Annotated in this window: 46 protein-coding genes and 1 tRNA gene (1 of these 47 only partly in view); 10 read left to right on the forward strand and 37 right to left on the reverse strand. The window is 60.3% G+C overall.

Annotated features, from left to right (window positions below; translation table 11 throughout):
* Both FA94_RS01985 and FA94_RS01990 read right to left on the reverse strand, forming a co-directional pair.
* Positions 1-620, reverse strand: partial view of a DegT/DnrJ/EryC1/StrS family aminotransferase gene (locus tag FA94_RS01985; protein WP_035546280.1) — the 5' portion only. 499 nt of this gene lie to the left of the window's left edge; 620 of the gene's 1,119 nt are visible here — the first part of the coding sequence; it begins with the start codon at positions 618-620; its stop codon lies off the left edge, out of view.
* Positions 617-1,138: a cupin domain-containing protein gene (locus FA94_RS01990; protein WP_035546282.1), complete on the reverse strand. Its 522-nt coding sequence runs from the start codon at positions 1,136-1,138 to the stop codon at positions 617-619. Before FA94_RS01990 ends, FA94_RS01985 begins: the two co-directional genes overlap by 4 nt.
* A gap of 405 nt (positions 1,139-1,543) precedes the next feature.
* Between FA94_RS01990 and FA94_RS01995 the strand changes: the two genes are divergently transcribed.
* Entirely contained in the window at positions 1,544-2,494 is a 951-nt protein-coding gene (locus tag FA94_RS01995; RefSeq protein WP_035546284.1) for a GDP-L-fucose synthase family protein, read from the forward strand.
* Between the two features lie 35 nt (positions 2,495-2,529).
* Here the strand turns inward: FA94_RS01995 and FA94_RS02000 are convergent, their stop codons facing one another.
* The 16 genes from FA94_RS02000 to cysS form a co-directional block, all read right to left on the reverse strand.
* Positions 2,530-4,074 carry a GH39 family glycosyl hydrolase gene (locus tag FA94_RS02000; protein WP_156126491.1) on the reverse strand — a complete coding sequence of 515 codons (1,545 nt, stop codon included), beginning with the start codon at positions 4,072-4,074 and terminating at the stop codon, positions 2,530-2,532.
* Positions 4,075-4,124: 50 nt separating this feature from the next.
* Positions 4,125-5,276, reverse strand: coding sequence for a glycosyltransferase (locus FA94_RS02005; protein WP_081935638.1), 1,152 nt, complete (start codon positions 5,274-5,276; stop codon positions 4,125-4,127).
* Positions 5,239-6,435 carry a glycosyltransferase gene (locus FA94_RS02010; RefSeq protein WP_035546287.1) on the reverse strand — a complete coding sequence of 399 codons (1,197 nt, stop codon included), beginning with the start codon at positions 6,433-6,435 and terminating at the stop codon, positions 5,239-5,241. Before FA94_RS02010 ends, FA94_RS02005 begins: the two co-directional genes overlap by 38 nt.
* A 155-nt stretch (positions 6,436-6,590) precedes the next feature.
* Positions 6,591-7,355: a glycosyltransferase family 2 protein gene (locus FA94_RS02015; protein WP_035546289.1), complete on the reverse strand. Its 765-nt coding sequence runs from the start codon at positions 7,353-7,355 to the stop codon at positions 6,591-6,593.
* Entirely contained in the window at positions 7,355-8,782 is a 1,428-nt protein-coding gene (locus FA94_RS39025; RefSeq protein WP_051980290.1) for a hypothetical protein, read from the reverse strand. The genes FA94_RS02015 and FA94_RS39025 overlap by 1 nt, the downstream gene beginning before the upstream one ends.
* Before the next feature lie 29 nt (positions 8,783-8,811).
* Positions 8,812-9,933: a GDP-mannose 4,6-dehydratase gene (gmd, locus tag FA94_RS02030; RefSeq protein WP_035546294.1), complete on the reverse strand. Its 1,122-nt coding sequence runs from the start codon at positions 9,931-9,933 to the stop codon at positions 8,812-8,814.
* A 68-nt stretch (positions 9,934-10,001) separates the two neighbouring features.
* A complete protein-coding gene (locus tag FA94_RS02035; protein WP_197070168.1) occupies positions 10,002-12,209 on the reverse strand; it encodes a GNVR domain-containing protein in 2,208 nt (735 codons plus the stop codon).
* A gap of 673 nt (positions 12,210-12,882) precedes the next feature.
* Positions 12,883-13,878, reverse strand: coding sequence for a GlxA family transcriptional regulator (locus tag FA94_RS02045; RefSeq protein WP_035546297.1), 996 nt, complete (start codon positions 13,876-13,878; stop codon positions 12,883-12,885).
* Between the two features lie 261 nt (positions 13,879-14,139).
* On the reverse strand, positions 14,140-15,309 hold the full coding sequence (locus tag FA94_RS02050) for a glycosyl hydrolase (protein ID WP_081935641.1): 1,170 nt from the start codon (positions 15,307-15,309) through the stop codon (positions 14,140-14,142).
* A gap of 401 nt (positions 15,310-15,710) precedes the next feature.
* Positions 15,711-16,295, reverse strand: coding sequence for a glycosyltransferase (locus FA94_RS37690; RefSeq protein WP_081935642.1), 585 nt, complete (start codon positions 16,293-16,295; stop codon positions 15,711-15,713).
* A gap of 712 nt (positions 16,296-17,007) precedes the next feature.
* Positions 17,008-17,101 (reverse strand) — tRNA-Ser (locus tag FA94_RS02055).
* Positions 17,102-17,280: 179 nt separating this feature from the next.
* On the reverse strand, positions 17,281-18,531 hold the full coding sequence (locus FA94_RS02060; protein ID WP_035546301.1) for an aspartate kinase: 1,251 nt from the start codon (positions 18,529-18,531) through the stop codon (positions 17,281-17,283).
* Between the two features lie 374 nt (positions 18,532-18,905).
* Positions 18,906-20,480, reverse strand: coding sequence for a tRNA lysidine(34) synthetase TilS (tilS, locus tag FA94_RS02065; protein WP_035546303.1), 1,575 nt, complete (start codon positions 20,478-20,480; stop codon positions 18,906-18,908).
* 48 nt (positions 20,481-20,528) lie between these two features.
* Complete coding sequence (locus FA94_RS02070) at positions 20,529-21,500, reverse strand: acetyl-CoA carboxylase carboxyltransferase subunit alpha (RefSeq protein WP_035546304.1); 972 nt, start codon at positions 21,498-21,500, stop codon at positions 20,529-20,531.
* Positions 21,501-21,621: 121 nt separating this feature from the next.
* A complete protein-coding gene (locus tag FA94_RS02075; RefSeq protein WP_035546306.1) occupies positions 21,622-22,704 on the reverse strand; it encodes a DNA-3-methyladenine glycosylase family protein in 1,083 nt (360 codons plus the stop codon).
* 47 nt (positions 22,705-22,751) lie between these two features.
* Positions 22,752-24,149 carry a cysteine--tRNA ligase gene (gene cysS, locus FA94_RS02080; RefSeq protein WP_035546308.1) on the reverse strand — a complete coding sequence of 466 codons (1,398 nt, stop codon included), beginning with the start codon at positions 24,147-24,149 and terminating at the stop codon, positions 22,752-22,754.
* A gap of 231 nt (positions 24,150-24,380) precedes the next feature.
* On the opposite strand from cysS, the gene FA94_RS02085 reads away from it, so the two are divergent.
* From FA94_RS02085 to FA94_RS02100, 4 genes are all read left to right on the forward strand, one after another.
* A complete protein-coding gene (locus tag FA94_RS02085) occupies positions 24,381-25,184 on the forward strand; it encodes a tetratricopeptide repeat protein (protein WP_035546310.1) in 804 nt (267 codons plus the stop codon).
* A 48-nt stretch (positions 25,185-25,232) separates the two neighbouring features.
* Positions 25,233-25,814, forward strand: a complete 582-nt coding sequence (locus FA94_RS02090; RefSeq protein WP_035546312.1) for a peptidylprolyl isomerase — start codon at positions 25,233-25,235, stop codon at positions 25,812-25,814.
* A gap of 156 nt (positions 25,815-25,970) precedes the next feature.
* Positions 25,971-26,465: a peptidylprolyl isomerase gene (locus FA94_RS02095; protein WP_035546314.1), complete on the forward strand. Its 495-nt coding sequence runs from the start codon at positions 25,971-25,973 to the stop codon at positions 26,463-26,465.
* A 69-nt stretch (positions 26,466-26,534) separates the two neighbouring features.
* Complete coding sequence (locus FA94_RS02100; RefSeq protein ID WP_035546316.1) at positions 26,535-27,332, forward strand: UDP-2,3-diacylglucosamine diphosphatase; 798 nt, start codon at positions 26,535-26,537, stop codon at positions 27,330-27,332.
* Between the two features lie 10 nt (positions 27,333-27,342).
* Here the strand turns inward: FA94_RS02100 and cysE are convergent, their stop codons facing one another.
* Positions 27,343-28,173, reverse strand: a complete 831-nt coding sequence (gene cysE / locus FA94_RS02105; protein WP_035546318.1) for a serine O-acetyltransferase — start codon at positions 28,171-28,173, stop codon at positions 27,343-27,345.
* A gap of 201 nt (positions 28,174-28,374) precedes the next feature.
* Positions 28,375-29,214 carry an RNA methyltransferase gene (locus tag FA94_RS02110; RefSeq protein WP_035549090.1) on the reverse strand — a complete coding sequence of 280 codons (840 nt, stop codon included), beginning with the start codon at positions 29,212-29,214 and terminating at the stop codon, positions 28,375-28,377.
* A 343-nt stretch (positions 29,215-29,557) separates the two neighbouring features.
* On the opposite strand from FA94_RS02110, the gene FA94_RS02115 reads away from it, so the two are divergent.
* Together FA94_RS02115 and lplT are read left to right on the forward strand one after the other, a co-directional pair.
* Positions 29,558-30,361, forward strand: coding sequence for an inositol monophosphatase family protein (locus FA94_RS02115; RefSeq protein ID WP_035546319.1), 804 nt, complete (start codon positions 29,558-29,560; stop codon positions 30,359-30,361).
* A gap of 307 nt (positions 30,362-30,668) precedes the next feature.
* Positions 30,669-31,967 (forward strand): lysophospholipid transporter LplT, encoded by a 1,299-nt coding sequence (lplT, locus tag FA94_RS02120; RefSeq protein ID WP_035546321.1) that lies wholly within the window; start codon positions 30,669-30,671, stop codon positions 31,965-31,967.
* A 20-nt stretch (positions 31,968-31,987) separates the two neighbouring features.
* Here lplT and FA94_RS02125 read toward each other — a convergent pair whose 3' ends face one another.
* From FA94_RS02125 to FA94_RS02150, 5 genes are all read right to left on the reverse strand, one after another.
* Entirely contained in the window at positions 31,988-32,812 is an 825-nt protein-coding gene (locus FA94_RS02125) for an SIR2 family NAD-dependent protein deacylase (RefSeq protein ID WP_035546323.1), read from the reverse strand.
* A gap of 1,223 nt (positions 32,813-34,035) precedes the next feature.
* Entirely contained in the window at positions 34,036-34,491 is a 456-nt protein-coding gene (locus FA94_RS37145; RefSeq protein ID WP_051980298.1) for a DUF2934 domain-containing protein, read from the reverse strand.
* Positions 34,492-34,629: 138 nt separating this feature from the next.
* Positions 34,630-34,866 (reverse strand): hypothetical protein, encoded by a 237-nt coding sequence (locus FA94_RS39335; RefSeq protein WP_035546327.1) that lies wholly within the window; start codon positions 34,864-34,866, stop codon positions 34,630-34,632.
* 851 nt (positions 34,867-35,717) lie between these two features.
* Positions 35,718-36,107, reverse strand: a complete 390-nt coding sequence (locus FA94_RS02145; RefSeq protein WP_035546329.1) for a response regulator — start codon at positions 36,105-36,107, stop codon at positions 35,718-35,720.
* A 108-nt stretch (positions 36,108-36,215) separates the two neighbouring features.
* The gene (locus FA94_RS02150) at positions 36,216-37,349 is read right to left on the reverse strand and encodes a sensor histidine kinase (RefSeq protein ID WP_197070169.1); all 1,134 of its coding nucleotides are present in this window, start codon (positions 37,347-37,349) and stop codon (positions 36,216-36,218) included.
* Positions 37,350-37,852: 503 nt separating this feature from the next.
* Between FA94_RS02150 and FA94_RS02155 the strand changes: the two genes are divergently transcribed.
* Complete coding sequence (locus tag FA94_RS02155) at positions 37,853-38,728, forward strand: tyrosine-type recombinase/integrase (RefSeq protein ID WP_035546331.1); 876 nt, start codon at positions 37,853-37,855, stop codon at positions 38,726-38,728.
* 9 nt (positions 38,729-38,737) lie between these two features.
* A complete protein-coding gene (locus tag FA94_RS02160) occupies positions 38,738-39,925 on the forward strand; it encodes an IS91 family transposase (RefSeq protein WP_051980300.1) in 1,188 nt (395 codons plus the stop codon).
* A gap of 1,606 nt (positions 39,926-41,531) precedes the next feature.
* Here FA94_RS02160 and FA94_RS02165 read toward each other — a convergent pair.
* Positions 41,532-45,569, reverse strand: coding sequence for a CheR family methyltransferase (locus FA94_RS02165; RefSeq protein ID WP_035546333.1), 4,038 nt, complete (start codon positions 45,567-45,569; stop codon positions 41,532-41,534).
* Between the two features lie 269 nt (positions 45,570-45,838).
* Here FA94_RS02165 and FA94_RS02170 point away from each other — a divergent pair, with 269 nt between their 5' ends.
* Positions 45,839-46,558 carry a Crp/Fnr family transcriptional regulator gene (locus FA94_RS02170; RefSeq protein ID WP_035546335.1) on the forward strand — a complete coding sequence of 240 codons (720 nt, stop codon included), beginning with the start codon at positions 45,839-45,841 and terminating at the stop codon, positions 46,556-46,558.
* Positions 46,559-46,664: 106 nt separating this feature from the next.
* Here the strand turns inward: FA94_RS02170 and FA94_RS02175 are convergent, their stop codons facing one another.
* From FA94_RS02175 to FA94_RS02230, 11 genes are all read right to left on the reverse strand, one after another.
* The gene (locus FA94_RS02175) at positions 46,665-47,861 is read right to left on the reverse strand and encodes a DesA family fatty acid desaturase (RefSeq protein ID WP_035546338.1); all 1,197 of its coding nucleotides are present in this window, start codon (positions 47,859-47,861) and stop codon (positions 46,665-46,667) included.
* Between the two features lie 1,171 nt (positions 47,862-49,032).
* Positions 49,033-49,824: a DNA adenine methylase gene (locus FA94_RS02185; protein WP_035546341.1), complete on the reverse strand. Its 792-nt coding sequence runs from the start codon at positions 49,822-49,824 to the stop codon at positions 49,033-49,035.
* 177 nt (positions 49,825-50,001) lie between these two features.
* On the reverse strand, positions 50,002-50,670 hold the full coding sequence (locus tag FA94_RS02190) for a hypothetical protein (protein WP_051980302.1): 669 nt from the start codon (positions 50,668-50,670) through the stop codon (positions 50,002-50,004).
* Complete coding sequence (locus FA94_RS02195; RefSeq protein ID WP_035546342.1) at positions 50,667-51,251, reverse strand: glycoside hydrolase family 108 protein; 585 nt, start codon at positions 51,249-51,251, stop codon at positions 50,667-50,669. Before FA94_RS02195 ends, FA94_RS02190 begins: the two co-directional genes overlap by 4 nt.
* Positions 51,248-51,715 (reverse strand): hypothetical protein, encoded by a 468-nt coding sequence (locus FA94_RS02200; RefSeq protein ID WP_035546344.1) that lies wholly within the window; start codon positions 51,713-51,715, stop codon positions 51,248-51,250. Before FA94_RS02200 ends, FA94_RS02195 begins: the two co-directional genes overlap by 4 nt.
* 144 nt (positions 51,716-51,859) lie before the next feature.
* Positions 51,860-52,912: a phage late control D family protein gene (locus FA94_RS02205; protein WP_035546346.1), complete on the reverse strand. Its 1,053-nt coding sequence runs from the start codon at positions 52,910-52,912 to the stop codon at positions 51,860-51,862.
* A gap of 22 nt (positions 52,913-52,934) precedes the next feature.
* Positions 52,935-53,141 (reverse strand): tail protein X, encoded by a 207-nt coding sequence (locus FA94_RS02210; protein ID WP_035546348.1) that lies wholly within the window; start codon positions 53,139-53,141, stop codon positions 52,935-52,937.
* Positions 53,116-54,021 carry a phage tail protein gene (locus tag FA94_RS02215; protein WP_035546349.1) on the reverse strand — a complete coding sequence of 302 codons (906 nt, stop codon included), beginning with the start codon at positions 54,019-54,021 and terminating at the stop codon, positions 53,116-53,118. Before FA94_RS02215 ends, FA94_RS02210 begins: the two co-directional genes overlap by 26 nt.
* 30 nt (positions 54,022-54,051) lie before the next feature.
* Positions 54,052-56,547, reverse strand: coding sequence for a phage tail tape measure protein (locus tag FA94_RS02220; RefSeq protein WP_035546350.1), 2,496 nt, complete (start codon positions 56,545-56,547; stop codon positions 54,052-54,054).
* Positions 56,548-56,678: 131 nt separating this feature from the next.
* Positions 56,679-57,047 carry a phage tail assembly protein gene (locus FA94_RS02225; protein ID WP_231584833.1) on the reverse strand — a complete coding sequence of 123 codons (369 nt, stop codon included), beginning with the start codon at positions 57,045-57,047 and terminating at the stop codon, positions 56,679-56,681.
* A gap of 93 nt (positions 57,048-57,140) precedes the next feature.
* Entirely contained in the window at positions 57,141-57,644 is a 504-nt protein-coding gene (locus FA94_RS02230) for a phage major tail tube protein (protein ID WP_035546352.1), read from the reverse strand.
* Positions 57,645-57,671 lie beyond the last annotated feature (27 nt).

The following is a 57,671-nucleotide window of genomic DNA, read 5'->3' on the forward strand; positions in this document are numbered from 1 at the left end:
TTTCGCAAACCTCTCATGCGTGCGGCCAGCGCGTCGTCATCGCAGACGATCATGCCCCCTTCGCCCGTCGTGATGTGTTTGTTGGCGTAGAAGCTGAAGCACGAGACGTCGCCGAAACTGCCGCATCTCGCGCCGTTGTATGTCTGGCCGATCGCCTGAGCGGCATCTTCGATAACAGTGAGGCCGTACTTCTTCGCGATATCTAACAGGGGCGCCATGTCCACTGGCAGACCGAATGTGTGCACCGCCATGATCGCGCGCGTCCGGCTCGTGACGGCGTCCTCGATTTTCGTCACGTCCATATTCCATGTATCCGGACTGGAGTCGACCAGCCTCAATCGGGCACCGGTGCGAACGATGGCCGATGCACAGGAAATGATCGTGTGCGTGGGAATGATGACTTCGTCGTCGGGGCCGAGCTTCAGACCCGCGGCCGCCACGTCCAACGCCGCGCTGCCGTTGGCGACGGCAATCGCGTGTTTGCGGCCGACGTAATCCGCCATGGCCTGTTCGAAACGTTCGACGAATGCGCCGTCCGACGAGATCCACCCGCTCTCGATGCACTCGTTCAGGTAGATTTTTTCATTCCCGTCGAGCAGCGGTTCATTCACGGGAATCATAGCGCGCCCTTCTTGATTTCAAGCTCGGCGCCTCGGCCATTGGTCGCTTCGCTGCACCGGCTCAATCCAGCGGGCGTGAAGCGCACCTTATCGTGCTCACCGAAATAGGGGCCCTGTTTGACTTCGATAAACGAAGCGTCCTCCAGCATCTCGAACCCGTGGCCGCCCGATGCCAGCAGGATGACATCGCCCGCGTATAGCACATGGCTCGACAGGTAGTCCCGATCAGCCGTGTAGAGCTTCACCAGGATGCTTCCACGTTTGACGAAAAGCACCTCTTGCGTGCACTCGACGCGCCGCGCCAACTTATTGTGAAGATGCGCCTCGATCAATTTTCCGGCGGGATGTTCGATGTACGCGACCTGCTGAGGGAACTCCTTCGGTGTAAGAAAATTCACGCCGCTTCTCGAGAACGAATCCCGGATGATCAGGGCCAGCATCTCGCCTGCAAACGAGATCACCTCCAATTCCGATTCCTGGACGACTTCTGCGTTACCCGCTAACGATAGAGCTTCCATTTTTATCCCCGAAGAGAGCCAATCGCATGCGCCCGGCACACCGGACATTCCGGGAGAGAGGCGGCGTACGGCAGAAGATGGCCCGCGGACCTCTTTCACGCGTCCACAAAGAATAGGATCGATTCGACGGTCACACGACGGGATGGCCGAATATGGCATGAGGTTGGCTGATGCGGCTTTCAACTGGCCACGTCACGACCGGACCACCTTCACATCCTGCAGGACGGCCGCACGGAGGCGCCCGTGCGTCGCGCCAATATCTTGGCAGCGTCCGCCATGAACGTCGAATGAGTCGTAGGCATGACTAAGCTGGAAAACCGCACGCGTCTTCGCTCCTTTTCTGTTTAGCCCTGGTGGCAGCCCACCTTCCGACCGACGCTTCTCTATCGACTATTGAGCACTGTCATGAAAGAAAGCTCCCGAATCTTTGTTGCCGGGCATCGAGGCATGGTCGGCTCGGCCCTGTTACGGCGCCTTTCCAGTTGCGGATATCACCACGTAATCACCGCATCGAGACAGTCTCTGGACCTGCTGGACCAGCGCGCCGTGATGGCGTTCTTTGCCCGTGAGAATATCGACGTCGTCCTGCTGGCCGCCGCCAAGGTGGGGGGAATTCACGCCAACTCGACGCTGCCGGCCTCGTTTCTCTACGAGAACCTCGTCATCGAAACTAATGTAATTCATGCCGCATTCAAGAGCGGCGTGCAGAAGTTGGTCTTCTTCGGTTCATCGTGCATCTACCCCAAGTTTTGCCCTCAACCGATCAAAGAGGAATACCTGCTCACGAGCGGTTTCGAACAAACCAACGAAGCCTATGCCATCTCAAAGATCGCAGGCCTCAAGCTTTGTGAAACGTATAACCAGCAGTACGGAACCCGCTTCATATCCGTCATGCCCACAAATCTCTATGGCCCGAACGACAACTATGATCTGCAAGGCGGCCATGTGCTCGCCGCCCTCATCCGCAAGGCCCACGAGGCAAAGCTGAACGGACTCGAATCGATGTCCGTATGGGGTTCTGGATCGCCGAGACGGGAATTCCTTCATGTCGACGATCTGGCATCCGCGGTACTCGCCCTGTTGAATATCGACCCGTCGGAAGACGTGTTTAATGTCGGATATGGAAAGGACATAGCGATTGCTGACCTTGCCCGATTGGTTTGCGATGTCGTCGGCTTTTCCCGACCACTGAAATTCGACTTGTCGAAACCCGATGGGACGCCGAGAAAGTTGCTCGACGTATCGAAGCTGGCCGATCTGGGCTGGTCGCCCACGATTTCCTTGAGAGACGGTATCGCCGCAACTTACGCCGACTTCGAGAAAAACCTGCAGCATACGGGGTTTGCCAGTGCCTGACAGATTCACACAGTGCCCGGAATGCCGACTCGAGGCTAGCGGCGCTGGTAGTCCGTAATCTCCCAATAAGTGATCGAGGACGGCTCCGCGATCACACTGGGAAGATGCAACGCGCCGTTGACCACCTTCGCTATTCCCTGTTCCGCGGATTGCAGTTCCGCCTTGACGCCCCGAGCACCGGGCTGCCGACTGCGGTACACGTTGCTATGATTACGGTCGATCACATACCGGACGAAATTGACCCGATCACTTCGCGAATGCCAGGGGCGCACAGTCACGCTGAGCCGGGTAGGGGTAGCTTCGTCGACGGATCGACTGAAATCCCACTGCTGGTTGACCACCATGACGGTGACGCGCGACCCTGAACTGCTTGCAAGAACAGTCGTGGCATCATCCCCCCCTGACGCGGCCCATCGCCGGTCCCCCATTCGCCTGAAGAGCCGAGCCACGTTGTACAACGCTTTCGGGGTTTGGCCGTCCGCCAGCAGAAAGGCGGGCCACGAAAGATTGTCTCGCGTGCCGTCTTCCGTAAGGTGATCGCGCAGTACGAGCGCTATCCCCTCATCGACTCCATCACCCGCCATTTCAATGACGAATCTGGCGGCCCAGGCCGCGCCGGCTTCGTCTGCGTTGGTCGCCCCGCAAGGGCTGTCACCGGTATCGGAGCATGCACCCCATTCGGTCACATAGAGCGGAACACGCGCAAGACCACTTTCCTTCAGCAGACGTCTGTAATGGGCCAATCCGTCCGCCAGGCTCGGATAGGGGCTGTTCGGCGGCGCGCCCCGCAACGCCTGCTGATCGCCATAAAGATGCACGGAGAAAAAATCCAGCCGAAGTCGTCGTCGCGCGACGTCCGCGATGAACTGGCGAGCCCATTCGAGTTCGCCGTAGTGAAGCGTGAACGGTGTCAACGCCGGGCCGCCCAGCCTGATATGTGCGTCTGGAAACGCTCGGGTGAGCCGATCGGCGGCCTTCGCCCATGTCTCGTAGAGCGCCAGATACGCGTCGTACATTTCCGGCGCCCCGCTCGCATGCGCGCCTTCCAGGAGCCACGCTGCGCCATTCGTGTCGGGTTCGTTCGCCACTTCAAAATCTGCGTTCGACAAGCCCTGGTCCTCGACAACGAACTTCATCAACGCGAACGCATAGTCCTCGTACGCCCGCCGGTCGGCAATGCCGTAATCGGCGAGCTTCCCTCGTATCGCAAGGCGGTCCTGCATTCTCTGGCCGACCACGATGTGTGGGATCAACCTGTATCGTCTGCAGTCAGCCAGCGCCGGTAACAGCACGCTGAAGTCGAACGAAAGCGTGCCGTCGGCCCTCACCGAGCGCACGGCTCTATTGCTCTCCACGTTGATCAACCGGACACCGCGAAGCCCAATGAGTTTTAGTTTCTCCGATGTTATTCGCGGGATGGGGTACTCCCACGATGCGGATTGAAAGTAACTGCGCATGCGCCCCATTTCGTCCTGCCGCAAGGCGTCGAATGGTCTGGATACGTCGACATCGATTGATTTCTGCGCGAGATTCGGATTGTCGGTTGCAACGCCGGGCGTTGCAAACACGACACCGATCACGATGATCCAGGCTTCTATTGCGTATCGAACGCGATTCGACCCGCTTCCAATCACAACAAGGTTCCGGCCGTGGCAGCGTCATCTCTTTGAACGACCCGGTCATAAAGCCGCAGATTCGCCTGTGCGAACGTCTTCCAGTCATATTTCTGAAGCACGGGATGGCGCGTACAGAACTCGCGGTAGGCGTCGTCGACAGACTCGATTGCGTCGACAAGTTCGACGGGCGAGTTGCTATCGAAATATCTGAAGCCGGCCCCGTACACCTCGGTCAGAACACTTGAGCGCGCCAGCAGGACAGGTTTGTCGAACCTTAGGGCCTCGAGTGGCGTCAGCGCAAAGCCTTCGAACAAGGACGGACACACATAAACCTTGCACTTCTGATAGAGATACGCGAGCGTTGCATCATTGATTGTGCCGACGATGTGCACCGGCGCATCCAGACGCTTGATCAATTCTGCGCACTCGTCAAAGTAGTCTGACTGCGCCGGTGAACCTGCGAGAACGACTTGCATTCCTTTCAACCGGGCGGCGGTCTCGATAAGGAGCTTCTGATTCTTAAGTCTGTAGAAACTCGACACATAAAGAATGAACGGCGTTCGCCCGATTTCCGCCACAGCGGGCGATACTTCCGACTCCTGGTCGGACAGGGTCGACACGCCGCAACCCACGACGGTCAAGGGCAATGTGGAACCGACGTATTGTTCCAGTTCGCTTCCCGTTGTTCTCGTCGTCACGGCGACCTGCCTCGATGACACAGCGGAGCGCCGGATAATCCAGTTCGTTAGCTTTGTCGCAACGGCCCCTCGTCCATGCATGCGCCTCGGCAGCATGAATGTCGTCGACGTATGAAAGAACAACAGTTGGGGTTTCAACGGGAAAACGGTCCCCAGCGTCGCGGGACAATGGATCAGGTCGCAGCGATGCTTCAGCGCGAAGAAGTTCGTGGCCACTTGTTCCAGTAACACCCTGATAGGCGTACTAAGCTTCGGAAAAGTGATGAAATGTATAAGGCCATTTTTTTCGAGTTCGTGGTCGGGATCGACGTTTTGCAGCGCGGGACGCTGTATCAGCACATATAGTTTGACATCTCGCCCTCCACCGCCGTCGCCCTCGTTCAAGGCCCGAAGGTATTCCCGGATGACCGTCGTATAGCCGGCAGGCCGCTTACCCAATACGAGTGCATTGAAGAGAATTTTCATCATTGCTTCCTAAGAAGATTGAGTCAATCACGTCATGCCAGTCGTGAGAGAACATTCGCCTTCTGTTCCTCGCGTTGTCGGCAAGTCCTTGTTTCACGTCCGGTGTCCCCAGTCGATCTATCGCGTGCACGGCACCCACGACATCGTTCTGCGTGAAATAGAGCGCGGCATCCCCGCAAACCTCCCTCGAGAAGTCGAAGTCCGTCGTGATGATCGGAACGAGTGCGTTGATCGCTTCAACATAGGGAAAACCGAAGCTCTCCGAATACGTCGGGAAGAAAAGTCCATCGAACATCGAATACAGCGAACCGATCACCCGATGATCGATATATCCAAGATTGCAGATCGACGTGTCGAGACCGGCCGCCTCGACCTGTTTGAGAAAGTCGCAGTCGTGTTCGAGCGTGACGAAAAATCGGACGGACAGGCCGCGATCCTTGAGCGCCTTCGCAAGCGGCACCAGAAGCTGGTGGTTCTTGTTCCAGTGAAATTTCGCCGGAAAGAAAAGATTGAGCGACGGCGGCTCACTGCGCGCCAGTTCGCGCGCGACTTTCTCCCGCGCCTGCTGCACGTCCGCCGCCGAAGCCTCCGAGCGGACAGGCACCATGGTGATGATGGAGATGTTCTCGGGAACGACCGGGTATCGACTTGCCAGTCGCTCCTTGATGCAGCCTAATTGAACGACATAGCGCGCGCGTAAAAGCGTGGTGGCACGAAACAGGGCACGCTCGAGCAGGAACCGGAGAGACGCTCCTTCGAAACGTTCCGTCGGACCGTCCTCGAGATAGTGCGGGTTATGTTGCAATACGATCTGTTTGCGACCGAGGACAAAAAGCGAGGCGAAGTTCGCCGTCATGAATAAGGTGTCGACTTTCCGCCTGCTGCAAACGTAGGGAACGTACAGATGATCGAAGAACAGCTTGGTGACGAATCTCAAACGCTTCGTGGGATAATTGACGAACGCGTACTCTACATTTTCCGCTTGCAGGCTCGACGCCCGCACCCGTTCCTCGAACCCTACTCCGGACGGCAGCAACAGAATCCAGTGATAGTGCCTGCACTGTGGACTCGAAATTCCGTCCAGTAGGCCAAGCCCCACCATCTTGGGTCCGCCTTGAAACAGGCTCGTCATATTGACGAGAATGATCCGCTCGGTATTCATGCGTGATCAGCTCCGTGCGACAGGAATGCGACACTCATGGATCATGGACCGGCAGCGCTCCTGCTGACCAAGCGGTATGCCGCCACACCACGCTCGCATTCAGTCTGACCGCCATCGTTCGCAACAGGATTGCCGATTTATCCGGCGCCTCTATTTCATGACACCCCTTCCCGAACCCTTCTCACGCGCCATTTCAAATGCGCGAGGAAACGTTCCACACGCGCGGCGACTTTTAGCCGGCCGCCCGATTCAACCTTTGCGCGATACGTTTCGAGGAATACGCCGACGTCACGTCGGCTGACACCACCCGCCGCCAATCGAACGGTGACCTGAGGAATAAAGGCCGCCGGCAGGGCATTGCGCGCACGCAACAGCAAGTCGTAGTCGCCGCATATCCGGTATCGGGTATCGAATACCCCGTACTGGGTGAACAGGTCACGATGATGCAAGGCACCCACATGGACGATATCCATTTTTCTCGAGAAGGCGGGCCACGACCACGCGTTGCCTACGACGCGTGTCTTGCCCGACTCGGGAACCAGTTCGGCTAGCGACGAAATGAACAACAGAGGTGGATCACGATGATCCCGGATGAACCTGATGTAGTTCTCGAACGCGTCCTCAAGGAGTAAATCGTCCGCGCCTAGAAAGCAGATCCAGTCTCCATGAGCTAGTCGCAGTCCTTTGTTCCACGCGTCGTAAATGCCCTCATCGGGTTCGCTTATGGCCGTCGACACGATGTCGCTCATGTCGCGTATCACGTCCAGCGTGCCGTCGACGGAGCCGCCATCGACAACGAGAAGTTCCACGTTGCGGTACGACTGGGCGGCAACGCTCTCGATCGAACGGCGCAGAACGTCCGCGCTATTCAAGGTCGCAATGACGATTGTGATGAGCGGGTTATCGCGTGTCTGATTCATCAGCGACGCACCTCTGAAGGCAACATGTGCGGAAACTGACGCTGCGTGACGCGAGCGACATGCTTCACGGAGGCTGACGCCACGATGCCGAGCAATACATAAAGCAGCGGATCGAAGTACTGGCCAGCCCGTAAGAAATACATGAGGAATACGGTTAGCAGGGACACGCCAAAGCAGAGTTGAAGCAGCGGAACAGGGTCTGACATACCGCCTTCCAGCCGTTCCAGGCGTGCGAGAGCCGCGGTCCTTGCTGCCAGCACCACGCTGAGAAAGAGCCCGGTGAGACTCACTAGTCCAATCCATCCGGTCTCCGATAGCAGCCTTGCCCCGAGACCCGCGGCGTCGACGGAATTAAGGCCGTACAGGTTCGGATGGCGATAGACGACTTCGGGCACGTAGATTTCGTACGCAAACGCGTGAGATCCAAGTCCACCACCCAGCAAAGGGCTCGCGTGCATGTTGTCGATGGCGACCTTGAGGTTCCAGCTAACGGCCAGCATGCTGATTTCCTCGGTGTCGATCGTTTTTTCGACTGAATCCGGGTTCCACAGCAAACTAATAGAAGCGATCTTTGCAGTAAACGGCGGCCCTGCGAATACGACGAACAGGAACATCGTCATCCCTGCGATCGCTACCATGGAGACGCCGATCAGGAGCGCTTTTGCACGAACCCGTCGCGTAAATGGAACCAGCAGAACGAGTGTCATACAGACCTGTATCAGTCCGAGGAGCGAAATCGCCACGGCGTATGCCGCAACGATCGATAAAGCAGCCCACAGGGGGATGATGTTCTTGAGTACGTTTTTGAAACGGATGCCCAGACACCCGCTTCGCACGAGCGCGAGGCTCAACGCGAAGCCGAGATAACGCGTAAAGTGCGCAGGCTCCGTCGCCCAGGCGCTCGCTCGAAAGAGCGGCCCTATCATTCCCCCACCTCTCCATATCTCGCCGCCCGCGATATCGTCGAGAAAACCGAATGTCAGGAAAGTTTGGAACGGCGTGGTGTTCCAGACGATGAACTGCGCGATCGCGACAACCGCGAATAGTCCAAACGAAATCGCGGCGCATCTCGCCAGGGATACCAACACCTCGGGACGGCGCGACAATTCCATCGATACGAAAGCTGCCAGCATCAGCGCCGTCAGAATCCCGGCGAATTGAACCAGTCCCTTTGAAAGAGATTGAGCGCCGAACGGGCTTGCGATCATGCCTTCGACAACGCTTATAACGAAAACAAACAGGAACACATTGGTCGACAGGTCGAACGCCGGAATCCAGTGGCCGGTATGGAGTACTTTAATCGTCCCTGCTACGACGACCAGAACCATCAGCAACTGCGTCACATTCACATAGGCGCCACCGTCCGTGAATCTTCCGATGGTGTACATCGGAATACTCATGACGAGGAGTCTGATCAGTGTGAGCATGTCGGATTCCGATCCCAGGGATAGTCTGGCTATTCGTTGTGAGCGAAAGCGCGGAACCCGGCGAGCGTAATGAGCGCATCACGCTTCGCAACCTGAAAATCTGCCATGACCATTTCTTTGACCAACGAATGAAATGAGGTTGTCGGCGCCCAGCCGAGCTTCTCGTGAGCCTTTGAAGGGTCGCCGAGCAGTGTCTCCACTTCGGTCGGCCGGTAATAACCGGGATCCACGCGAACCACGATGTCGCCAGGCGCCAGTCTGAGCTCCTTGTTACTCACCCGCTCCACCACCGCCACTTCGTCTACCCCTGTTCCCTGAAATCCTAGCGTGATTCCCAACTGATCCGCCGCGCACTGCACGAAATCACGCACACTGTACTGAACCCCGGTCGCGATCACGAAGTCTTCAGGCTGCTCCTGCTGAAGCATCAGCCATTGCATCTCGACATAGTCGCGCGCGTGCCCCCAGTCCCGGCACGCTCCCATATTTCCCAGATAAAGACAGTCCTGCAAGCCGAGCGCGATACGGGAAATGGCTCGCGTGATCTTCCGCGTGACGAAGGTTTCGCCCCGGACAGGCGATTCGTGGTTGAACAGAATGCCGTTGCAGGCGTACATGCCGTACGCTTCGCGATAATTGACCGTTATCCAGTAGGCGTACAGCTTCGCCACGGCATACGGACTTCTCGGGTAGAAAGGCGTTTTCTCGTTCTGGGGCACGGTCTGGACCAGACCATACAATTCCGACGTCGAAGCCTGATAAAAACGTGTCGTCTCTGCCAGGCCCAGAATCCGCATCGCTTCCAGGATTCGCAAAGCGCCTAGCGCGTCGGCGTTGGCGGTGTACTCGGGTTCTTCGAAAGACACAGCCACGTGACTTTGCGCCGCGAGGTTATAGATCTCGTCCGGCTTCACGCGCTGAATGATCCGCAAAATGCTGGACGAATCGGTCATATCCCCGTGATGAAGATGCAGCCGCCGCGCCGCGGCATCATGTTCGTCCTGATAGAGGTGATCGATGCGATCGGTGTTGAACAACGAGGTGCGTCGCTTGATTCCGTGAACGTCGTATCCCTTGTCGAGCAGGAACCCGGCAAGATAGGAGCCGTCCTGTCCGGTAACGCCGGTTATCAACGCAACTCTTTTCGACATACCCATCTCCACGATTTAGGGAAAGCGTTGCCGGGGCCGATCCGGCGCCGGAAAGGACTCGACGTCGCTCAGGTCCCGTTGGCCTGCAATTTGCCGTCTTTCGGCCCATATCCCAGCGTCCCGGACGGAACGTCCGTGAAAAGAATGCCTGTCACTTCTACGCCGCCCGTCGCCAGGCGACTCAGCGCTTCCGACACCTCGGCCGCGGGATGCTTGCCGTGGCGAACGGCGACCATTGTCGTGTCGCAATGTTTGCCAATAATCGTCGAATCCGTAACGGCCAGAATCGGCGGGGAGTCAATGACGACAAGATCGTATCTATCGCCTGCAGCGGAAAGGATCTCTCCCAGACGTGGCCCCATCAGCAGGTCGGCTGCATAGAGGGTCTGCGTGCCACGAGGAATGAGATCGAGTCCCGTCACCACGTCACGCCGCAATGCGTCGCCGAGTGAGCCGCCTTGCAAAAGGTCAGAGAAGCCCGGGCCTTCCGGCACGTTGAAGCAGGCGTGAATTCTTCCATTGCGCATGTCACCGTCGATGAGAAGCACACGCTTGCCGCCGACGGCGAGGACGGTCGCGAGGTTGACAGCGAGGAAGGATTTCCCTGCACGTCCACTGGAACTCGTAACCATCGAGATATTGTTGAGGCCAACGACCTTGCTTGCTTCCATCGCGGTACGCACGCCTCGAATTCCCTCGATGGCGGCGTCGGTCGGTGAGTCAAGCGCCAGCACCCGTTTTTCATTGGTCCTGCTTCTCGACTCGCCCTCCAGATGCGCCTGCTTATTGCTATGAGGGATAACCGCGACAACACCGATGCCAAATGCCTGTTGTATCTGGGTCGATCTCTCGAGCCCCGGAGACAGACCGCGTCGAAGCAGAGCGAGTCCTGCTCCGAGTACGGGACCCAGAATTGCGCACATCGCGACGATGACCGCCGGACGCGGCTTTACCGGACTGTCCGGAACCATTGCGCGGTCCACGATTCTCGCGTTGCCCACGCTTCCGGCTTTGACCACACTAAGTTGCTGGGCGTTATTGAGCAGGTTCGTGTACAGCTCGGTATTGACGCGGACATCGCGCGCCAGGCCCAACGCGACACGTTCGCTGTCGGGTAAGGACTGCACCCGCCGGACAAGCGCGTCGTGCTCCTTCTTCGCCGAGGCAATTTTCGCGTCGATAGAGGTGAGTAGCGGAAATCCGTCCTTATAGCGCACGACAAGATCATCGCGTTGCTGCTGAAGTACCCTCATCGTGCTTTCGATCTCGACAATCTGCGTCAGCAGCGTGCGACTTTCCAGGTCGAGATCTACCGATCCGATTTTGTTTCGGAACGCGTTGTATTGCAACTCGGCCTGCTCCATCTTTGCTCGAAGCGTAGGCAACTGTGCATCGAGGAACGACAGCGATTGCTCCGCCTGCGACGAACGATAAGCAACATGCTGCTGCACGTATTGCTGAGCGATCGTGTTCAACACTTCCGCGACGTGCTTCGGATCGTGGCCCTCGAGCGATACACCGATCATTCCCGATTGGTTCTTCCTCTCCGAGATGGCGAGCGCCTTCTGAAGCGCTTCGATGGTTCTCCACATGGATTGCGCCCGAACGACAAAGCGGTCGCCATTCGCGCCGACCAGCCCGGAGACGAGCAGATGGACGTCGCCCGATGCAAGACGAACTGTCGTTTCTTCGCCTGCCCTGCCGTTGCCCACCAGATTGCCACCAGGGTCAAACAACGAAAACGTCGAATCGGGGCCGGCCTCGATCGAAAACTCCTTGTTCAGAAGGTCTTCCGGAACATCGAAACGCGTCACCGTGATCGAACGTGGATGTGGCCGAAATCCCAGACGCCCCAGGAGCGAATTCTGCCCTTCGCTTTGTCTCTCGAGGCTTGCCAGCATCGGGCCGATCACCGGAACATAGTAGGGATGCGCGGTGATATCCAGATGCAACTTCTTCACCGCCTCACTCACAACCAGACGTGAGCGAATCAATTCCATCTCGGCATCGGCGTCACCCTTTACCTTGCTATCGAAGATCGCCGAGAGCCGCCCCAGTGATTCGGTGTCAGTCGGGTTCGTGTCGCCGGTCTCGATCTGAATCAGCGAATCGGCGCGATACACGGGCGACTGAAGCACCGCATACAGGACCCCGATGCCGACGACGATCAGCGTGACCATGACGATAAGGCGCCAGCTCCTTTGCAAGGTCCGGGCATAGTCCGCCAGATAAACCGTGTCGGCGTCCAGGGAATCGTTGTACGAAGTCTTCGTCATAGCCACCATCGACGGTTCATTGATGGGTTAGCAGAGCGTGCTCACGCGATCGCGCGTGGCGAATCTGATTCTCGCCAACGTGAAAGGAATATAAGCGCAGCACCCTGATGAATTCGGTCGAGACGGAAATCGGCAAGAAGTTGTCGGCCTTCGCCCATCGCGAGTGAGAAGAGCCCGGCTTCAGGTCTCCCGCGCACCCGCACACCTGAAGACATGTGATCAGACAGGCCGGCTCGCCGACCTTATCCAGGCGCGGCTCGACAAGCATTTGTCCGATCGGGCAAGCAGATCTGCGATCCTGGAATCGACAACCGAACGCGCGACCCAAATACGACGCGCTGACGAGTGTGGCTGCAACGAGGCCACGGAGTGAACGCCACTGCCGGAATCAGACGGTATGGGTCGTCTATTCCCGCGTCCAACGCAGACTCGATCTTCCTGGTACTACCGCGGGGATAGCGCCATGAAAATGGCTAATTTGGCAACGAGGCATTGGCCGCCCTCTACCCGGGCAATCTCGGACTCAAACAGAGCCGGCAAATCATTGCGGACGCGGCAAAGCTTCTCACGTGGCGTGCGGAAATGCATGACCAGCCACGGCTTGCGGGTGCCGCGGATCTCGTCATGCCGTCGAAGCCCGGTCCAATGCAGTCGAGCAGCCGACCTTCACGTGTCAACTTTTTCGTCGACTTCGTGCCCGAAACTCGGTAGGAGACATTGAGAGCTCTTTACGGAAAAGCTTCGAAAGCCTCTCTCCGTTACTAAGGCCGGTTCTACGAGCAATCTTGTCCACCGGAAGATCGCTATTCGCGAGCATTTTGCACGTCAGGTCGATCCGCGCGCGAAGGAGGTACTTTGAAGGTGTGACGCCAATCTCCCGTTTGAACAGGCGCAGAAAATTACGCTCGCTCATCGACGATCTCCGCGCCGCGTCACCCACCGAGAGGGAATTTGTGCAGTTCTCGGCGAGCCAGCGCGCCGACGCATGCGCCTTTTCGGTGAGCGTCTTTGCATCTGTCTCTTCGAACGCGGGGGCCAGCGAGTGGTGACCGCCCGAACCGAGACGATCCGCCACGCGCACGGCGAACTCCAGGCCCAGATCCGTCTTGAGCAGTGCGAGCGAGGTCATCAAGGCCTGATCGCGATCGTGCTCCGGCGCACTTGCGGATGAAGACTTGAGGTGAATATCCTGCTTCAGGGAAGGCCAGTCGCGCCGCGTCACGCCGGCAGCCGATAAAACCATATGGCCGTTTCCGATCGCAGCCACGCGAACGCTTCTCGCACAAACCAGTCGCAGCAGGTCGATGAGGTTATCGTCGGCTGAAGCGCGCGCGACACCGCTTCCGCCGGGAATAAAGAGGATGTCGAGAGAATCGACGTGACGCGCGGCCAAATGCTCTGTCCAGACCGACATTGACGACGAGCACAAAACCGCCCCGCCACGAGGCGAGACGAGGTTCACGCGATACGTAAGTGATTGATCAGAACTTTTTGATTGCAGGTCATTAGCGGCTTGCAGAGCTTCGGCAAGCGTACCCGCGGAGAGCAACGAAAATCCTTCGTACAAAATGATACCAACTTGCTTCACCACGTTCGAACGCTGCACGCAGAGCGCGCTTTCTCGGGGACAAGCCGTCGGTGCGAGCGCCTCGGATGAGGTTGGCGTCATGGAGCCTCCAGGTCGATACGTTTTAGTTCGTCACATGGAAAGAAGGCAGGACTATACGTTTTGGCGGGACTTCGCTTTTTGCGTCTTCAGCGATATTATTGCTTTGAGTAATAAGGCTACACGTACAAAAAAGAACGCGTTGTGACGGTAATAAAATTAGGTTTCCATATAAGTCACGATTTTCTCTTGGATGACGAATGACGTCACACTTCAGATGGAAAATCCTCAGTCAAACGACTGAGGATTGACCCACGCGAAAATCTACGCGTTTTGACTCGCGATGTAAGTCTTCATTGTGTTGTACCGGGGTTTGGCACTCGACGGGTTGCTCAGCAGGCCATATCCGGGATCGCTCGGCGAATCATACAGTTCGAACCACGAGACGCCGATAATGTTGTACTCCGCGAGGTTTTTGGAGAACATCGGCATCCCGACAGTATCGTTCGTAATGAACGCCTGAACGTTGGCTTCCGTATCTGGCCTCGATCCGAACTCGGTGATCCAGATGGGTTTGCCGAACGTGTCGCGTAACGTCGCCAGAACGTTGGTGGTCCCGTTGGCGTTGGTGATGTCGCCCATGTCCGAGTACCAGTGATACATCGTGACGTCCCAGCGGACGGTTGGATGACCACTCGTTCCGTCGGGTTGCTGCCCGAACCATAGCGCGATAGAAAATGCAGTGTGCAACCAGCCTGCGGTTGCAGCGCACATGATCGGCGTTTTCGCGTCGACCGTTTTGATGCCATCGATCAACCCGCGCAGCGCGCCCCGGCACAGAATGAACGCCGTCTGGTCATACTGGTCGATCGTGCTGCCGTCGTAGGTTACGTTGCAGAGCGCGTCGAATTCGCCGCCCAGTTCATAGTAAGGAACTTTGCCTGCCAGGAGCTTTGCCACGCCCGCGCCAAGGGTGAAGTTGTCGTTGTATGCCGCAGTTTCGTCGGCGTACTGAAGCGGCGAATTTCCAACGATAGTAGGCAACACAGCGATCCCGGACATGTTCGGGATGTTGTTTGCAATGGTCTGGGCGTGCGCCAGTTCGAAGATTCCCTGCCGATAGTGAGTGAAGCCGAGGTCCTTGAGCGTCGCAACCTGCGTCGAGAGGGCGGTGTTATAACTCCCGCCTTCGCTCCAGTGTCCATTCACGCCCCAGGTCATCGACCCGTTGGATGCAGCTGGGGTGGCAGCGGGGGTGGCACTCGATTTCGGCTTGCGGGCTCTGTTCTGAACCGCAGCGGTATTGGCCGGCGAGGAAGAAGAACCGCCTCCACAACCCGCCATCAGCATGCTTCCGGCGCCCGCTGCCAATGCTTGCAAGAATCCGCGACGGCCTAACCAATTCTCACGCGGAAGTTGCGTTTCTGTTTTGTGCTGCGACTGCTCTACATCGTTCCGCGAACCCGATTGCTTAGTAATACGTATTGATTTCATCTTAAACGTAGAAAATCCACATGCTCGCTGCGAAGCGCATGCGGTGATCGAACTATGCTGCTATCGATTGAGTTAAAAGACAGTGCAAAACGACATCGGCCCGCACTGGTAAAGCGTGCGATCCGTGCAGATATCCCAATGAATTGCCGCGAGTTGAATTGCCCGGATTAGGGCCAATACGGCTAAAGGGACGGGACAGACAGAGCCTATTTTTCCCGCAGGATCTGGATCTTTTATCGGAGTATCAGTCAGAAGTCCTTGACAGATATTCTTGCAAAAAATGGGACCAGAGTCGCTTTGCGTTTAAGTGACCATCTTACCATATGAGGAAGAGCGCTTCCTCGGCGGCGGCGCCCCAGGAAGGCTTCTCATGAGCGTCATTTCGGCCTGCGCGTGGCCCGTCAATGGCCAGGCGGTTCAATGGCACGTTCCTCGCGATCGAACCACGTACTCGGGGAAAACCAGTGCTTTGCCCGGTTGCTGGAGTGATGAGGATCGAGGTATTCCGTTAGGTATGCGATGCGTCCATTTACATGGGTCGCCGGTTGGAGGAGATGTTCATAGTGGACGTATTGCGGCTTGAACAAGCGTACTGGATTACGGCAATGTGGCATACGTCTGGACCAGCTTTTTCGCACGTACGCACGTCGTCCGATTTGAAACGCAACGACATCTCCCGCCGAACGAACGGCGCGGAGAATTTCCGCAGCAAGCGCCGACGAGACCCGCTCATCGGCGTTCACGCACAACACCCAGTCATGTTTGAAATTGATGTCACGCAGGCCCCATTCCCGGCGAGCGGGCCAATCATCGAATCGTCTCGAAGTTACTTTAGCACCGACCAATTGGGCGAACGCGACAGTTCGGTCCGTGCTCGACGAATCGAAGACGTGGATGTCGTCGCACCATTCGACAATCGTTTCAAGACACTCAGGCAGCCGTTGCTCCTGGTTTCTTGTCAGCACGAGTACGGAAATTTCGCTCATCTTGCCTACCCGAGCTTGATCGCGGTTGGAGAACTTATCCTAGTGCGCCCGTCGCAAGATCGACCGCCATGGCGGATTCTTTCAAGCTTTTGGCGGATCGAACCCCAGAGATCGTGGCCGGCGTCTCGCTGCGACGTCGGCACTATCCGACAACGGGTCGCGGATTTCACCGGAATTGAGCCTTGGGCAGCTTGAGCAATTTGTCTTGCCGCACGTCACGGCAGGAATTTCGACCGTCGATCCATTATCGAAAACCAGGTCGGCGAAAGCAGCGTCAATCAAATCATCCGGAAGCAGCCTTCCGGCAGAGTGATTTGCTGCACGGTGAGATTTCGATATGACGGCATCGTGGTGCGTCGACGTCATCCCGCCGTCTCGCGGTGCGCGTGGTCGACTACTGCGCAAGCCGGACCGCATCTGCCCTGATCGGGCTTCGGGCTACGACAAGTATCTCCGGGATCCCCAGATCGATTACCCGACGCGACGAACCTCACGGTAGCGGTCTCGGGGAAGTGTGTTGGCTCGTCGAACGCAGCCATGCAGGCTGCACGGACGGCGCCGTCTTCGCACGCGATTTGAGCGTCAAGCGGGAAACAGTCGGCCTGTACGAACGAGCTCTGCAGGAAACCGCTGCATTGGATGGCCGCATGTAGACCGCACAAAACAAAAACCCCGCAGAGCCTAGACTCTGCGGGGTTCTCTCTACCACTTCTGGCGGAGACGGAGGGATTCGAACCCTCGATCCAGGTTTTGGCCCAGATGCTCCCTTAGCAGGGGAGTGCCTTCGACCTCTCGGCCACGTCTCCCAAACTTTCGGTTGCGCAGGGAGTCAGCGCAACGAAGCCAAGATAATAGCGGGCCGATCCGGGAAGGTCAATGTCTGGCGAACATTTTTTGTGCCAATTTCGTCATCGGCGACTTGATCTGTTCACATTGGCCGCGCAAAGCAAACGGGGCGCTTCTCAGCGCCCCGTTTTTCAGCAGATTACGCCTGATCCAGTTCGAATGCCTTATGCAGCGCGCGCACGGCGAGCTCCATATACTTCTCGTCGATCAGCACCGAAATCTTGATTTCGGAGGTCGAGATCATCTGGATGTTGATGCCCTCTTCCGACAGCGTGCGGAACATCGTGCTCGCAATGCCCACATGCGAACGCATGCCGACGCCGACCACCGAGACCTTCGACACCTTCAGATCGCCCAGCACCTGCTCAGCCTGCACGTGACCCTTCACCTGGGTCGTGAGGATGTCCATGGCGCGCTGATAGTCGCCGCGGCCCACGGTGAACGTGAAGGCCGTTTTGCCTTCGACGCTCTGGTTCTGGATGATCATGTCGACGTCGATATTCGCGTCCGCCACCGGGCCGAGAATCTGATACGCGATACCCGGCTTGTCGGGCACACCCATCACGGCGATACGAGCTTCGTCGCGCTGAAACGCGATGCCCGAGATGACTGCTTTTTCCATGGTCTCGTCTTCTTCAAAAGTAATCAGGGTGCCCGACTTCATTTCGGCGTCGAGCGGGATGAGCGGATCGGTCAGGCTCGACAGCACGCGCGTCTTGACCTGATATTTGCCGGCGAATTCCACCGAACGGATCTGCAGCACCTTCGAACCCAGGCTGGCCATTTCCAGCATTTCCTCGAACGTCACGCGATCGAGCCGGCGCGCCTCTTCGACCACGCGCGGGTCGGTCGTGTAGACACCGTCGACGTCCGTGTAGATCAGGCACTCGTCGGCCTTCAACGCAGCCGCGACCGCAACCGCCGACGTATCCGAACCGCCGCGGCCGAGCGTGGTGATATTGCCGTCCGGGTCGATACCCTGGAAGCCGGTGATCACCACCACCTTGCCTGCTTCGAGATCGCGCAGCACGCGCTCGCCGTCGATCTCCATGATGCGCGCTTTCGTGAACGCGCTATCCGTTTTGACCGGCACTTGCCAGCCGGCATAGCTGACCGCGTCGACGCCGGCTTCCTGCAGCGCGATGGCCAACAGGCCCGAGCTGACCTGCTCGCCGGTGGCGGCGATCATGTCGAGTTCGCGCGGGCTCGGCTGCGTGGTGATTTCTTTCGCGAGACCGAGCAGGCGGTTGGTTTCGCCGGACATTGCCGACGGCACGACCACCATCTTGTGGCCGGCCTTATGCCATTTCGCGACGCGCTTGGCGACGTTCTTGATGCGCTCGACCGAGCCCATCGAGGTGCCGCCGTATTTATGTACGATGAGTGCCATTGTCGTTCTGAACTGAAGGAGAAACCGCGCTGGCGCGCTGGAGACGACCGCACAAAAGCACAGGGGCGCAACGTCTCGTGAACGGCGGCGAAGTGTGTGGCGGCGTAGATGCAGCGCGCGTGCAGCACGCGCGGATTTGCCCGTGATTGATCGCTAATGGCTTACCGGGAATTTCGGATCACGATCGGAAAACCGACACAAGCGACGGCAAAAGCGGGCCGGGCAAACAGGTTAACGTACCCGATCGAGCGCAAAAAGACAAGCCGGAGAGGCCGTGGAAAGGCGTCGAATAGCGGCTGCAAAGGCTTGTCCGGGGCGGATTGGCGTGTGCGCGCGATTCACCGGTTGGATAACCGGGTTGTCCGACCGGTCGGTCAGGCGATCGTCAGATCTTCGCGCCAACTGATGCGAATGCGGAGTTCGGTCGCGTTGCCGGGATCCGCAAGCGTCGCGCGGTTGACGCCGAGCAAGGGCACGAACAGCAGGTCGTCGCCGAGGTAGAGCAAGGGCACGTCACGCTTCCATGCCGGAATGCCGCGTTCCTGGAAGAGGTTTTTCAGGGTGCGGCTCGGCGCGTTGGGCGACGCATTCACCCGCATGCGTTCGCCACCGCTGCGGGAGCGGGCGGTCAGTAGCGCACGTTTCAATACGCTGAGAGGGATCGTGTCGGGCTCGTAGGCGGGTGCGGGTGCTTGAGCGTCGAAATCGGATTGGCTGTGGGACTCTTCAGAAACGCCGTCGCGCGGGCCGGGTGCGGAATCGCCTTCGTGTGGATGTCGAGGCGCTTCAATCCCGCCCTGCTCCACCACCGCAAACACAAACGTCCCGCGCCATTGCGGCAAACGCCAGATCGACTCGCCCTGCCACACCAACTCACTCACCTCACGCGCGACGAGCGCTGTCTCGTCGGCGGGCTCGCGACTATCGCCCGCCTCCCAATACACGAGCCCGCGATAACTGCGCAACGCCTGCCCCGCGTGATCGATCCGTAAGCGATGACCGTCGTCCGCGATCCCGACTTCGCGCAATTGACGCAATGCATCGCCGAGTCGCGCCGTCGATGCCGCGACGAAGCCCAGCGTGCGCATCCAGTAACGCAGCAGATTGAGCGCGCGATCGTCGTCGAGCGCGAGCAGCGCGTCGTGCGACAACGCGTGGCCTTCATCGCGCGAGATCGTGTCCATATCGACGCGCGCGAGATCGTCGAGCAGGCGCTGCGCCGACGCCGCATGCGCCGCCGTGCGTGCGAGCGCGTCGCGGAAGCCGGGGAAGTGAACGGCCAGCGCGGGCGTCACCTCGTGACGCAAGGCATTGCGCGCGTAGCGGGTATCCGCATTGGACTCGTCGTCGATCCAGCGCAACGCGCGTGCGCTCGCGTACTGCTCGAGTTGCGCGCGCAGCAGATGAAGCAGCGGCCGCACCCGCACCGCTGCCGCGCCTGAAGGCGTGTACTCGGGCGCCATCGCCGCTAACCCAGCGAGACCCGCGCCACGCAGCAACTGCAGCAACACCGTTTCCGCCTGATCGTCCGCGTGTTGCGCGAGCCACAACGTCTGAACGCCGTGTGCCGCGCACATCGCATCCAGCGCGCGATAACGCGCGTCGCGCGCGGCGGCTTCGACACCGACACCCGCGTCGCGCGATATCTCGACCCGACGCGCATCGAATTCAACGCCGCGTTCGCGCGCGAACGCTTCGCAGTGCGCGAGCCACGCGTCGGCATGGGCGCTCAAACCATGATGCACATGCAGCGCGATACAACGCGACGCACCGGCCACTCGTATCGCAGCGTCGAGCAGCACGCTCGAGTCCACGCCGCCGCTAAAGGCGATCGCAATCCGCGCGTCGCCCGGCAGCGGCAGTGGCAATGACAACGGCCGTGCAGATAAAGAAACGCCGACCGCCTCGAGAACGAGGCGGTCGGCGGATGAATCGGCGGGGGTGGTCACGTCGCTAGCGCGTGCTGCGCTTCTGGACGAAAGAAAACACGCGCGGGCTTACGCACCCGGCGTCGTTTCCTTGAACTTGCCGTACGCCATGAGCCGATCGAAACGGCGCTGACGCAGGTCGCTGATGCTCATGCCCTGGAACTGACGCAGCGAGTCGGCGAGCGCACGGCGCAACATGGCGGCCATGCCCTTCGGATCGCGATGCGCGCCGCCGAGCGGCTCGTTGACGATCTTGTCGATCAAGCCAAGCGCCTTCAGACGATGCGCGGTCAGGCCCAGCGCTTCCGCGGCTTCCGGTGCTTTCGCGGCGCTCTTCCACAGAATCGACGCGCATCCTTCCGGCGAGATCACCGAATAGGTCGAGAACTGCAGCATCAGCACGCTGTCGCCCACGGCGATCGCGAGCGCGCCGCCCGACCCGCCTTCACCGATGATGGTGGCGATCAGCGGCGTCTTCAGTTCGGCCATCACGTACAGATTGCGGCCGATCGCTTCCGACTGGCCGCGCTCTTCCGCGCCGATGCCGGGATAAGCGCCCGGCGTGTCGATGAACGTGAAGATCGGCAGGCTGAATTTTTCAGCGAGGCGCATCAGGCGTTCGGCCTTGCGATAGCCTTCCGGACGCGGCATGCCGAAGTTGCGCAGCGCGCGCTCTTTCGTGTCGCGACCCTTCTGATGACCGATCACCATGCAGGCCTGGCCATTGAAACGCGCGAGACCGCCGACGATCGACAGGTCGTCCGCATAGTTGCGGTCACCGTGCAGTTCGTGGAAATCGGTGAACAGCTCGCTCACGTAGTCGAACGTGTACGGGCGTTGCGGATGACGGGCGATTTGCGAAACCTGCCACGGTGTGAGGTTCGCGTAAAGATCTTTGGTGAGCTGTTGACTCTTCTTGGACAGCCGCTCGATCTCTTCCGAAATATCGACGGCCGAATCGTCCTGCACGAAGCGCAATTCTTCGATCTTCGCTTCGAGTTCAGCGATCGACTGTTCGAAATCCAGAAACGTGGTCTTCATTGGTTGTAATCCTTGGACTTACCGGCAGCGCGTATTCTAACCGCGCGCGCCAATGTCTAAACCCCCTCGCAACTATCAGATGCGAATGAGCGATAGTTTTCGAGATGGCTCGTTCTTGGGTTCAGTATTCGACCGGCAACGGATCGAGACTACGCCACATATACCAGGTCGCAACGGTTCGCCACGGCTCCCAGTTTGCCGCGACCTCACGCGCTTCGCTGCGCGTGACCGGCTCACCGCTGAAATAGTTGACGCTGATCGCGCGGATCAAACCGAGATCGTCGAGCGGCAGCACGTCCGGACGCGACAGATTGAAGATTAGGAACATCTCCGCAGTCCAGCGGCCGATGCCGCGAATCTGCGTGAGTTCGGCGATCACCGCCTCGTCTTCCATCGTGGTCCACTTGCCGACGTGCAGCGCGCCCGACACGAAGTGCTGCGCGAGATCGAGCACGTACTCCGCTTTGCGCCTGGACAAACCGCACGCGGTCAGTTTTTCCTGACCGAGCTTGATGAATTGCTGCGGCACCAGCTTCGGACACGCGGCTTCGACCTTGGCCCACACCGCCTGCGCGGACGCGACCGAAATCTGCTGCCCGACCACCGAGCGCGCGAGCGTGACGAACGGATCGCCACGACTCAGCAGATGCACCGGACCGAATTTCGGAATCAGCTTCTTCAGGATGCGATCGCGCTTGACGAGGTCCGCGCACGCCTTGTCCCAATACGCGGGCCGCGTCTCTTCAGGCGTGAGCCCGCCGATCTGCACCGGCACCGCGACTTCGCTCGCGCTGCTCCCTTCCCCGCCCGCGCTCGACGACGCACGCGTCTTGCGCACGACTTCGCCTTCGTGACCTTCTTGCGTGACGCGCGCGAGTTCCTGCACGTCGCCCGCGAGTTCGGCCGGCAATACGCCATTGCTCTTCGCACGCGGCGCTTTGGCGCGCTTGGCAGACGCAGACGTCGGCGCCGACGCATGTGCGAGGGCCGATGCGCCATTGAGCGCACGCTTCGCAGCCGGCTTTTTCGCCGTGCCCGATGCCACGCCCGTTGCGCTCTTAGCCGCCGCCCCACCGGCTTTCGACGATGCTTTTTTTACCGCGCCGCTGCCGCTACGAGCCGACGTTCGAGTCGACTTTGCGGCGGCTGCCGCGCCTGTTTGAGACGTGGCTCGTTTAGCCGGCGTCTTCGTGGCCGTTGCCATCCTGCCTCCTGCCTGGCGAGTCGATCAGAGGGATGTACGAGGTGCGCTCACACGCGCCGCCACTCGGTCAACCCGCCGGGTTTGTCTTCAAGTGCAACGCCGGCCTCGAGCAATTCGGCCCGGATCCGGTCTGCTGCCGCATAGTCCTTCGCCTGCTTGGCGGCCACGCGCGCCGCGATCTTCGCTTCGATCGCGGCGGGCTCGAGCGCGCCTTCGGCGGCGACGCCCGCGGCCTGCTGCAGGTATGCACGCGGCTCACGGCCGAGCAGCCCGAGCACCGCGCCCAGCGAGCGCAGTTGACGGGCCAGCGCGGGGTCGCGCGTGCGGTTCACTTCAGTAGCCAGTTCGAACAACACCGACACCGCGACCGGCGTGTTGAAGTCGTCGTTCATGGCAGCCTGGAAACGTTGCGCGAACGGTTCGTTCCAGTCGAGCTCAGTGCTGTCGGGCGTGACGTCTTTCAACGCGGTGTACAAACGCGCGAGCGCGTTGCGGGCGTCGTCGATATGCACGTCGCTATAGTTCAACGGCGAACGGTAGTGCGCACGCGCAATGAAAAAACGCACGACCTCGGCATCGTACTGCGCCAATACTTCGCGGATCGTAAAGAAGTTGTTCAACGACTTCGACATCTTCTCATTGTCGATCTGCACGTAGCCGTTGTGCATCCAGTAATTCACGAACGTTTGTCCGGTCGCGGCTTCACTTTGCGCGATTTCGTTTTCATGGTGCGGAAACTGCAGGTCCTGCCCGCCGCCATGAATGTCGAAATGTTCGCCGAGCAACGTGCAGCCCATGGCCGAGCATTCGATATGCCAGCCGGGACGGCCGCGGCCGAATTTCGAGTCCCAGCCGGTGTCGGCCGGCTCTTCCGGTTTCGCTTTTTTCCACAGCACGAAGTCGAGCGGGTCCTGCTTCGCGTCGTTCGCCGCGACGCGTTCGCCCGCGCGCAGATCTTCGATCGATTTGCCGGACAGCTTGCCGTAGCCCGCGAACTTGCGCACCGCGTAGTTCACGTCGCCGTCGCTCGCCTGATAGGCGTAACCGTTCGACTCGAGCTTCTCAATCATGCCGAGCATCTGCGGAATGAAGTCGGTTGCGCGCGGTTCGACGTCGGGTCGCGCGATGCCCAGCGCGTCTGCGTCTTCATGCAAAGCGGCGATGAAGCGATCGGTCAGCGATTTGATCGTCTCGCCATTCTCGACCGCGCGCCGGATGATCTTGTCGTCGATGTCCGTGATGTTGCGCACGTAGGTCACCTCGTAACCGAGCGTGCGCAGCCAGCGCTGCACGATGTCGAACACGACCATGACCCGCGCATGACCGACGTGACAATAGTCGTACACGGTCATCCCGCAGACATACATCCGCACGACGCCGGGCTGCAGCGGCACGAAGTTTTGCTTGTCACGCGCGAGCGTGTTGTAGATGCGCAGTGATTCCATAGAGAACGGTGCGTGGGCCGAAAGAAATCCGCAATGTGTTTCATGCGCGCCGCGCCCCGCGAACTGACGGCGGGTGCGTCGCGTACAGCAAAACCGGTGCAGCGGGTGCGGCGGTCAGGCTGCGATCAAGGCGGAGACGACCACGAGTGGCGAAAAGACAGTTTGCGGTTCGACGGAACGCGCAGACCTTTTGTTAGAATGGGTCGGAGTATAACATCCAGACCTGAGCCTATGAAACCTTCCAGCGGCCGCGCGCGCAGCGCTGCGACCCTCGCCGCGACAGCCTTTGGTGGCGTCGTGCGCGGCATGTCCCGTGGCGTTGTTCGCGACTCCACGCGTGTCCTCGCCTTGCGCGTCACCCTCGCTGCCACGCTGGCGATTGTGCCGGGCGCCGCCGCGTTTGCGCAGAAGGCGTCGACCTTGCCGCAAGGCCCCGCCGTGCGCGACAACACGCCGGAAATCGACACAACCATCGCGCAGAAAAACTGGCAGGCCGCGCTGACCCAGCTCGACGCGCGCATCGCGTCGAATCCGCGTGACGCGCAGGCCAAATTCAAGCGCGCCACGGTGCTGGCCCACCTGAATCGCGACGACGAGGCGATCACCGCGTTTACCGAACTCACGCAGTTGTACCCCGAGCTGCCCGAGCCGTATAACAACCTGGCGGCGCTCTACGCGAAAGAAGGCCGTTATACGGAAGCACGCGGCGCGCTCGAAACGGCAACCAAGGTGAATCCCAGCTACGGTCTCGCCTACGAGAACCTCGGCGACCTCTATCTGCGCATGGCCAATGAGGCCTACCGTCGCGCGCAAAGCCTGGGCAAGGCGAGCGCCACGACCACGCAGCGCCTCGCGGACATCCAGAAGATCGTCTCGCCGCCGCAGAGCAAAACGCCCGCCGTGAAAAAAGCGGCCGTCGCGCCGGACGATTACACGGCCCGCGCCACCTCGAACATGACCGACTCGTCCAGCTTCCAGTTCGGCGGCTCGAACGGCTCTCTCGCCATGCCGCCCTACATGGCGCCGTCGAAGTAACGCCACGCTGTTTTCGGCACATCGTTTTTTCCAACCCTGAGGATCTTCATGAAATGGTTGATGTTGGCGCTCGGCAGCGCCGCCCTGATCGCAAACGCCCCCGCTTTTGCCCAGTCCGGTTCGCAAGCCACGCATCCGTCCGTCCTCTTCAAGACGTCGGAAGGCGACATCCGCGTCGAGTTGTATCCTGAGAAAGCGCCGAAGACGGTCGCCAACTTCCTCGACTATGTGAAGTCCGGCCAGTACAGCGGCACGATTTTTCATCGCGTGATTCGCGGCTTCATGATTCAGGGTGGCGGCTACACGCAGAGCTTCGCCGAGAAGCCGACGCGCGCGCCGATTCCGCTCGAAAGCCGTAACGGTCTGAAGAACGCCGCCGGCACGCTCGCCATGGCGCGCACCAGCGATCCGAATTCGGCCACCGCGCAATTCTTCATCAACACGGTGGACAACGCCGGCCTCGACTATCCGAATCCGGACGGCAACGGTTACGCGGTGTTCGGCAAGGTCACGAGCGGCATGGACGTCGTGAAGAAGATCGAAGGCACGCCCACCACCTCGCGCGGCCCGATGAGCGACGTGCCGGCCAAGGCCGTCGTGATCGAGTCGGCCACGGTAGTCGGCAAGTAACGCGAGTAGCGCAAGTAACAGCAAGCAACAGCAAGCAACAGCAGGTAGCAATCAGCAGCAGGCGCTCAATCTACGCCCCGGCGCGGACCGCCGTCATCGCATCACGTGACGGGCGGCCGCGCTTTTTACCCACCTCGTTCATCAAAGGATTCCATCATGGTTGAACTGCATACGAACCACGGCGTCATCAAGCTCGAACTGGACGCTGAGAAGGCGCCGAAGTCGGTTGAGAACTTCCTCAACTACGTGAAGGCCGGTCACTACGACAACACGGTGTTCCACCGCGTGATCGACGGCTTCATGATCCAGGGCGGCGGTTTCGAACCCGGCATGAAGCAGAAGCCGACGGCTGACGCGATCAACAACGAAGCCAACAACGGTCTGAAGAACGTCAACGGTTCGGTCGCGATGGCACGTACGAACGACCCGCATTCGGCGACCGCGCAATTCTTCATCAACGTGAACGACAACGACTTCCTGAACCACTCGTCGCCGACGCCCCAGGGCTGGGGCTACGCCGTGTTCGGCAAGGTCGTCGACGGTCTGGACATCGTCGAGAAGATCAAGAAGGTCAAGACGGGTTCGAAGGGCTTCCATCAGGACGTGCCGGTCGACGACGTCGTGATCGAAAAGGCTGTGATCGTCGACTAAGCGGCCATGGCGCGCCCAACGCGCGCCGTGCACGCGTCGACTCGTTCGAACTGATATCAGGCACCTTCAATGCTGCAAGAAACGCCGCTGCGAAGCGTCGCCGCGGGCGTGCCTGGCGAGGGCAAACGCCCGCACGCCGCACGCCCGTTTTTTTTCCTCTCCGACATTCACTTGAGCGAGGCGATTCCGCACACGGTCGCCGCGTTCGAGCATTTCATCCGCGTCACGGCAGAGCAGGCGGATTCGGTTTTCATTCTCGGCGATCTGTTCGAGTACTGGATCGGCGACGACATGCTCGTCGAGCCGTTCGCCGGCCGCATGGCGACGCTGCTGCACACGCTGTCGGAGCGCGGCATCGCGCTCTACATCATGCATGGCAATCGCGATTTTCTGCTGGGCAAGCGCTTCATGAAAGCGGCCGGCGCGATCTGGCTGCCCGATCCGTTCGTGATCACCGCGTTCGGCACCCGCGTGGTGCTGGCGCATGGCGATGGGCTGTGCACCGCTGATCCTGGCTATCAGGCGTTCCGCCGCTTTGCACGCAGCCGCTTCGCGCAGTTGCTATTTCTGGCGTGGCCGTTTCGCTGGCGTCAGTCGCTCGCGGAGAACATGCGCTCAAAGAGCGAGCAAGGGCGCGCGCGGCCCGTTTCGCCGAAGTACGACGTGACGTCGAAGGCCGTTGCGGCACTGTTCAAATCGTCGAACACGGCGACGCTCATTCACGGCCACACGCATCGGCCGGCGCGGCACCGCGAAGCCGCGGGCACGCGCTGGGTGCTGCCGGATTGGGATCTCGACCACGGCGAGCGCCGTGGCGGTTATCTGCGGATCGATGCCGAAGGGATTCGGGCGCTGCCGCTGGATTGATCGCGGTGGTTCAGCGCTCCGCTGACGCTGCTGTTTCCACCTTCCCCGCGATCGCGGCCGACAAGCGCCGCAAATCGAGCAACGCCGCGTCGGCGCCTTGCAGCCCTTCCAGACTCGTGCCCAGCCGCTCCAATGCGCCGACGATTTCGTCGATGCGTTTCGACTGCGTGGCCGCATGATCGATCAGCCCGTGAATGGCGAGCGACACCGGATCGTCCGCGTTCGGCGTGATGCCGTAGGCGCAGAACGCACTGCTTGCGCTCGCGCGTTTCGCTTCCTGCGGCGCGGCGCCGGTCGCAACACCTGCCGCAGCCACCGCGGCCGCCGCCGGCACGATGATCCGCGCCGGATTACCCACCGCTGTACCCCGCGCGGGCACCGGTTTGGTGACCACCGCGTTCGAACCGATCTTCGCTTCCGCGCCGATCGTGAAACCGCCCAGCACTTTCGCCCCCGCGCCGACGATCACGCCGCGCTCGAGCGTCGGATGCCGTTTCGCGCCGCGCGTGAGCGACGTGCCGCCGAGCGTCACGCCCTGGTAGATCGTGCAGTCGTCGCCGATCTGCGCCGTCTCGCCGATCACCACGCCCATTCCGTGATCGATGAACACGCGCCGCCCCACCGTCGCGCCCGGATGAATTTCGATGCCGGTCATGAAGCGCGCCATCTGCGACACGAAGCGCGCGAGCCAGCGGCGCCGCGCCTGCCAGCACGCATGTGCGAGCCGGTGCAGCACGAGCGCGTGCAGGCCCGGGTAACACGTGATGACTTCCCAGGCGCTGCGGGCGGCGGGATCGCGCTCGCGGATCGTGGCAATGTCTTCGCGAAGTCTCGTGAACATGGCAGGGATTGTGTCGTGGGAGGAAAGATTACCGGCACAACGCCGCGGTGGAACACCACACGCGACGGCATGCTTGCCGCATAGCAGACCGGCAGCTTTGCTTAGAACGTTTCGAGCGATTGTAGGGCGATTGCGCGAAACCTGCCGGAAGCCCACGCTGCCGGCAAGGTCGTCGATTGCGACGCGCGACTTGACGCGGCCTTAAGACGCGTCGCCGTTCGGGTGGCGGGTTTTCAGCAGAATGTGCTTGGCGATGCCGCGCACGATATTCACTTCCTCGCGCTCCAGACCGGACCGCGCGAACAGCCGCCGCAGGCGCGACATCAGCTTCTTCGGATTGGCCGGATCGAGAAACTCGAGCGCGACCAGCGCACTTTCCAGATGCGTGAACATGTTTTCGATTTCGTCGCTGGCCGCGCGGGGTTCGGCTGGGTCGCCGTGCGCCGCGGACGCTTGCGCGGCCGTTTGCATGGCCGTGGACGCCGTGGTATCCGTCGACAGATACGAAGTGCGCAACTCATACGCGAGCACCTGCACGGCCTGCGCGAGATTGAGAGAACTGTAGGCCGGATTGGCCGGAATATGCACCAGCGCGCTACAGCGTTCGACGTCCTCGTTCGACAGGCCCGTGCGCTCGTTGCCGAACACCAGCGCGATCTCGCCGTGTGCCGCCTGCTCACGCGCGACGCCGGCCGCGGCGCGCGGCGTGCCTTGCGGCGGCCCGTATTCGCGCAGCCGCGCCGTCAGCGCGACCGACCAGTGCACGCCGCTCAGCGCGTCGGCGAGCGTAGGCACGACGTGCACGGAGGCCAGCACGTCGCCCGCGCTGCTCGCCATGGCGATCGCTTCCGGATCGTTTTGCACGTTCTGCACGCGCGGCGACACCAGCACGAGGCGCGAGAAGCCCATGGTTTTCAGCGCCCGCGCCGCCGCGCCGACATTGCCGGGATGACTCGGCTCGACGAGCACGAAACGGGTCGAGGTGAAGCCGCCGCGCAACTCGGCCACGGCGGGATCGGAGGAATGGTGGGTGTGGTCCACGATGGCGTTCTGCAAGACTAAAGACGCGTATGGTAGCGCCAAGGCCGGCAGCGGTCCGATTTACCTGTAAATACGGGCAAACCATGCCTCGCCGCCCGGGCTCACGCAAAACTCAGGTAAAATAATGAGATTCGCGTCCGGTTTTCGTCTGCCTGCCAAAGACACCGAAAGGTCCGGCGCCTCGTTCTTATCCAATTCGTCTCCGTCGGCGGAATGCGCACCGGTCCTGTACCGGGCGAGCGTTCCGTGCTGTTTTCGCGCCTCGCAGGCGCCCTGTCAGCGCAGGTTTAGCGCTTATTTACCGGCCAGCAGCCGTGCTGCCCCGGCACAAGGATCCAGTCTCATGCATCCCATGCTCAACATTGCTGTGAAGGCCGCGCGCCGCGCAGCCCAGATCATCAACCGCGCGTCGCTCGACCTCGACCTGATCCAGGTCAGCAAGAAACAGCACAACGATTTCGTCACGGAGGTCGACAAAGCGTCTGAAGCGGCGATCATCGACACGCTGAAGACCGCCTACCCCGATCACGCGATCCTCGCCGAAGAATCCGGCAAGTCGGATAACGAATCCGAATTCCAGTGGATCATCGATCCGCTCGACGGCACCACCAACTTCATTCACGGCTTCCCGTACTACTGCGTGTCGATCGCGCTCGCTCACAAGGGCGTCGTGACGCAGGCCGTGGTCTACGATCCGACCCGCAACGACCTGTTCACCGCTTCGCGCGGCCGTGGCGCGTTCCTGAACGACCGCCGCATCCGCGTCGCCAAGCGCGACCGTCTGGCCGACGGCCTGATCGGCACGGGCTTCCCGTTCCGCGAAACCGACGGCCTCGCCGCCTACGGCCGCCAGTTCGCTGAAATGACCGAAGCCTGCGCGGGCCTGCGCCGTCCGGGCGCGGCCGCGCTCGATCTGGCCAACGTCGCTGCCGGCCGCATGGACGGTTTCTTCGAGCAAGGCCTGAATCCGTGGGACGTCGCCGCGGGCAGCCTGCTGATCACGGAATCGGGCGGCCTGGTGGGTAATTACACGGGCGACTCGGACTTCCTGCACATCGGCGAAATCGTCGCGGGCAACCCGAAGATCTACGCGCAGATGATCCCGATCCTGTCGCGCTACAGCCGTACCCGTCAGCAAGCAGGTTAAGCGGGACACGGCTGCGATTCTGGTGGAAAGGCTGAAGCCGGGACCGTCAGATTCACGTGCCAGATTCACGAGTCAGGTCCGCGTCATTGCGCGACCGAACGGTCTTGAGTGTCGGCTCAGGCCACACCCAAAGAAACACGAAAAGCGGCTTCGGCCGCTTTTTCGTTTGGCTCGCCTGCATCGCGCAGGCGTTCGTGCTACAAAGCGGGATGCCGCGCCGGCCCGATCGATCGCCGGTTGCGTTTTGCGCGTCTTTCGCTGCGCCCTGCCGTGCGTCAAACCTGATGCACCGCTTCCGATCCGCTTCATGAAAAAAGGCTTCTACACAATCATCGCGGCGCAGTTCATTTCGTCGCTCGCGGACAATGCCCTGCTGATCGCCGCCATCGCGCTGCTCTCCGTGATTCGCTCGGCCGCCTGGGTCACCCCGCTGCTGCAGATTTTCTTCACCGTCTCCTACGTGTTGCTCGCGCCGTTCGTCGGCGCCTTCGCCGACGCCATGCAGAAGCGGCACGTGATGTTCGTCTCCAACGCGCTGAAGGCAAGCGGCTGCCTGATGATGATTGCGGGCGTGCATCCGATGATCGCGTACGGCGTGGTCGGCTTCGGCGCGGCCGCGTATTCGCCCGCCAAATACGGCATCCTCACCGAACTGCTGCCCGCCGACAAACTCGTCAAGGCGAACGCGTGGCTCGAATCGGCGACGGTGCTGTCGACCATTGTCGGCACGATGGTCGGCGGCGCGCTGATCAGCACGGTCGCCGACAAATTCGTCGCGCATGCGCATTGGCCGCTGATCCGCTCGTCCGCCGATCTGGCGATGTTCGCGACCATGGTCACCTACGCGATCGCCGCCGCGATCAACATTTTCATTCCCGACACCGGCGCGCGTTATCCGAACCGCCTCACCGAGCCGAAGAAGCTGGTCGGCGATTTCTATCACTGCTTCAACGTGCTGTGGGCCGACAAGCTCGCGCAGATCGCGCTGTGGGTCACCACCTTGATGTGGGGCGGCGCGGTGACGCTGCAATTGCTGGTGCTCAAATGGGCCAACGTGAATCTCGGGCTGTCGCTGTCGAAGGCAGCGGTGATGCAAGGCGTCACGGGGCTCGGCATCGCGGTCGGCGCGGCGGCCGCGGCGGCGCTGATTCCATTGCGCAAATCGTTGCGGGTGCTGCCGGTGGGGATTCTCACCGGCGCGGTGGCGATCGCGGTGGCGTTCTACAACAAGGATCTGTTCCCGGCGGGCTCGGGCATTCGGATCGGCACGTACGTGCTGCCGTTTTACATTCTGTTCGCCTATCCGCTGATGATCCTGCTCGGCGCGTTGTCGGGCTTTTTCATCGTGCCGATGAACGCGATTCTGCAGCATCGCGGCGCGACGTTGCTGTCCGCGGGGCATTCGATCGCGGTCCAGAACTTCAATCAGAATCTGGCCGTGCTGCTGATGCTTGGGGTCTACGCGTTGCTGCTGACCGCGAAGCTGCCGGCGCAGTGGATCATCGTCGTGTTCGGCAGCTTCATCACGTTCATGATGTGGCTCGCGAAACGGCGTAGCGCGGTGAACGAGCGCAAGGTGGATATGCGGGCGATGGTGGAGGAGTGAGGGCGGCGCATGGGCGCGGGTTAAACGCCGTTTAAGGCCTCGTCCAGCAGCGAGAGCGTGTGAAGCGCCCCGCTCGCAAAACCGATTCCGCGATGCGGCGCGATGCCCGGATCTTTGGGATTGATGCGGATGACGCGGCCGCCAACCCGCTCACTGAAATTCCGAACAGTCGGGATGGTCTTGCCCGCGCCGATCTCCACAACGACAGGCCGTTCGACGGACGCAAGCCAGCCGTTCAGTCGCGCCTCTTGCGCCTCGGTACGCAGCGCAATCCAGTCGAAGTCGCCGAACATCAGGATGTTCGGTCGCGCAACGGCGCCGCAATGCGGACAGGCTGGAAGTTCGTTGAGTAAGCGGCACTCGGCTTCGTCCACAACCGGCTCGAACGCCGCCGCTGACCAGATGGCGTCGGTGCAGACTTCCGAGCATTGCATCATGTGGATGGAGCCGTGGCATTCCGCTGTGACATCGGCGGAGAATCCGGCTTTCTGAAACTGACCGTCGACATTACTGGTGAAAACAGTGGCGTGTTCCAGCATATTGTCGGCCCAACGGCGAAGTATCTGAAAACCGTGGTGAGGCACGGTTCGCCGGTAGAGTTGGAGCCGGTGGCCATAAAAGCCCCAGGATAAATTCGGTGCCTTGACGAGCGTGCGTGGATTCGCCATGTCCTGGAACGTCAGTTGATGCTTGCGCAACGCAGGATAAGACCGCCAAAACCCTTCCGCGCCGCGAAAATCCGGCAGACCCGAGTCGACGCCCATGCCCGCCCCTGCCGTGATGAGCAAACCATCTGCGTCACGGAGCCACGAAACTGCTCGCTTTAATTTCTCGACTTCGGTCATGGATCGGTTTTTTCTGGAATCGGAGCACGTTCTAGCGATGAGCGGAGCTTAACCTGAGCGGTGCGCTCCGACAGTGAGCATGATCCGATGCAGCGATTTATTGAGCAAGGGCGTCAAATTCATCGTGCCCGGGAATGGCTTGAATGCGGTCGTATGCAGTCTTATGCTGACGCGACGCGCGGGTGAAGCGGGACTCGTTGAGCCGGCGCGAGTCACCCATACGTCGTGCCAGGCTGCCGCGCGCGATCGACCGCGCGGATTGGCCATCCGGCCAGGGTCCATTCGCCCCATCGGCGGGTTAAACTCACGCCCTGAACAGCTAACGCAAAAAGACACCACGGATGGGTATTCAAAGCGCAGCGGCCGGCGAGGTCGCACAACATACGCCGATGATGCAGCAGCATCTGCACCCCGCCCAATAAGACTTTTCTCCTCGACCTACGCCGTAAGCTACGCTCAAAAGTTCTGCGAACGACTGCTGTACGTAACCGGCCATCGGATTGCCAAAGACGAATGCTCGCTCGCGGCCATTGCTGCTGGGACCGGACGGCCTCCGCGTCGGCAATGTGCGAATTGCTGACGCATGTGGTGTTGAGCAGCCGAACGACAGCTTTCTCGATCAGCAACCTCACCCTCCCGAAGTGGTCCGATCACCCACACTGAATTTTCCTCGGACCACGCGTCAATCTCTCCCCCATGTGCTCTGGCAATCTCGCGCGCGATGTAGAGTCCGAGACCCAGATTGCCGTCGGCGTTATAGGCGGCTTGTACGGCAGCATCCTCGGCGCAGACACTCCGCGCATACATCCCGTGCAACCTGTCAACCATCTGGCGGCCGATCGCTGACAGCTTGACGAGTTCCACGGTGTCCCCAAAACACAGGAAGACCAGGAACCGAGACGTAATGTCGGAAGCCATTCGCGCCAGCTTTCCCAACTCAAGTCGCATTCAACGCTGTTCGACGCCACCCACATCCGGATTGCTTTCACCACGCGATCCGCGCGTAGCCAGCCGTCGGTGTTGGCGTAGCCCATGAGCTGTAAGAGCACGAGGAAGCTGAGTAGATCGGCTCGCTCGGGGCCGTCGAGCGGCCCTTCCTTTTGGCCTTGTTTGAAGGTACCTTCGCGCCCGTTTGAGGGCGAATTTGATCGCGCTCCACCTAAGGTGCACATCGCTAATGCCGATGGCGAATCAGACATAGCTCGACATTTCGGGTGGGCAGATCAATGAGACTGGAAAGCGACAAGCCGATGCCAATACTCATCTTTTTGTCCTTCTGGACTTCCCGCCTGCTGCCACAAAACGTATGCCCTATCCCGAAGATGCTGGTCGAGAGCGCGGTGCCAGTATTCATCCCCGCGTCCATCCGGGCTTCCGTCGCGCTCCCACAGCAGGTACGCGCGTTCCCGGACAGCCTGGTCCAAACCGAACTTCGTTTCCGAATCTGTTTGAAGGTCATCGCCGTACGGAGCCATCTGACCGCCACGGCCCGTATGCATCCGGGCGGTTAGTGTTCCGAGAGCTGCGTCAGGGACGAGCCGGCCTTGCGCTGCCGCCTGCAGCGCCTTCGCTTCATACGCCGAGTCCTCAGCGCCGTCGCTCGACTCCCCCAGCGTAATCGGATATGTGTGTAGCACGTTGCCGCGGCCATCTATTACATCAACCAATCTGACGTTCATTATTGCCTTCCTGCAGTATGTCAGTTTGACCTAACGGTCAGGACTGGTTTGCCCGCTTCTTGGGAACGCTGGCGCCGATGAGGATCGCGGTTAGCCGGCACGAGTGATCGCGCATGCCGCGTCGAAGAAAAAGAATCGTCACTCAGCTTCGCCGAGAAGCAAGTCGATAGCGGCCTGTCCTGCAATTTCGCCCACCAGATAAGCCCATCGTTCAGTGAATGGCCCGTTGCGTAGCGATATGCGGCTTCCTCGCGCGCCGGGTACTCCGAGACTAGTGCCGCCTTTGATCTGAAAAGTCACGTCAAACATGTTTTCCGCGGCCAACGTCAATTGGACGTCAATCTCGAAACCGCGGTACGTGATCTCTCGGTGCATAAAAGGCAACCCTTTTGGTTTTCGCGGCTATTGGCGAAGCCCCGACCGCACTTTCCGGACGACTCTGCATGAATGAAGCGAAGGAGCAGAGGCGTTCATCGCATCGCTAGTCGCGGAAGTCGGAAAGCAGGTCCAATGCTGCGGATGATCTGTCCACTGTATACCCTTACCGCCGTGCAAACTTTTTTATTACGTTATCCCGGCAGGGCATAACGTTTTCGCTTCGGCAGTGCGAGTTCGCAACACCTAGGCCTCATCGGCCGCGCTACGGGGTCGCTAGCGAACTGGGCGATCGCACTGCCGATGGCGGCGTCCGCCACTTGCTGAGATTCGAAGTCCCTTTCCGAAGAGACGAGACTCGCGGGGCCTCGTTTACTCGCAGGGCCTCGTTTAAACCGACGGGCCGGGAGTGTGAGTTCGCTGATGCAGGATGTTGCTGCCCGACTGCTCGATGCCATCACTGTCAGCAATCCGCCGCATTGCTCACGTAGAACACAGCCCGGCCCCAATGTCGGCAATGGCCGACCTCCCGTCCGCCAATGCGACTAAACGAACGTCGGCTGTACCTTGAAAGCTGTCCTATATGTCGCGCTGGCTCGACCGGCCGAAGTGGGTCTAGGATTCAACCGGTCGACCATCCACCCAACCTCGGTGCGAACTTCCCTTGTCGACCCTGACCAGCACTTCGAGCAGATTTTTCGAACGTCGGCTCCGCGCATCGATAGCAGTTGTTCTGCCATTGCCGCCCGGCCGCGCCGAAACCAAACGCTACCAATTCGTTTCCACCTGTCGTCGATCCGGAGAGACGGTTTACGCTTCGCACCGTCGGGTTTTGCCGATGCTCACAAGGTCTATGTCCAACTCGGAGTAAGCCCGAGGTTCATAGCCGCGAGGATGATCGGCATTAAGGTGGGCTTCACGAAATAGTGATCGAATCCGGCGCGCATTGATTCGTCCCTTTCTGATTGCGACATCAGGCCAGACACGGCCACGAGAACCGGTATCGGCTCCGCCTGAACAAGTCGGATCGCTGCTGCTACCCTGCGACCATCAAAAAGTGGCATTTCGATATCGAGCAATACTGCGGCCGGATACCACGCGCGGTATTCGGTGAGCGCATCGACACCATTCGTGGCAGTCCGGACGTCAAAGCCCTGATCGCAAAGGAACGCTGTGTACACTGCCAGCATTTCTGGATCGTCGTCAGCGATAAGGAGGCGCGCGGCATTGGTGAGCGACATTCAAATCCCCTAGATTGCTTCAATGTTCAGCAATTTAAGGTCCTGAGTGCTGGTCGGTGCGCCGCCTCCCCACGATTCGTTGGGGAGAACCGCGAGCGGCCATGCTCGTTACGCCTTCAAAGCAAATCGCGGTAGGGTGATGGTGAAGACGCAGCCAGCGCCTGGCACATCACGGACGCTGAGAATACCGGCATTTGCTTCAACGTTGCGCCTCGCGATTGAAAGACCAAGTCCCAGTCCCGTTCTATCCTCGCCGTTCTGCGTAAATGGCACAAACATTCTTTCTGCATCACCGGGCGGCAGACCACCGCAATGGTCCTTCACGTCGATCAGGATGTGATCAGATAGCGCGTATACATCCAATGCCACTTCGGTGCGATGCTGCTTGAATTTGAAGGCGTTTTGCAGCAGGTTTCCCAACGCCGAATAGAGCTGGTCACGGTCCCCACTGATAGCGAGCCGCGTGTCCACAGCGGAAACTGTTAACACGCAACCGCGAATCTGAGCAGCCAAGTCGGCGGCATACTTCACGTCAGCTATGAAATCGGCGACGGAGAACAGTCCCGATTGCGCTGAAACACTGGTTGCCGTACGAACCTCCTCGAGAGAGTGGCTGATTAAATCGCGCAATCCATCCAGGCTACGCTCCAGAACTGTGCCCGTGGCTCCAGACAGGTTTAGATTTCCAGTTTTTGTTGCAGTAAACGCCAGCGTTGCGGTTTGCAAGAAGTTACGTAGTTCGTGCGCGAAGGACCCGAGTCGTTGATGCATTTCGATGGCCTGACGGTCCGCCACGACAAAATCGCGCTGGTAACTGAATTCGGTGACTGCGTCGGCGATGGCGTTGTCCAGACAACGATTGAGCGTCCGAAACTCGTCTATCAGGAATGGCGCATCGCGCTCGTATGCGAGATCCGTAATTGCCTGGCACAGGTCGCCATAATCATGGACCACCTGATCAACGGAAAATCCAAGGTTTAACAACGCTCGTCCGTGCTCCGCCGCCGACTTTCCGATCTCAGATGGGGACGCCCCGCCACCCGAGGGACCAGAAATCTTGCGACTGTCCATCGGCTGCGACGTCTGCTCGATCCGAAGGGTCCTGATGAGCTGATCGAGGAACAGCGGAACCCCATTCTGAAGTTGCTGCACGGTTGCCTCGCGCGCCGGCCTCTGCGCCACCTTCGCGCGGCACCGATCTATCAACGCATCGCGATTGTTCGCGAGAAAATCGTGCATCATGACATGCCCCTAAGCGCCGTATCCCGGCTTTTTACGAAATGGCACATCGGCGCTGCCAGGCGCCTAAGACGCATGCGATATGCGTCGGTCTATTGGTCCCTCACGGTCCCTTTCCAAAAAAAGAGACCGCAGCGGTTGCTGCGGCCCTTGGAATCACGCACGTGGGCTTCAGCCGAACGCAAACTAATTTTCGACGCACTCAGGATTGTTGTCGGTACGCTACCGTACTGCCCATTAGCGCTCTCCGCGGAACAAGCTGCTACAGCAGAAGAACGAAATCAAAAATGGCTTCGTGATGACAATAGCCCATGGGAGCGTCCGATTGGTATCCGGCCACGGCCATTCGAACCCATGCCGGCGACCGTCCCTTTTTGGCCACAGGACTAAACCGCTCGCGCGGTATGCACTCCGTTTCAACGTGGTGGTTCTTCATAGGAAACCCGCCCGGTTTCCTATGTTGAGGGATGAGGCGATCCGCCTCGTCACTCGACAGGAGCCGAGCCATGACTACCCACAGCCAGGACATCAGTCCGCTACGCCAGCGCATGATGGACGACATGCGCATGCGCCGCCTCGCGCCAACCACGCAAGCCAACTATCTTCGTGTGGTGCGAGAGTTCACTGTCTTTCTCGGACGTTCGCCTGACACCGCCACCGTCGAGGACTTGCGGCGCTATCAGCTGCATCTGGTTGACCGCGGTGTGTCGCCGATTTCCCTGAACGCGGCGATCACCGGATTGAAGTTCTTCTTCACCACCACGCTCGGTCAAGGGGAGTTGATGGCGAAGATGCGTCCGGTTTATCTTCCGCGTACCTTGCCCGTCATACTCAGCCGCGACGAAGTGGGTCGACTGATCGCGGCGGCCAGTAACCTCAAGCATCAGACAGCGCTCGCAGTAGCCTACGGCACAGGACTACGGGCCAGCGAGGTGGTGGCCCTGAAGGTCGGAGACATCGACAGCCAGCGCATGACGCTGCGCGTTGAGCAGGGTAAAGGGCAGAAGGACCGCTACGCGATGCTGTCCCCGGTGCTGCTCGAGCGTCTGCGGGTCTGGTGGCGAGTGGCCCGGGCCCAGGGCCGGATGCTTGACGGTGGCTGGCTCTTTCCTGGGCTTAACCCGATTGAATCGCTCAGCACCCGCCAACTCAACCGGGTGGTCCATGCGGCCGCCGAGGCCGCGGGAATCGACAAGCGCGTGTCCATGCACACCTTGCGCCATAGCTTTGCCACCCATCTACTGGAACAGAAGGTCGATATCCGCGTGATCCAGGTCATGCTCGGGCACAAGAAGCTGGAGACCACAGCGCTTTATGCCCAGGTCGCCACCGATATTCTGCGTGAGGTGGTCAGCCCCCTTGATGGTCTGGATCCTGCGTAGGTCACCATCGTGGCGCATTGCGCGCTGGAGGTGGCCGACGTCTTTCGCTCTCTTGGTCCAGTGTGGCGTCAATCCGCCAATCTGAACCTCGGGCAACTGAAGGTGATGTCAGCGATCGAACAGTGCCGCAGCGCGGCGCTGGGTGGACACGTGTTGCGCTGTTCCGGTTGCGAACAGATCGAGGTCGCTTACAACTCCTGCCGCAATAGACATTGCCCAAGGTGCCAGGCTACCGCGGCGCGCCGGTGGCTCGAAGCGCGTGAGGCCGATCTTCTGCCCGTCGAGTACTACCACGTGGTCTTTACACTGCCGGCGGCGATCAGCGCGATTGCGTACTACAACAAGGCTGTCATCTACGGGCTGCTGTTCGATATCGCGGCCGAGACATTGCGCACCATCGCCGCCGATCCGAAGCATCTCGGGGCACAGATCGGTGCCACTCTCGTGCTGCATACCTGGGGCTCGGCGCTCACGCATCATCCCCATGTGCATGGCATCGTTCCCGGTGGTGGGCTGTCGCCGGATCGAAGCCGGTGGGTAGCGTGCAAGCCAGGTTTCTTCCTTCCCGTGCGCGTGCTCTCGCGCCTGTTCCGGCGACGATTCCTCGAAGAGCTGGAAGCGATCTATCGCCGCGGCCAGTTGCGCTTCTTCGGCGAATACGCCGGGCTCAACGATATGGCAGCCTTTGCCGGGTGGCTTGCGCCAATGCGCGCATGCGAGTGGGTGGTCTATGCCAAACGCCCGTTTGCGGGACCCAAGGCGGTGCTCGCCTATCTGTCGCGTTACACGCATCGGGTCGCGATCTCTAACCAACGCCTGGTCGCGCTCGACGAACACGGCGTGACCTTCCGCTGGAAGGACTACCGCGTGGACGGACGCACACGCAACAAGACCATGACACTCGAAACGGATGAGTTCGTGCGCCGGTTCCTGTTGCACGTGCTGCCTGGCGGCTTCCACCGCATCCGCCACTACGGTCTGATCGCGAACCCATCGCGGCGCGAGAATCTCGCGACGATACGCGAGTTGCTGGACGTAGTGCCTGCCAGTATCGGCCTCAGTGCCAACGTCGTATCCACCGTAGCAGTGCCGCCAACCTTCGTTTGCCGGCACTGCGGTTCGCCAATGATCATCATCGACATACTCCAACGCAGCAGACCTATCCGGGCACCGCCTGTCGAGCGAGCCCACGCATGAACACCATCGTGTCAGGATGCACAATCCGACTGTCGGCTCTTCGGCAACGAGAGCCGATAGCAGACGCCTGCGCCTATCTTTCCAGACAGGCAGTCTGGCGCTGGCCGAGTCGGCGCGATGGCAGCCCGCCGCTGTGCCGCTGCCGCGATCGTGCCTGTCCAGCCTCAGATTTACCCGCCTTTATATCCACCATGTCCTCAGTGCGCCCAAACAAATCGCCATAGCGGTGAAATGTTCAGACCACGTCGGAACACTCCGCGGTTTCCTCCCTTGGGGCTTGCAGGACGCCTGCCCGCTGGCGTCTGGGCGAGTTCACGTGCGTACGGACCAGGGCAGGCGTCCTACAACCCTAAACAGTCCCAGCCCAGACGCAGTCGGCCCGGTTCGAACCACTGCGGCCACTAGGGCTGCGTCCTCCAAATGGCTGTTTGCAAAACCAGATCGGCCACACCGACAAAGTCGTCCATCGCGCAGTGATTGATGCAGCGAAAAGGCTTACCCAAACGCGAACAACATCATGAGCCGCGAGCCACGTGATGTCGCGAACGCGGCAAATACGGTTCGACGAACGAGAGCCAGTCGAAACCGATAGTTCCTTCTGTCACGGGGGCAGAAGGCGGTACGGTACCGGACAGACTATCTGCTATTCCCAGGGCTACTATTCAAATAGTTTTTTGACTTATTTAACGGAAAATTCACCATTTGCCGCGCAACTGGAAGAGCACTATGCCACTGAATCGTCCATGTCAGACGACATCCGAGTTGTCGCGTCTGCTCGCCAGCATCGCTAACGGCGATGTTGCGGCACTTCAATTTCTATACGGAATTTTCGCTCCCTCTATTTATGGCCCAACACTTAGGATTACACGTGATATTGCGCTCGCAGACGCAATAGTTCGAGACACGTTCGTTAATATATGGCAAAAGGCCGCAGGCTACGACACCAAAGAACTGACTCCACTTGGGTGGCTGACAAGAATGCATCACGAGCAAATCGTACAACATCTTAGCGGCGACCCTTTGAAATCACTAAGCGGCAAGAGTCGCAATCAGGCTGGCAAACTGAAACGGCACGCTTCGCCGCCACTCGATGCTTCGGTAAGCAGCCCGCCCACTTACTTTCAAAATCCAGACCCAAAGAACTGGATAGTATTGTTGCTTGCGCACGCGGGGCGTCTGAGCTGGAAAGAAATCGAAGACGTTTTGAGAATGCCACGAAGTTCGGCTAAAGCCTGCATTAGAAGTGCACTATCCGCGCTTAAAGCCGATGCAGATTTAGGGCCGGACATATCTCCGACCACACCCGATCGGTCTGCCCATCCGCCAGCCGTGCGGTAGTCTAAACTGGGCAACTGACTGCGCAAACAGCGAAGGAAACAGATCTTGACGTTATGGACCCGGCCCGCCTTTTTCGCGCCCGCTATGAATGTTGTCAACGACTCCCCATCCTGCCCGAGTCAAGAAGCGCGCATATATATGCAACCTTTATCTGTTAACGAGCGCACCCTATGCAGCAGTGAGGTACCGTTTTTCTGCGTCGCCCCCGGTTGCGCGGCCAGTGTCCAAATACTCCTGCCACTAACCAAAATTCAAGCGTCGCGGATAGCTACGCGCGTGACGCCCCCTGAGTTCCTGCGCTAATTAGCCGGATCAATGCTTCATAGTCGACCGGTTTGGTCAGATGATAGTCGAACCCAGCCTCGGCCGATCTGAGGCGGTCCGTCGGAAGTCCGTATCCTGTGATGGCCACCAGGATTACGTTTCGATTGGAACTCGATTCGCGTAGCCTTCTCGCGACCTCATAACCGTCCATGTCAGGGAGTCCAATGTCGAGAAGTACGACGTCGGGGCTGAACGTCGCCACCTTACTGAGTCCTGAAACGCCGTCCAGACAGTTTTCGACCTGATGACCGTCATTCGCCAGAATCATTGCCAGAGCCTGGCTCGCGTCGGCGTTGTCATCAATGATGAGAATTCGCCCGGGAAGCGCCGCAGCCGCAGCTGACGGAAAGTCGCCCCTTTTCTCTGGAGGCGTTCCAGGGTCAATCGGCAGATCGACGATGAACTCACTGCCAGTCTTGCCGTCGCTAATGACTCGGACCGTGCCGCTGTGCAACTCGACCAGCCGTCGCACCACGGACAGGCCAACACCCAGGCCATTCTGGCGCTGACCATCCGACGCGGGTCCCTGAACAAAAATGTCGAAGAGGCTTCCGAGCATCGAGGGCGGGATACCTCTTCCATTGTCCTTGATGCTGAGCGAAAGCCGAAAGGCCGTTCTGGTCGCGCGCAACTGTATGGACCCACCAAACGCGGTGTACTTCGCCGCATTGATTACGATATTCTCGATGACCTGCGACAGGCGTGTCGGGTCCGCGTTCAGCCAGATGGGTTCTTCCGGCAGGGACACGGACAGCGTATGACGACGTTCGTCGATGATAGGCTGGCAAACTTCGATGGCGCTCTGGATAATTGTTTTGAGCGGAACCGTCTGCCGATTCAGCTCGATACTGCCACTTGTTATCCTCGCAATATCGAGCATGTCATTGACGAGGTGCATCATCGCGCGCCCCTGCCGTTGGATGGCGCCAGCGGCCCAGTCCTTCTGTGTGACTGCAGCAGTCTCCGACACGAGCAGATTACCTGCCGAAACCAGCGCGGCAAGTGGATTACGCAACTCATGGCCGAGCGTGGCCAGAAATTCATTCTTCCGCCGGTCGGCGACCGCTAGTTGTTCGGCGCGCTCGCGAAGGTGGGCATTGCTCACGCTGCGGTTGACGAGATCGCGCTCGGTTGATGCCACGGCAATCGCGTGGCCCCCGTCGTCCGTCAGAACCGATAGCGTAAGCCATATGTCGACCACGCGGCCGCTCTTCGTCATCCGCTGTGTCTCGTAGGAATGCAGCGCCTCGTTGTGCTCAGCATGGCGCACGAAGTCGATATGATCCTGCCTTGCACCGTGTGGCATCAGATCGGAAACAGTCATGCGCAACGCTTCGGACTCGCTGTAACCATACATCGCGCTCGCAGCCTTGTTCCAGGCGAGAAAGCGGCCTTTGAGGTCGAATACCGTTACCGCGTCGTTCGAATCCTGAACCACTGCGGCAAGGCGGCGGGCGTGTTCATCGGACAGCTTGAGATGAGTGATATCGGTCCAGGTCACGACGACGCCCGAAGGCGGCGTTCCGTGAACCGTGATATACGGCGTGACGCGGCGAACATACCATTCTGCGGTCGCGGTTTTTAGCTCCTTCTCGATCTGCTGGTCCACGCCCATCAGTATCCGGTCGACCTCTGAGGACAAGGCGTTGCCGAGCGGGTTGCCGAGGACCTCTACGATCTTGCGTCCGATATCAGGCGGCGCAAGACCCAAAATCCGCACTGCGCTGGGGGTATACCGTTTAATCAGCCCCTGCCTGTCGAGCAGCAGCGTCGCGATTTCCGTGCTGGCAAGCAGATTGGTCACGTCCTCATTGAGGACCTCCAACTGATGGACCTTCTGCTCAAGTTGAGCATTGACGACATTCAACTGCTCATTGACCGCCTGCAGTTCCTCTTTGGAAGTTTCTAGCTCCTCGTTTGCGGAGCGCAGCTCCTCATTCATAGAAAGGATTTCTTCGTTCGATACCCGCAATTCGCTGTTGCTCTCTTCCAGTTCCTCGATTGTGCTGCCGAGCTCCACCTGCGTTGTGCGAAGCTCGCTCTCGAGGTGCCAGAGGTCAGAGTCCGCGCCAGAGGGCGCCGTCAATGCAGGCCGTTCTGCCGTCGGCAACCTGGCAAAAATAACAAGCAATGCCTTACCGGCATGCGTCGTATCGAACGGTCGCGTCACCGTGATCTTGACCGCAGGCGCACCGCCGTCAGCGACGACCTCACTAACCGGCGAGCCTGCCTGATCCTGGATCGCCCGGCGCAATACGATCCGCAGTTTAAGGCGAAGCCCCTCGCGCGCCATGTCGAGAATGTTGCCGGTCGGTTCACCTGCGGGCTGCGTCAGGTATTCGTCCGTCGCACCGCTCACGTAGAGCACCTGATGGGCGGAATTAATCAATACGGATGCGGCATGGTGTTCTTCGAGCAACGTAGCGTTGACCAGTTCCGCGTAACCCTTACTGCGAGCGCCGACACGGCTCGCCGGCGGGAATTCTTCACGGCGCGCCGTTCTTGCGGAAAACCGATAGGCAGTGGGTGCCACCGCCAGGATCGGACTGCGCTGGTAGATACGCCAGGCTCTCGAGACTTCCTGAAACTGGGTGGAATCGGGATCGGTACTTTCGGAACGCCCCAAAAACAGATAGCGCTTCGGATTGAGTGCGAAGTGGAACAACTCGAACACCCGCTGCTGGGCTTCCGGTTCGAGGTAGATCAGCAGGTTCCGGCAACTGATCAGGTCGACCCGGGAAAACGGCGGGTCAGCAATCAGATTCTGCGGAGTGAACAGAACCGTTTCGCGAAGTTCCTGCCGGATCTGGAATCCGTCGTTGTGCGGCTGAAAGAACCGATCGAGCCGCGCCTCACCAACCAGTGACGCTACGCTGGCCGAATAGACGCCCTGGCGTGCGTGCGCTAGCGCCACGCGGTTCACGTCAGACGCAAGAATCATGAACGATCGCGTAGCCCTGCGTTTTTTGATTTCCTCGGTCAGCAGCATGGCCATCGAATAGGCCTCTTCGCCCGTTGCGCAGCCCGGCACCCATACGCGAATCGGATGCTCGCTCTCTGGCTCCTCCAGAAGTGCGGTCAGAACGCGTTCAGACAACGCGGTCCAGGCTTCTGGGTCGCGGAAGAACTCTGTCACCCCAATCATCATGTCCAGGCTCAGCGCCTGAGCCTCCTCGACCGAGGCTTTCAGGACGTCGCAATACGCGTCCAGGCTGTCGAGCCGGTTGACCGCCATGCGACGGGCAATACGACGTTGAAGCGTCCCCCGTTTGTAGCCCCTGAAGTCCGATCCGGCCGCGGCCAGTGCTCTGAGCACTGGCTCGAGATCAAGCGGCTGCGATGGATCAATGGCGGTTCGAGGCATCCCGCCTGCGGAACGTCTGATGTAATCAAACAGCGCAGCCGGCATGTCTTCGACCGGGAGCACATAGTCCACCAGACCTGTTGCGACTGCATGGCTGGGCATTGTGCTATGTTCGGCCGTTTCCGGCATTTGCGCCATCACCATACCGCCCTCGGCCTTGATCGCTCTAAGGCCCGCCGAGCCGTCAGCATTCGCGCCGGTGAGCACAATCCCGACGGCGCGGTCGTGCTGGTCGGCGGCCAGCGACGTAAAGAATCCGTCGATCGGCATGGGGATTGCTGGACGATCAACGGCGGCCCGCAGCCTGAACGTGCCTTGTTCGATAAGCACAGACATCTTCGGCGGGATAACGTACACATGCCCCGCGCGCAGTATTGCGCCATCCTCGATGGCTGACACAGACAAGTGCGTGTCTTTGGCCAGCAATCCCGGCAGATGGCTCTCGGAACCCGGAGCCAGGTGCACCACGATCACGAAGGCAACGTCACCGGGAATTTCGGCAGCCGCCTTGAAAAACAGACTCAACGCGCGGAGGCCCCCGGCCGATGCCCCGATCGCGACTATCCGGGGAGCGACGACGAGCCCGAGCGCCGTAGAGGGTTTAATGGAATCATTCATGGCGCACCGCTCAAGACTTCTGGAGCGCCAGTGTAGCGCTATTACATCGCCACTGATCGAACTTCCGATGGAGAGGTATTTCAACCTCGGTGGCGGACGTCGCATACGGACCACGCGAAAACGCGTTGGCACGAATGGGGACGTACGACGGATATGTTTACAGTACCGTTTGGCAAGGCTGCAGTTATCCGTATCGACGTGTCACGCACCGCACTTGAACAGGTGGGCGGGGAATACAGTTTCCCGACTGTCCGTGAGGGATGTAATCAATGTTGAAGGAAGATCATCGAAACGGCAATCACCTGCTCGCGGTGTTGGACGAGCCGGAGTGGGCTCGCGTCGCGCCGCATCTGGTGCCGGTGGACCTGTCGTTGGGGCAGGTCATCTACGAGGCTGGCGACCAGCTTCAGCACGTCTATTTTCCCGCAACATCCATCGTTTCGCTGCTGTACGTATTGGAGAGCGGCGCATCCGCGGAAATTGCCATCGTGGGCAACGAAGGGATCGTCGGCATCGCGCTCTTCATGGGCGGTGAAACGATGCCAAACCGCGCAGTTGTCCAAAGCGCCGGACGCACGTATCGAATGAGTGCCGATGTCCTGAAAGAAGAGTTCTATCGTGCGGGGGCGATGCAACGCCTGTTGCTGCGCTATACACAGGCATTGATCACGCAGATGGCGCAGACCGCCGTGTGCAACCGGCATCACTCAATCGACCAGCAACTCTGTCGGTGGCTGCTGCTTAGCATGGACCGGCTGCCGACGAACGAACTGACGATGACGCAGGAATTAATCGCCAACATGCTCGGCGTCCGGCGAGCCGGTGTGACGGAAGCGGCGTTGAAACTGCAGGACGCCGGGCTGATCCGCTACGGCTATGGCCGTATCGAGGTGCTGGACCGACCCGGACTTGAAAAGCGCGTTTGCGAGTGCTATCGCGTTGTCAGGAAAGAGTGCGAAAGACTGCTGCCTGATCTGAAGCGGGTATGACAGCCTGCAAATGCATTTGGGATGTAGGTGTGCGGCGGCGGGCAGCATTCCACCCCGGCAACGCGCTGTTTTGACCCAGTCCGTCACCGCCGATTGCAGCCGGTAGTCACGCGTATTGGCGAAGACGCAACGAAAATTCTTCAAGTGCACGGCTGTCGCTGTGCTCCGCACGATGACACCATTCCTGTAACTGGCGGAGCAACTGCTCGCGAGATCGGTTCGAGCGCTCCCACATTGCCGCGAGTTCGGCATGCAGCTGGACGTAGATGTCCAGCTTCCGATTCCGGATGCCGATGTCCGCCGTCCATGCTGGATCGCCGTATTCTTGCGACAGGTAGACGGTGCGAAACCTGCTTCTCGCTTCGCGCAAGAGTCGCGACTTTTCGGAAGTGCTGATGAGCGTCATCCGTGTGAGTTCTTGGCGGTATGCCTGTTCAGCAGTCCGCGCGTAGCGCGCCATCACCTCATGCCGGTGGGCCAGTACGGCCTGAAGCGTGCTGTCGTCGAGTACCATCCTGCCTTTGACTAGGCGGGGCGTGCGCGCGACGTGTCTTATCGTCGCCAGTCCCAGCGCAGAGAGGATGCGGATATACATCCAGCCGATGTCGAACTCGTACCACCGGCTCGACAGCCTCGCGGATGTCGCATAAGCATGGTGATTGTTGTGCAGTTCTTCGCCGCCAATCAAGATGCCAAGAGGAATGACGTTCGTGCTGGCGTCAGCGCAACCAAAGTTGCGGTAACCGAGAAAATGGCCGACGCCGTTGACCGCGCCGCCTGCCCAGAAGGGAATCCAGACCATCTGCACGGCCCAGACCGTCACGCCGAGGACACCGAATAGCGCAACGTCGATCACGATCAGCAAGCTGATACCGAGATCTGGGTACTTCGAATAGAGGTTGCGTTCCATCCAGTCGTTCGGCGCGCCATGGCCGAACCTGCGCAGCGTCTCTTCGTTCCTCACTTCGGCGCGATAGAGTTCAGCGCCGCCGAACAGGACTTTCCCCACGCCACGGACCTGTGGACTGTGGGGGTCTTCGGATGTTTCGCACTTCGCGTGGTGCTTGCGATGAATCGCGGCCCATGGCCCGGTCAGAATGCCCGTTGTCATCCACAACCAGAATCGGAAAAAATGGCTCGCAATGGGATGCAGATTGAGCGCATGGTGCGCCTGACAGCGATGAAGGTAGACAGTCACGCTGATAATCGTGACATGCGTCAGGATCAGCGTCACCAGCACAATCTGCCACCACTGCAGTGCCACGATACCGTGGGAAAGGAATGCGCTGAACGGGGTAAACAAAATGACCTTCTTCGCAAAGATTACGCTAGGAGGAAATGGGCCGCCCCTGCCAACTACTCAGGAAGTTGCTTTGTTGCCATAGCTTTCACGCGCTGTTGCAAAGTGGCAGTGCCCGGGTGCCTCATCGCCCAGAAATCAAGCGATGCAAAAACGAACGCGGTGAGAAGAAACAGTGTAAGTGGATTCATGACTGCTGCCCCGTGGGTCGGCGGCCCAGCGCACTTGACAATCTGCGTCGGGCATTTGTTAGTGATACGACCATCGCACGATGTTGCCGTGGTCGATTGAGTTGAGGTTACGGGCAAGCACGGAGGAAGTCTGTACGGCCGCGTACCGGGATGGAAAACCATGATGTGAGTGTTCGACTCAAAATTTCTTCAAACATGACGACCCGTCGATCGCTTTTCCCTCGCGGAGCAGATCAAGGCCAGGATTGATAACATCTAGCGCCAGACGGCCGGTAAGTAGTCTGTCGACCGGCAGCGTCCCCGCATGTGAAGATCGATGCATGGCAAACGTCGCGAGCCGGCATGCACGTACCGATTTAGCTGCCCTTTAGTGTGTGCTCTTCGGTAACCAGACTTACTGCCGGAACAGGCCAAAGCTCGGTAGACGGCGGCAAGGCCGCGGTTACCGTCATCCCACCGCAACAGGTAATAAGGTAAGCGAGGTCCAACACGCGAATAGCGCCAGCGAATTCGAAGGCGAACTCGACGCCACCGAACCCATTGCCCGAATCTACTCGACGGGGGCATCGCGAACTGTGTTGAACGCGTGAGTGGCGCAAAACGCGTGCGCCTGCTTCAGTTTTGCATCGGACAGGTCGACCGCGATGATCTCGCGAGCGCCGGCCGCTTGCGCCAATAAGGGGTGCCGGCCCCCCTCCTCTATGACCAAGCCACCAACGCGGGCTTGCGCCATATTCACCGCTGCGCCAATGATTCACTCTCGGCGTTTGATGTCTTCTAGGATACCGAATACTCCGCATCCACGACGACTTTTTAAACAGAATCGCCCCCCGAACGGCCATTCAGATTACCGCGACGACGCACGCGCTCGCAAATTGCATACAACCTATCAGGCTCTAAAATCCCCCACAACGCGAGAACCTTTTAGCGCTGTCTTAATCTGTCTTTTTTTCGCTCAACACAAGCCTCGAGCACAGTTTCGATCAGAATAGGCTCGTCGGCTGCGCCGCGTCGTCCCAACTAAATATAATTACCTCCTTACGCACGGCCTCACGACCGCCGCCACCAACGGTGTATTTGATATCGACAGTCTCGATGTGAAAACCTTCGAACGCTCGCCGGATATCCGGATGGTCGTTCAGACTGACGATCGCCCTACCCTTGATCGTCCGCAGCCTCCGCGCCATCTCTTCATATTCGCTGAACGCGAAAGGCACGCCGTAGCCTTCCGTTTCGAAGTACGGCGGGTCGAGATAAAAGAGCGTGTGCGGCCGGTCGTACCGGTCGATGCACTGCTTCCAGTCGAGATTCTCGATATACGCATTCGACAGCCGCAAATGTGCGGCCGAGAGGTTTTCTTCGAGCCGCAATAAGTTCAGCCCCGGTGGGGTTGTTGTTGCAGTGCCGAACGACTGCCCTTCGACCTTACCACCGAAACAGTTCTGCTGCAGGTAATAGAACCGCGCCGCGCGGTGGATATCGGTGAGGGTTTCCGGGACCGTGTCCTGCAGCCATCTGAAAACCTGCCGGCTCGTGAGGGCCCATTTGAACGTGCGCACGAATTCCTCCAGATGATGCTGCACGACGCGGTACAGATTGACCAGTTCGCCGTTGATATCATTGATGACCTCGACCTTCGCCGGCGGTCGCATGAAATAAAGCGCTGCGCCGCCCGCGAATACTTCGACGTAGCACTCGTGTGCCGGGAAACGGGGAATGAGGTGGTCTGCGAGACGACGTTTGCCGCCGATCCAGGGAATGATGGGAGTTGCCATGGTGAAAGCCGTTTTTAAACCTGGTGTAGAATCCCGGCCGCCTACCGGTAGGTAGCAGGGCCCTGGCTGATTCACTGGCACAAGCAGTGGAAAGGCGGCCGGAAGGATGCGCTAACATCCACCCGGTCGCCCTGTTTCTTCCCGTACGTGCTGAAGCTCGCACGGATCGATTAAAAGTTACTTTGCGGCGCGACTCGCAGGCCGAGCTATCGCTGCGGCCTGCTGCCCCGGCGATGTGCCGGGGTCCCGCGCCGACACGATCGTGTCCGGCGACACAGCGAACTGGGTAATGGCAGCAGCCTGCCGGTCAGCACGTGACGAAGAACCGAAGAAATACTCCTTCGAGCCCAGCACCATCGCGATCAGGATGCCGAATAGCGTATCGAGCGCACGCATCACGCTGTCGTCTACCCGAACCTGCTGCGCCGCGAGCAGGAATTCCAGACCAATCACGCCGAACAACGCCACCGTGTACATATAGGCGAGATTGCGCGCAGTGTGATCGTGCTCGGTCGCCGCGAAATTCCGCGCGCTCGCGCGGTCGTCGGCCGCAACCTTATCGGCCTGCACCTGAATGCCGGCCATATTCTCCGCGTGCGTAAAACCGGCCTGCCGCATTTTCAGGGCAAACTCGTCGTCGGCCTGCCGCAACGCCAGCAACTGCTCAGGCGTCATCTGCTGGCCAGGTTGCTGGCCACCGAGCGCCGTCGTCACCGCGTCCACCGACGCGTCGGACAGATCGAGCGTGCCGGCGATGGTCGTTGCCGCCATCGCGGCAATACCTGGCACCCCGCCCGTCAGCGCCGTGACCAGCCACGGTGCAACTGTTTTCAGAAATTCCATCATGCGCTCACCCCGAATTCACGGCCGAATTCGCGCCCGAATGCCCGATTGAGTTGCCAGCCGTATTCGAACGTTTCGTTGTCCGGACGCTTCTCGGCCAGCTCGATGTAGTAGACCGACTGCTGCGCGGCAATCATCCCCATCAGCACGCGATGACCGTCGACACCACGTGTCGCGAGAAACGACTTGAGCGCGGTAAGCGTCATCGCACCGACGCCGCCATCGACCGCGATATCGGCGAATGATCGACCGTTCTGGTTCAAGACGTTGAGCGCCCGTTGCAGGAACCGCACGCCAGTGGTCTGCCCGCAGTTCACGCCGATATCGAACAGCTTCTCCGCGAGCGCCGTCGACACCGCGTCGACGAGATCAAATTTCGGCTGCAGCCAGTAGCGGCTACGATAGATCTGCGCGGCAACCGCGCGCGGCATGTCGCGCATCGCGCCCACGTAGCCAAACGCGCGCGCGACGGCCATTGTGACGCCCCACATCGTCTCGCCGCCGGCGTCGGCCGGATTGTTCGAATACAGGCCTTCGCGTCCGATCAGCGCGTCGATCTTCTGGTCAACTGTTGTCACACTCATTGCCTGCTCCCGTCTGTTCTGGATAATGTTTTCTCAAGTTCCTCGATCCGTTGCTGCTGCAGCCGGTTGAGGATGTCGCCCTCGTTGACGTGCGTGAACACCCACACGATCGAGCCCACGAGGAAGGTCTGCACCACGCCGAGCACAACGCCCAGCACCCACATCGCGCCGCGTGCGGTGTTCTTCATTGCGGCCACCCGGTCAGCGACGCCGTCGATCTGCGCGCCCAGCTCATCCCCCAGCTCTTCGCGCTCCGCTCGGCCGGCGTCGACGCGCACCCACAGCAGCTCGATGTCCTTGCGTGCGTTCTGGTTATGAATCGACATCTCGGCAATCGCCCGGTCGAGTGCCGCGACCGGTTTAACGGAGAGCTTGATGTCCTCCACGCTCGCCGCGACGTTGCGCAACTGCTCGCCGAAGCGCGCGATCTGCACCACCAGATCGCCGTTTTGCTGGTCACCCATCGGCCCCGTCCGTTCAAAATAAAAAAACCGCCCTTCAGCTCACCTGAGGGCGGTTCGTTGTTGCGTTGTGCTGTGTTGCGTCGCGCCAGCCGATCAGGCGTCGCGATCGCATGTGCGTTCAGCCTGTGCGGTCACAGGGCGGTTTCAATGCGCCGGTGCCGGCACGACCAGACTGATTTTCTTCGCTGGCTTCCTGCCGTGTCCCACCTTGGCCTTGCCTCTGTTCCCCGCGTTCAGCTCGACGCGGGTCTCCCAGCTGCGGCCTGCATACTCGTGCGAAACCGACTCGATCAGAAAGTCGCCATCCGCTTCTTTCTTGAAGCCCTTCAGCGTCACCGTCTTTTCTGCCGAGAAGTCCGCCCGTCCCTGCATCAGCATCGTGCTCTTCGCCGTGTGGTGATTCAGTTTCTGCAAGCGCGCACTGGCCGCGGCCTTCGCGGCCTCGGGACTCGCGAACGCATGACGTTCCGTGTGTACGGCAGCCGCCCCCTTCGGTGCGTCCGGATTGGGGATCACGAGATCGATCTTCTTTCCGGTCTTCACGTCGTGCACGCGCGTGCGCACCGCGACGAAGCTCGCCCGGTCAGGGAAAGTGATCTCGTAATCGATCAGCATGTCGGGCGTGAGCGTGATCGACGGCAGTTGCCGTCCGCTCACGCTCCTGCCTGCCCCACGCCCCGTCACGATGAGCTTGCCGCCCTTAACCGTTGCGGTCGCGCCATACTGGCGTGAGAGGCGTGTCACGAAATGAAGATCGCTCTCACCGAACTGATCCGCACGCGGCACCACCGCATCGATCGCGCATGCCGGTGTCCACCGGTTGCGCCGGGCGATATCGCCCACGATGTCCGCCAGCTTCGCGTTTTCCCAGTTGCCATAGCGGTGCGTCTTCGACGTCGCGCGCATGTTGGCCGGCTTGCCGCGAATGATCACCGACGTCGGCGGCCCCTTAAGCGCGACCTCATCGACGGCATACTCGCCGAGGAACGCCAGGCCGCTGCCCTCCCAACCCAGCGATAGCCGCAGCGTCGCACCCTTCGGTGGAAATTCGATGCGTCCGTCCCGGTCGTCGAGTTCGATCTCGCACTCGTCCGCCTCGAGCCCTGGCTTGTCGACCGTTCGGATCCGCAGCACCCGGTCCTGAATCACCCCCGTGATGTCATCGCCATTGGCAATGATCTGGAATATCGCTTTCATGTGGTCCTGCCCTGTTCATGCGCTAGGTCCATAACTGCACCGGTTCGTCGCGCTGTACTTCAATCTCGGGCAACGTGATGATGATGCCGGCCGCAAAGGGTTGCTCGTGCCGGGCGAGCCCAGGGTTGGCCGCGTACACGGCCTCCACCATGCCGGTCACGCGCCCATAGAAGGCCTGACAGATCGTGTCGAGCACATCGCCCTCAGACGTTCTTATAGTCTTCGCCATAGCGGCCGAACTCCAGGCTGAAAGTCTGCTTGCGCGGCGCACCGTCCGACATGAGCGCCTCCTGTTCCTCGTCGACACCCTGCAGATACCAGCGGCCCAGTACCTCGCCGTAACCAGTGGTCAACTGGACCGGCACCAGCCGCGCACCGATTGCGCGCAGCGCTTTCAACTGGCCCGCGCCGGCTTGTACCGCAGCGAACACCACACCCGACAGCGTGATCGTCTCGCCCCCCTGACTGACGGCCTGCAGCGCCTCCGGACGGTTCAGACGTTCCTGCGAGGCGACCTTGTATTTCGTGGTCCGCCGCAGCCTGTCGAACGCCGCGGTGGACAGGTTGAAGTGGAACGTATCGCCCGCGTCGGAACTGAGCGTCATCAGATGCGGCGTCGCGGCTGATGCCCCCGCAGATAACCCGGAAAGCAGTCCGCCCGCGCCTGACGATGCCGCAAACGAGCCCGTCAATGGCGAAGGCAGCTGGCCCGGACCCGCCAGATCCTTGGCGCCGGCCCACGCGTTGAACTTCATGCGTACATCGCCAAGCGCGCTGGTGACCGTGCCGGCCGCCGACCGGATGACAGGATTGCTGGCCGCGTCCGCCATGCGAAGCACGCTGCCCATCGAGGACTGCACGGCATTGAAACTGCGCAGTACCGTGCCGACCTTCGGATTGAGATCGCCGGCCACGGACAGGGCACTGCCTGCACCGGAGAGCAATTCGGCCGCATTCGCCAGATTGCCGGTCGCCAGCTTCTGCAGGACGGCGACCGTGTTGGCGCTGGCCACCCGGTTGCGCTCGTACACACGGCTCATGTTGCGCACGCGCTCGGTGGCGATGCTCGCCTGCGTCGCGGCCTGCGAGATCTGTCGTTCAAATTCCATTCCGTGTCCCCCGATTGGTGACCAATCCGACTAAAGATGTGGCGCATCGAACATCGCCGAGCGATTGCTGCGCGCGAGCTCGTCCTTCATCAGCCGCTGCAGTTGCGGCGACACCTTCGCAAGAAAGCGGTCGGCCACGTCGTTATCCGACGCACCCTGAAGCGTCACGTGGAATACCGGCGCGAAGGTGTTCTGCTGGTCGATCTTCGTCACCGGTCTGTCCGCGCCCGCTGTTTTCTGAAGTGCCTTCGCCTTCGCAAGCGCATCGGCCACCGTCGCCTGCGGACCAGCGCGAGCACTCTCATTTCCGCTCCCCGGCCAGACCCACTTCGTGACCGCGCGCAGTACCTTGCCGCCGGCGAACGTGCCCAGCGCTCCCCCGACCACGCCCCCGATGGCCACACCGATCGGGCCACCGAGCGCACCGACGGTCGCGCCGATCTTTGCACCCAGCAGACCGCCGGCGAGATTGCCGGCAATGCCCGCAAAACCCTGCGCCTTCGCCGCACGCGTATCGTGGCTGTTCGCCACCGCATACGCATCGGTCGCAGCCAGACCAAGCTTCAGGACAGAGCCCGCCATCGCCAGCTTCCCCGCGTAGGGCAAAACGCGAGGCAGGATACGGCCAGCGAAAACGCGCGCTGCGCCGAACACGCGCCCGAGCCGGCCGGCACGCCCCGCACGGCCAGCCGCCCCAGCCTTACCGGCGCCTGCCATATCGCCAGCGATATCAGCGGCTGCCCCTGCCACTCCACCACTAACACCGCCACCAGCTCCGCCTGGCAGGTTGACCACGAACACGCGCTGCACACCGCCCGATACCCCGGCACCACCCAGCGCCTCCAGTGCGCGGCCGGCAACGCCCGATACACCACCATTGCCGCCGCCCTTGCCCGCACCGCCCGCTTTGCCACCCCGCGCAACCAGGATCGATCCGCGCGCGATATCGAGTGCGCCCCGACCAACGCCCCAAAGCGACTTTGCCCCGCGCCACGCGATCAACCCCGCAGCGACCCCAGCCACCGCCATCGTCGCCTTCGGTGCCGCGTCCGTCATCTTCGCGAGGCCCGTGCCGGCTGCCTTCGTCGCGTGGCCGACGGCGTCCGTCACCGGCCGCAGTGCGTCGCCGATGCTGCGCATCGCATCGTTCCACTGCTGGCCGACTTCGCTCCACACCTGTTTCGACGAGTCACGCCGGTCGGCAAGATCCTTCGCGATCTCACCGGTCGCCTGTGACGATTCCTTCTTCAGGCGCTGGTACAGGTCTGCGTTCTGCAGATACGCGGTCAACGCAGCCTTGACCTGCATGTCCGTGAAGAGGTCCCCCGTCTTCATCGTGTCTTCGAAGGCCGCGATCTGCGCGCGACGCTTCTGCGGATCCGTTTCGCCGTTTATGTCCTTCGCTGCATTGGCAAGCTGCCTGGCCTTGGCGGGATCGACACGCTCGGTATAGGCGCGCGCGAGAACGAAGGAAGCCTCGAGCGTCGACCAGCCCTTGCCGATCGCCTCGCGCATCTTCGCCTCGTAGTCGACGCCGGCCTTTTTATAGTTGCTCGCGGTTTCATTCGATCCGATCTTCGAGAACCAGTTTTTGAGGTTATTCGCGGCTTCGTCGGCGTTACCCGCCGTCTTCATCTGCACCTGCAACATCGCGCCCAGCTGCGTCACCGAGTCCTGCCCCGAGATGCCGATCTTCTGCATCTCGGCGAGCAGCACCGGAAACCAGCGGGCCATGTCCGCCGATTCGAACGAACCCTCCTTGCCGAGAAACGCAATGGCCTCGAACGCTTTCTGCATCTGCTGCGGATCCGCGATCTTCGCGTTCTGCTGCAGCGCCTGGATCATCCGCGCGGTCTCCACGGTGGTCGCCCCCTGCCCGATCGAGAACTTCGCCGCGAGCGGCGCAAAATCCAGTGCACGACTCACGTCCATGCCGCCCGCCACCATCTGGTTGACGGCCTCGGCAAGCACGTTGCGGCCGATGCCGTTATCGCGCGCATCGCGCCGGATGCGCTCGCCCATCGACGCCTCCTGCGCGGTGCGGGCAATGCCGGCCTTGATCGCAATGTCGCGGATGATCGCCTGATAGTCCGCTGCGATCGTTGCTGGCACGGCCACCGCCGCCGAGAACTTCACGGCGTCGCCGATCGCGCCGCGTGCGCCGTCGCGGCCGGCAGCGAGCCGCTCCTGCCCGGTCGCTTTCAGTTCGAGCCCGCGTGCGGTGCGCCCGAGCCGCGCATAAGCACGGTCAAGCCGGTCGACCTCGACACCGTTCTCGCGCAACGAGCGCATGTTCGATTCGATGCGCCGCCGGATACCATCGGCCGCACGATCGCCCGCCGCATGCAGCCGGCGGAATTCATCCTGCAGCCTGACCGTCTCGCCGATCGTGCGTTGCCACAGGCGTGTTTCGCTCGCGGTTTTCTTCAGCCCCGTGATACGCGAACTGGTCTCGGTGATGGCCCGGCCAAAGCTCGCCGAGACCGCCCCGCCGATGACAATCCCGAGTGCAATGTCGTTTGCCATGTCTCTCCCGTTTTCCGTAACGGCTGCTCAAGCCACCGAGCCATTCATCTAATGGCCCTCAATCGGTCAGCCACCAGATCACGTCGTCGAGAGCCATGTCGTCGACGGCAGGCGGCGGCACGAGGTACTCCTTAAGCAACCGCTTTGCGAGCGCCTTGAGCGTTCTGCTGTCCATCCGCACGAGCGGATGTGAGGCGAAAGTAGGCGTCCTGGACACGGTGATAATCACCCAGGTCCAGGCCCTCCAGATCCGTCGGCGAAACACCCGCGAGCGTCGCGAAGATCGCCAGCTCCTGCGCCTCTTCGTCGCCCGGCGCGACCTTCTGTGCGGCACGCATGTCGCGCACCTTCGGTCGGCGGAAGATCAGCGTATCGCGCAGGACACCATCGAACTCGGTCGGGTAATTCAGTCTGACGGTCACGCTGTCGATGAGACCCGATACTGCCGACGATGCCGGAGCTTCCGATACTGCCGGCGTCGTGCCTTGTGTGCTTTCCATTTATTCACTCTCCAAACAACAACGGCGGACCACGTGCAATTCGTGGCCCACCGTTCAGATTAAAGTTGCCTTGCTGCTGCGATGTCGCAACACTTACATGCCGATGGCCTTGCGGATGTCCGCGAGCTGGTCCACGCCGTTAATGATTCGCACCATGCCCAGCACGTCGATCTCGTACACCGTCGCACCGTCGATCTCGAGCTTGTAGTAGGTGAGCGACGCCGTGAATTTCGCATCGACCTTCTCCCCCGGCTTCCAGTCACCCGGATCCACTTCCGAGAGCATGCCCCGGAACGTTGCCGCCACGGCCTTCGTCGCGCCCTTCGTGTCGCGGAACGCCCCACGAAAGACACCGTTAAACGCGGTCGCATCGGCCAGTCCAAAGAACTTCAGGGCATCGCGCTCCATCGTCGACATCTGGAACCCGGCCTCGAGCCCCTCCATGCCGAGATCGACCTTGACGGGGGCATCCATGCCGCCCGCGCGATGATCGTCCGTCTTGAGTTTCAGCTTCGGCAACGTGCATTGCGTCACACGGCCGGCGAAGCCCCGGCCGTCGACGTACGCGTTAAAGTTATAGAGTGTTTCCGGGATCACGGATCACCTCGTTATAGGTTGACTTAT

This window comes from Burkholderia sp. 9120 (assembly GCF_000745015.1).
In the GTDB taxonomy this organism is placed as follows: domain Bacteria; phylum Pseudomonadota; class Gammaproteobacteria; order Burkholderiales; family Burkholderiaceae; genus Paraburkholderia.

Bases quoted from the DNA above. Each gene is read 5' to 3' on its own strand.
- FA94_RS02070 (WP_035546304.1), bottom strand. From the start codon at position 21,500: ATGAAGACCACGTTTCTGGATTTCGAACAGTCGATCGCTGAACTCGAA.
- FA94_RS02060 (WP_035546301.1), bottom strand. From the start codon at position 18,531: ATGGCACTCATCGTACATAAATACGGCGGCACCTCGATGGGCTCGGTC.
- FA94_RS02115 (WP_035546319.1), top strand. From the start codon at position 29,558: ATGCATCCCATGCTCAACATTGCTGTGAAGGCCGCGCGCCGCGCAGCC.
- FA94_RS02035 (WP_197070168.1), bottom strand. From the start codon at position 12,209: ATGACGAAGACTTCGTACAACGATTCCCTGGACGCCGACACGGTTTAT.
- FA94_RS01990 (WP_035546282.1), bottom strand. From the start codon at position 1,138: ATGGAAGCTCTATCGTTAGCGGGTAACGCAGAAGTCGTCCAGGAATCG.
- FA94_RS02195 (WP_035546342.1), bottom strand. From the start codon at position 51,251: ATGAGTGTGACAACAGTTGACCAGAAGATCGACGCGCTGATCGGACGC.
- FA94_RS02050 (WP_081935641.1), bottom strand. From the start codon at position 15,309: ATGAAATCAATACGTATTACTAAGCAATCGGGTTCGCGGAACGATGTA.
- FA94_RS02015 (WP_035546289.1), bottom strand. From the start codon at position 7,355: ATGAATCAGACACGCGATAACCCGCTCATCACAATCGTCATTGCGACC.
- FA94_RS39025 (WP_051980290.1), bottom strand. From the start codon at position 8,782: ATGCTCACACTGATCAGACTCCTCGTCATGAGTATTCCGATGTACACC.
- FA94_RS39335 (WP_035546327.1), bottom strand. From the start codon at position 34,866: ATGCACCGAGAGATCACGTACCGCGGTTTCGAGATTGACGTCCAATTG.
- FA94_RS02205 (WP_035546346.1), bottom strand. From the start codon at position 52,912: ATGAAAGCGATATTCCAGATCATTGCCAATGGCGATGACATCACGGGG.
- FA94_RS02045 (WP_035546297.1), bottom strand. From the start codon at position 13,878: ATGACGCCAACCTCATCCGAGGCGCTCGCACCGACGGCTTGTCCCCGA.
- FA94_RS02220 (WP_035546350.1), bottom strand. From the start codon at position 56,547: ATGGCAAACGACATTGCACTCGGGATTGTCATCGGCGGGGCGGTCTCG.
- FA94_RS02155 (WP_035546331.1), top strand. From the start codon at position 37,853: ATGACTACCCACAGCCAGGACATCAGTCCGCTACGCCAGCGCATGATG.
- lplT (WP_035546321.1), top strand. From the start codon at position 30,669: ATGAAAAAAGGCTTCTACACAATCATCGCGGCGCAGTTCATTTCGTCG.
- FA94_RS02005 (WP_081935638.1), bottom strand. From the start codon at position 5,276: ATGATGAAAATTCTCTTCAATGCACTCGTATTGGGTAAGCGGCCTGCC.
- FA94_RS02185 (WP_035546341.1), bottom strand. From the start codon at position 49,824: ATGGCAACTCCCATCATTCCCTGGATCGGCGGCAAACGTCGTCTCGCA.
- FA94_RS02075 (WP_035546306.1), bottom strand. From the start codon at position 22,704: ATGGCAACGGCCACGAAGACGCCGGCTAAACGAGCCACGTCTCAAACA.
- FA94_RS02225 (WP_231584833.1), bottom strand. From the start codon at position 57,047: ATGGAAAGCACACAAGGCACGACGCCGGCAGTATCGGAAGCTCCGGCA.
- FA94_RS37145 (WP_051980298.1), bottom strand. From the start codon at position 34,491: ATGAACGTCAGATTGGTTGATGTAATAGATGGCCGCGGCAACGTGCTA.
- FA94_RS02210 (WP_035546348.1), bottom strand. From the start codon at position 53,141: ATGGCGAAGACTATAAGAACGTCTGAGGGCGATGTGCTCGACACGATC.
- FA94_RS02215 (WP_035546349.1), bottom strand. From the start codon at position 54,021: ATGGAATTTGAACGACAGATCTCGCAGGCCGCGACGCAGGCGAGCATC.
- gmd (WP_035546294.1), bottom strand. From the start codon at position 9,933: ATGTCGAAAAGAGTTGCGTTGATAACCGGCGTTACCGGACAGGACGGC.
- cysE (WP_035546318.1), bottom strand. From the start codon at position 28,173: ATGTTCACGAGACTTCGCGAAGACATTGCCACGATCCGCGAGCGCGAT.
- cysS (WP_035546308.1), bottom strand. From the start codon at position 24,149: ATGGAATCACTGCGCATCTACAACACGCTCGCGCGTGACAAGCAAAAC.
- FA94_RS02200 (WP_035546344.1), bottom strand. From the start codon at position 51,715: ATGGGTGACCAGCAAAACGGCGATCTGGTGGTGCAGATCGCGCGCTTC.
- FA94_RS02090 (WP_035546312.1), top strand. From the start codon at position 25,233: ATGAAATGGTTGATGTTGGCGCTCGGCAGCGCCGCCCTGATCGCAAAC.
- FA94_RS01995 (WP_035546284.1), top strand. From the start codon at position 1,544: ATGAAAGAAAGCTCCCGAATCTTTGTTGCCGGGCATCGAGGCATGGTC.
- FA94_RS02150 (WP_197070169.1), bottom strand. From the start codon at position 37,349: ATGATGCACGATTTTCTCGCGAACAATCGCGATGCGTTGATAGATCGG.
- FA94_RS02170 (WP_035546335.1), top strand. From the start codon at position 45,839: ATGTTGAAGGAAGATCATCGAAACGGCAATCACCTGCTCGCGGTGTTG.
- FA94_RS02145 (WP_035546329.1), bottom strand. From the start codon at position 36,107: ATGTCGCTCACCAATGCCGCGCGCCTCCTTATCGCTGACGACGATCCA.
- FA94_RS37690 (WP_081935642.1), bottom strand. From the start codon at position 16,295: ATGAGCGAAATTTCCGTACTCGTGCTGACAAGAAACCAGGAGCAACGG.
- FA94_RS02010 (WP_035546287.1), bottom strand. From the start codon at position 6,435: ATGAATACCGAGCGGATCATTCTCGTCAATATGACGAGCCTGTTTCAA.
- FA94_RS02190 (WP_051980302.1), bottom strand. From the start codon at position 50,670: ATGATGGAATTTCTGAAAACAGTTGCACCGTGGCTGGTCACGGCGCTG.
- FA94_RS02100 (WP_035546316.1), top strand. From the start codon at position 26,535: ATGCTGCAAGAAACGCCGCTGCGAAGCGTCGCCGCGGGCGTGCCTGGC.
- FA94_RS02165 (WP_035546333.1), bottom strand. From the start codon at position 45,569: ATGAATGATTCCATTAAACCCTCTACGGCGCTCGGGCTCGTCGTCGCT.
- FA94_RS02125 (WP_035546323.1), bottom strand. From the start codon at position 32,812: ATGACCGAAGTCGAGAAATTAAAGCGAGCAGTTTCGTGGCTCCGTGAC.
- FA94_RS02085 (WP_035546310.1), top strand. From the start codon at position 24,381: ATGAAACCTTCCAGCGGCCGCGCGCGCAGCGCTGCGACCCTCGCCGCG.
- FA94_RS02095 (WP_035546314.1), top strand. From the start codon at position 25,971: ATGGTTGAACTGCATACGAACCACGGCGTCATCAAGCTCGAACTGGAC.